This window comes from Parabacteroides faecalis (assembly GCF_022809355.1).
Lineage (GTDB): Bacteria > Bacteroidota > Bacteroidia > Bacteroidales > Tannerellaceae > Parabacteroides > Parabacteroides faecalis.
In genome coordinates this window covers 1-57,671 of sequence record NZ_JAKZMM010000020.1, presented here as the reverse complement: position 1 = coordinate 57,671, position 57,671 = coordinate 1, and the positions used below count along the sequence as shown (strand labels likewise).

At 42.7% G+C, this 57,671-nt stretch carries 44 protein-coding genes (1 of these 44 running past the window's edge); 21 read left to right on the top strand and 23 right to left on the bottom strand.

The features are described 5' to 3' along the window. Positions 1 to 1,621, bottom strand: partial view of an alpha amylase C-terminal domain-containing protein gene (locus MUN53_RS09260; protein WP_243325013.1) — the 5' portion only. 503 nt of this gene lie to the left of the window's left edge; the window shows 1,621 of its 2,124 coding nt (coding positions 1-1,621); its start codon is at positions 1,619 to 1,621; the stop codon falls past the left edge of the window. A gap of 1,045 nt (positions 1,622 to 2,666) precedes the next feature. Between MUN53_RS09260 and MUN53_RS09255 the strand changes: the two genes are divergently transcribed. From MUN53_RS09255 to MUN53_RS09200, 12 genes are all read left to right on the top strand, one after another. Next, a complete protein-coding gene (locus MUN53_RS09255) occupies positions 2,667 to 5,924 on the top strand; it encodes a SusC/RagA family TonB-linked outer membrane protein (RefSeq protein WP_243325011.1) in 3,258 nt (1,085 codons plus the stop codon). 24 nt (positions 5,925 to 5,948) lie between these two features. Further along, the gene (locus MUN53_RS09250) at positions 5,949 to 7,424 is read left to right on the top strand and encodes a SusD/RagB family nutrient-binding outer membrane lipoprotein (RefSeq protein WP_243325009.1); all 1,476 of its coding nucleotides are present in this window, start codon (positions 5,949 to 5,951) and stop codon (positions 7,422 to 7,424) included. Positions 7,425 to 7,607: 183 nt separating this feature from the next. Then, a complete protein-coding gene (locus MUN53_RS09245) occupies positions 7,608 to 8,678 on the top strand; it encodes a DUF4831 family protein (RefSeq protein WP_022455222.1) in 1,071 nt (356 codons plus the stop codon). A gap of 30 nt (positions 8,679 to 8,708) precedes the next feature. Further along, on the top strand, positions 8,709 to 10,226 hold the full coding sequence (locus MUN53_RS09240; RefSeq protein WP_022455223.1) for a peptide MFS transporter: 1,518 nt from the start codon (positions 8,709 to 8,711) through the stop codon (positions 10,224 to 10,226). Between the two features lie 22 nt (positions 10,227 to 10,248). Further along, positions 10,249 to 10,587, top strand: coding sequence for a hypothetical protein (locus tag MUN53_RS09235; protein WP_243325007.1), 339 nt, complete (start codon positions 10,249 to 10,251; stop codon positions 10,585 to 10,587). 65 nt (positions 10,588 to 10,652) lie between these two features. After that, positions 10,653 to 11,630 carry a biotin synthase BioB gene (gene bioB / locus MUN53_RS09230; RefSeq protein ID WP_394803065.1) on the top strand — a complete coding sequence of 326 codons (978 nt, stop codon included), beginning with the start codon at positions 10,653 to 10,655 and terminating at the stop codon, positions 11,628 to 11,630. Next, positions 11,627 to 12,901 (top strand): adenosylmethionine--8-amino-7-oxononanoate transaminase, encoded by a 1,275-nt coding sequence (gene bioA / locus MUN53_RS09225; RefSeq protein WP_243325005.1) that lies wholly within the window; start codon positions 11,627 to 11,629, stop codon positions 12,899 to 12,901. The genes bioB and bioA overlap by 4 nt, the downstream gene beginning before the upstream one ends. Beyond that, a complete protein-coding gene (locus MUN53_RS09220) occupies positions 12,898 to 14,085 on the top strand; it encodes an 8-amino-7-oxononanoate synthase (RefSeq protein WP_243325004.1) in 1,188 nt (395 codons plus the stop codon). Before bioA ends, MUN53_RS09220 begins: the two co-directional genes overlap by 4 nt. Before the next feature lie 152 nt (positions 14,086 to 14,237). Then, positions 14,238 to 14,903, top strand: coding sequence for a DUF452 family protein (locus MUN53_RS09215; RefSeq protein WP_243325003.1), 666 nt, complete (start codon positions 14,238 to 14,240; stop codon positions 14,901 to 14,903). Beyond that, the gene (locus tag MUN53_RS09210; protein ID WP_243325002.1) at positions 14,870 to 15,658 is read left to right on the top strand and encodes a methyltransferase domain-containing protein; all 789 of its coding nucleotides are present in this window, start codon (positions 14,870 to 14,872) and stop codon (positions 15,656 to 15,658) included. Before MUN53_RS09215 ends, MUN53_RS09210 begins: the two co-directional genes overlap by 34 nt. 12 nt (positions 15,659 to 15,670) lie before the next feature. Further along, positions 15,671 to 16,333 carry a dethiobiotin synthase gene (gene bioD / locus MUN53_RS09205; RefSeq protein ID WP_243325001.1) on the top strand — a complete coding sequence of 221 codons (663 nt, stop codon included), beginning with the start codon at positions 15,671 to 15,673 and terminating at the stop codon, positions 16,331 to 16,333. A gap of 109 nt (positions 16,334 to 16,442) precedes the next feature. Next, a complete protein-coding gene (locus tag MUN53_RS09200) occupies positions 16,443 to 17,129 on the top strand; it encodes a hypothetical protein (protein ID WP_243325044.1) in 687 nt (228 codons plus the stop codon). A gap of 78 nt (positions 17,130 to 17,207) precedes the next feature. Here MUN53_RS09200 and gcvP read toward each other — a convergent pair whose 3' ends face one another. The 6 genes from gcvP to MUN53_RS09170 all read right to left on the bottom strand — a co-directional run bounded on the left by gcvP (position 17,208) and on the right by MUN53_RS09170 (position 26,797). Next, a complete protein-coding gene (gene gcvP / locus MUN53_RS09195) occupies positions 17,208 to 20,060 on the bottom strand; it encodes an aminomethyl-transferring glycine dehydrogenase (RefSeq protein ID WP_243325000.1) in 2,853 nt (950 codons plus the stop codon). Positions 20,061 to 20,071: 11 nt separating this feature from the next. Further along, positions 20,072 to 20,707, bottom strand: coding sequence for an MBL fold metallo-hydrolase (locus MUN53_RS09190; protein WP_243324999.1), 636 nt, complete (start codon positions 20,705 to 20,707; stop codon positions 20,072 to 20,074). Next, positions 20,704 to 21,369 carry a 16S rRNA (guanine(527)-N(7))-methyltransferase RsmG gene (gene rsmG, locus MUN53_RS09185; RefSeq protein ID WP_243324997.1) on the bottom strand — a complete coding sequence of 222 codons (666 nt, stop codon included), beginning with the start codon at positions 21,367 to 21,369 and terminating at the stop codon, positions 20,704 to 20,706. The genes MUN53_RS09190 and rsmG overlap by 4 nt, the downstream gene beginning before the upstream one ends. A 23-nt stretch (positions 21,370 to 21,392) precedes the next feature. Then, complete coding sequence (locus MUN53_RS09180; protein ID WP_243324995.1) at positions 21,393 to 22,244, bottom strand: DUF3298 and DUF4163 domain-containing protein; 852 nt, start codon at positions 22,242 to 22,244, stop codon at positions 21,393 to 21,395. 101 nt (positions 22,245 to 22,345) lie between these two features. Further along, positions 22,346 to 24,406, bottom strand: a complete 2,061-nt coding sequence (locus MUN53_RS09175; RefSeq protein ID WP_243324992.1) for an acetate--CoA ligase family protein — start codon at positions 24,404 to 24,406, stop codon at positions 22,346 to 22,348. A gap of 42 nt (positions 24,407 to 24,448) precedes the next feature. After that, a complete protein-coding gene (locus MUN53_RS09170; protein ID WP_243324991.1) occupies positions 24,449 to 26,797 on the bottom strand; it encodes a transglycosylase domain-containing protein in 2,349 nt (782 codons plus the stop codon). 159 nt (positions 26,798 to 26,956) lie between these two features. On the opposite strand from MUN53_RS09170, the gene map reads away from it, so the two are divergent. After that, entirely contained in the window at positions 26,957 to 27,814 is an 858-nt protein-coding gene (map, locus tag MUN53_RS09165) for a type I methionyl aminopeptidase (protein WP_243325042.1), read from the top strand. 79 nt (positions 27,815 to 27,893) lie between these two features. Here the strand turns inward: map and MUN53_RS09160 are convergent, their stop codons facing one another. From MUN53_RS09160 to MUN53_RS09145, 4 genes are all read right to left on the bottom strand, one after another. Beyond that, positions 27,894 to 28,652, bottom strand: coding sequence for a porin family protein (locus MUN53_RS09160; protein WP_243324989.1), 759 nt, complete (start codon positions 28,650 to 28,652; stop codon positions 27,894 to 27,896). Between the two features lie 16 nt (positions 28,653 to 28,668). Continuing rightward, a complete protein-coding gene (locus tag MUN53_RS09155) occupies positions 28,669 to 29,811 on the bottom strand; it encodes a PCMD domain-containing protein (RefSeq protein WP_243324987.1) in 1,143 nt (380 codons plus the stop codon). Between the two features lie 127 nt (positions 29,812 to 29,938). Further along, entirely contained in the window at positions 29,939 to 31,183 is a 1,245-nt protein-coding gene (locus MUN53_RS09150) for an ABC transporter permease (RefSeq protein WP_243324985.1), read from the bottom strand. A gap of 14 nt (positions 31,184 to 31,197) precedes the next feature. Next, positions 31,198 to 32,397 carry a pyridoxal phosphate-dependent aminotransferase gene (locus MUN53_RS09145; protein ID WP_022455240.1) on the bottom strand — a complete coding sequence of 400 codons (1,200 nt, stop codon included), beginning with the start codon at positions 32,395 to 32,397 and terminating at the stop codon, positions 31,198 to 31,200. Between the two features lie 561 nt (positions 32,398 to 32,958). Between MUN53_RS09145 and MUN53_RS09140 the strand changes: the two genes are divergently transcribed. Together MUN53_RS09140 and MUN53_RS09135 are read left to right on the top strand one after the other, a co-directional pair. Next, the gene (locus MUN53_RS09140) at positions 32,959 to 34,473 is read left to right on the top strand and encodes a Gfo/Idh/MocA family protein (RefSeq protein ID WP_394803064.1); all 1,515 of its coding nucleotides are present in this window, start codon (positions 32,959 to 32,961) and stop codon (positions 34,471 to 34,473) included. A gap of 106 nt (positions 34,474 to 34,579) precedes the next feature. Next, positions 34,580 to 35,827, top strand: a complete 1,248-nt coding sequence (locus tag MUN53_RS09135; protein WP_243324982.1) for a DUF4934 domain-containing protein — start codon at positions 34,580 to 34,582, stop codon at positions 35,825 to 35,827. Between the two features lie 90 nt (positions 35,828 to 35,917). Here the strand turns inward: MUN53_RS09135 and MUN53_RS09130 are convergent, their stop codons facing one another. The 8 genes from MUN53_RS09130 to MUN53_RS09095 form a co-directional block, all read right to left on the bottom strand. Next, the gene (locus MUN53_RS09130; protein WP_022455244.1) at positions 35,918 to 36,295 is read right to left on the bottom strand and encodes a hypothetical protein; all 378 of its coding nucleotides are present in this window, start codon (positions 36,293 to 36,295) and stop codon (positions 35,918 to 35,920) included. A gap of 270 nt (positions 36,296 to 36,565) precedes the next feature. Continuing rightward, a complete protein-coding gene (locus MUN53_RS09125) occupies positions 36,566 to 37,741 on the bottom strand; it encodes an MFS transporter (protein WP_243324980.1) in 1,176 nt (391 codons plus the stop codon). A gap of 14 nt (positions 37,742 to 37,755) precedes the next feature. Further along, entirely contained in the window at positions 37,756 to 39,639 is a 1,884-nt protein-coding gene (locus tag MUN53_RS09120; protein WP_243324978.1) for an ABC-F family ATP-binding cassette domain-containing protein, read from the bottom strand. Between the two features lie 246 nt (positions 39,640 to 39,885). Beyond that, complete coding sequence (locus tag MUN53_RS09115) at positions 39,886 to 40,617, bottom strand: hypothetical protein (RefSeq protein WP_243324976.1); 732 nt, start codon at positions 40,615 to 40,617, stop codon at positions 39,886 to 39,888. Between the two features lie 109 nt (positions 40,618 to 40,726). Then, positions 40,727 to 41,902, bottom strand: a complete 1,176-nt coding sequence (locus tag MUN53_RS09110; protein WP_243324974.1) for a glycerate kinase family protein — start codon at positions 41,900 to 41,902, stop codon at positions 40,727 to 40,729. Between the two features lie 102 nt (positions 41,903 to 42,004). Then, entirely contained in the window at positions 42,005 to 45,385 is a 3,381-nt protein-coding gene (gene secA / locus MUN53_RS09105) for a preprotein translocase subunit SecA (RefSeq protein ID WP_243324972.1), read from the bottom strand. A 99-nt stretch (positions 45,386 to 45,484) separates the two neighbouring features. Continuing rightward, positions 45,485 to 47,116, bottom strand: a complete 1,632-nt coding sequence (locus tag MUN53_RS09100; protein ID WP_243324970.1) for an alkaline phosphatase family protein — start codon at positions 47,114 to 47,116, stop codon at positions 45,485 to 45,487. Between the two features lie 59 nt (positions 47,117 to 47,175). After that, positions 47,176 to 48,384, bottom strand: a complete 1,209-nt coding sequence (locus MUN53_RS09095; RefSeq protein ID WP_243324968.1) for a lipoprotein N-acyltransferase Lnb domain-containing protein — start codon at positions 48,382 to 48,384, stop codon at positions 47,176 to 47,178. A 342-nt stretch (positions 48,385 to 48,726) separates the two neighbouring features. Between MUN53_RS09095 and MUN53_RS09090 the strand changes: the two genes are divergently transcribed. The 3 genes from MUN53_RS09090 to MUN53_RS18300 are packed head-to-tail and all read left to right on the top strand — an operon-like array spanning position 48,727 to position 51,052. Beyond that, positions 48,727 to 49,881 carry a Gfo/Idh/MocA family protein gene (locus MUN53_RS09090; RefSeq protein WP_243324967.1) on the top strand — a complete coding sequence of 385 codons (1,155 nt, stop codon included), beginning with the start codon at positions 48,727 to 48,729 and terminating at the stop codon, positions 49,879 to 49,881. A 30-nt stretch (positions 49,882 to 49,911) separates the two neighbouring features. Next, on the top strand, positions 49,912 to 50,904 hold the full coding sequence (locus tag MUN53_RS09085) for a sugar phosphate isomerase/epimerase family protein (protein ID WP_243324955.1): 993 nt from the start codon (positions 49,912 to 49,914) through the stop codon (positions 50,902 to 50,904). A gap of 22 nt (positions 50,905 to 50,926) precedes the next feature. Next, positions 50,927 to 51,052, top strand: a complete 126-nt coding sequence (locus tag MUN53_RS18300; protein ID WP_262918214.1) for a hypothetical protein — start codon at positions 50,927 to 50,929, stop codon at positions 51,050 to 51,052. 107 nt (positions 51,053 to 51,159) lie between these two features. On the opposite strand, the gene MUN53_RS09080 is transcribed toward MUN53_RS18300, so the two are convergent. Together MUN53_RS09080 and MUN53_RS09075 are read right to left on the bottom strand one after the other, a co-directional pair. Then, positions 51,160 to 51,777, bottom strand: coding sequence for a DUF4923 family protein (locus MUN53_RS09080; protein ID WP_243324952.1), 618 nt, complete (start codon positions 51,775 to 51,777; stop codon positions 51,160 to 51,162). Positions 51,778 to 51,856: 79 nt separating this feature from the next. Further along, on the bottom strand, positions 51,857 to 52,855 hold the full coding sequence (locus tag MUN53_RS09075; protein ID WP_243324950.1) for a class II fructose-bisphosphate aldolase: 999 nt from the start codon (positions 52,853 to 52,855) through the stop codon (positions 51,857 to 51,859). A gap of 219 nt (positions 52,856 to 53,074) precedes the next feature. Here MUN53_RS09075 and MUN53_RS09070 point away from each other — a divergent pair, with 219 nt between their 5' ends. The 3 genes from MUN53_RS09070 (at position 53,075) to MUN53_RS09060 (ending at position 55,594) form a co-directional block, all read left to right on the top strand. Continuing rightward, positions 53,075 to 53,329: a type B 50S ribosomal protein L31 gene (locus MUN53_RS09070; RefSeq protein ID WP_022455604.1), complete on the top strand. Its 255-nt coding sequence runs from the start codon at positions 53,075 to 53,077 to the stop codon at positions 53,327 to 53,329. A 188-nt stretch (positions 53,330 to 53,517) separates the two neighbouring features. Further along, complete coding sequence (gene rlmN, locus MUN53_RS09065) at positions 53,518 to 54,546, top strand: 23S rRNA (adenine(2503)-C(2))-methyltransferase RlmN (RefSeq protein WP_243324948.1); 1,029 nt, start codon at positions 53,518 to 53,520, stop codon at positions 54,544 to 54,546. Between the two features lie 25 nt (positions 54,547 to 54,571). Then, on the top strand, positions 54,572 to 55,594 hold the full coding sequence (locus MUN53_RS09060; RefSeq protein WP_243324946.1) for a DUF4837 family protein: 1,023 nt from the start codon (positions 54,572 to 54,574) through the stop codon (positions 55,592 to 55,594). 285 nt (positions 55,595 to 55,879) lie between these two features. Here MUN53_RS09060 and MUN53_RS09055 read toward each other — a convergent pair whose 3' ends face one another. Further along, a complete protein-coding gene (locus MUN53_RS09055) occupies positions 55,880 to 56,824 on the bottom strand; it encodes a phosphatase PAP2 family protein (RefSeq protein WP_243324944.1) in 945 nt (314 codons plus the stop codon). A 5-nt stretch (positions 56,825 to 56,829) separates the two neighbouring features. After that, positions 56,830 to 57,513 (bottom strand): CDP-alcohol phosphatidyltransferase family protein, encoded by a 684-nt coding sequence (locus MUN53_RS09050; protein WP_243324943.1) that lies wholly within the window; start codon positions 57,511 to 57,513, stop codon positions 56,830 to 56,832. Between the last annotated feature and the right edge of the window lie 158 nt (positions 57,514 to 57,671).

The following is a 57,671-nucleotide window of genomic DNA, read 5'->3' as shown; positions in this document are numbered from 1 at the left end:
TGTCAACCAAATCCCACTGGCGACGGGCATATTTATACGACCAACCATTTCCTTCGCGCGGGAAATCAATCCATTCCGGATGTCCGAATTCATTTCCCATGAAATTCAGGTAACCTCCGTTAATGGTTGAAGCCGTTACCAGACGAATCATTTTATGCAAAGCGATACCTCGCTCAACCATAAAGTTATGATCATCTTTTTGCATGTGCCAATACATATCAGCGTCAATCAGACGGAAAATGATTGTCTTATCGCCCACCAATGCCTGGTCGTGACTTTCGGCATAACTGATCGTCTTTTCGTCAGCTCGGCGATTAGTCGTTTCCCACCAGATAGCCGATGGATGCCAGTCTTCGTCTTTCTTTTCTTTGATCGTCTTGATCCAGAAGTCTGGAATATTCATAGCCATACGGTAGTCGAAACCATATCCGCCATCTTCGATCTTAGCAGCTAATCCCGGCATACCACTTACTTCTTCAGCGATGGTGATTGCATTCTTGTTGACTTCATGGATCAATTTGTTGGCCAACGTCAAGTATGCAATCGCATCTCCATCCTGATGTCCGTTGTAATAATCACCGTAGTTGCAGAAAGCTTCTCCTAAGCCATGGCTGTAATATAACATGGAAGTGACACCATCGAAACGGAAACCGTCAAATTTATATTCTTCCATCCAGAACTTGCAGTTTGACAACAAGAAATGGAGTACTTCGTTTTTGCCATAGTCAAAGCACAGAGAATCCCATGCCGGATGTTCACGTCGTCCGTCGCCATGGAAATACAGATTATATGAACCATCAAAACGTCCTAAGCCTTCCACTTCATTCTTTACGGCGTGGCTATGAACGATATCCATGATTACGGCGATACCTTGTTCGTGAGCTTCATCAATTAATTGTTTCAATTCGTCGGGGGTGCCGAAACGGGATGAAGCAGCAAAGAAGCTACTTACATGGTATCCGAATGAACCATAATAAGGATGTTCTTGGATAGCCATGATCTGAATTGCATTGTATCCGTCTTTTACCACACGTGGTAAAACGTTTTTACGGAATTCATTATACGAACCCACCTTTTCTTCGTTAGTACCCATACCGATATGGCATTCGTAGATCATCAACGGAGATGTGTTGGGCTTGAATTTCTTAGTCTTGAATTTATAAGGATTCTCCGGATTCCAGACTTGTGCACTGAATATTTTAGAGTCAGGGTCTTGTACGGCTCGGCGGGTCCATGCAGGAATACGTTCGCCACATCCACCGTTCCATTCAACCCACAATTTATATAAGTCTTGATGATTTAACTTTTCACTGGGTAGGATAATTTCCCATACACCATTTGCTATACGGGTCAGTTTGTACTCCTCACACTTCTGCCAGTTATTGAATGTACCTATTAGATAGATGGCAGTTGCATTTGGGGCCCATTCCCTGAATATCCATCCTTTGGTGGTCTTGTGTAAGCCGAAATAAAGATAACCAGATGCAAATTCAGACAAACTCATTTTTCCATTGTTCGTCAAACTTTTCTCTTTGTTCACGACGTATTGATAACGTCCTTCGATGGCGTCTTTATACGGTGTCAGCCACGGGTCATTTTTTATTAGATTTAGAGACTCCATGTTGTTTCAAATTAATTAGTTCATTTGCAAAGATAAAGAAAAAAATGAGGATAGCATCTTGTTCTACGGATATTCTATGCATGTTTTCCGTAATTCCCGGCGTATTTTAGCAATTTCCCGGCGTATTTTGATGAATTCCCAACGTCTTTTGGGGCGTTTGTGGGTATATATTTCCTTTTTACTTTTTCTCTTCAGATCAAAACTCGTGAAGATTAAAATTGAATCATACGAGAATCGGAATCGAAACATACGGGTTTTATATCCGATATTAACCATACAAATTTGTGTAAATATCAAATTGTAAATAAAATGGTATTATTACGCTAAATGTAAAGGGCTTTTCTTTCAAAAAGTATTTCGATAAAGTGTATTTTATATTTTGTTGATAGTATAAGGTGAATAGATGTTTGTCTGTTTTAGTTATATTAATATAGTGTGATAAAACTTGTTTGTTAAAATTATAGCCTTTAAAGTGTTAAAATGTGATTTTATTTTGTTTTAAAATGATTTATTATTAGTTTTACGGCTGAAATAATTATGAATAATAAAAATATGAATTCGCCTATTTGCATAAAAATGGAAAAATATCGTTTTTTGATTTTTGTGATTTTAAGTATAGCTGTTAAAATTGACAAATAAGGCAAGTAGGTAAATAATTAAAATGTGTTCTTATTTTATTGTCAAAGTCTATCTGATTTCTCTCCCAAAACAGATTTAGTACAAACGCAACTGAGTCCGTTTGGAAAGAAGGAAAAAGTTTTAGAGTTGATTTGAATGTCAAAAGCAATGTAAACTTGAAACTTATTTTCTGACAGAAAACTGAGAGAATAAATTATTACTGTAAACGCGAGATATAGATTAGTAGTTAGGCCTGCTTCTGATTTATTTCAAGATAAAAGTTGCGTTTGGACTTGGTTGATAGTAATAAATATGGAATGAGATTTGTCGGTCGTTTGAATCAAAGGCAAAAAGATTCTATTAAAAAGAATGTGTTATTTAATTATCGGATTCAGAAAGATGTAATAACTAACTTAAGGAAATGAAGATGGAAAAAGGAAGGCTAATTTTGTTGGTTGCAGCCTCCGCTTGTATGGGGTCGATGATTGCAACAGCTCAGACAACGAAGGTGACAGGTAAGGTTATATCTTTAGAGGATAATATGCCTGTGATAGGGGCTACGGTTATAGTAAAAGGGACAACGACAGGTACCGTAACCGATTTTGACGGAGCATTTTCATTGGAAGTGCCGGAAGGAGCCAAAACACTTGAAATTTCGTATGTGGGTATGCAAAGCCAAGAATTGCCGGTAAAACCACAGATGACAATCAAGTTGGCTGCCGATTCGCATAATTTGGATGAAGTGGTTGTAACAGCTATGGGTTTGACCCGCGAGAAAAAATCATTGGCTTACGCTGTGCAGGAAGTTGGTTCGGAAGATTTGACTAAAGCCGGACAGTTGAATGTGACGAGTGCTTTATCAGGAAAGGTGGCCGGCGTACAGATAAATCAGTTTGGTGGTAGCGTAGGTGCTTCTTCCCGTATATCTATTCGTGGTAACTCTTCTTTGCAAGCTGATCAGCAGCCGTTGATTGTAGTGGATGGTGTACCTATCTCGAATGATACGCAGCGTACAGGTGATGATACATATACGGGTGTTGACTACGGTTCGGGTTTGAATGATATCAACCCGGAGGATATCGAATCAATGACGGTACTGAAAGGTGGTTCCGCTGCATTGTATGGTATGCGTGCCGGTAACGGTGTAATCTTGATTACTACCAAATCAGGAAAGAAAGGGAATGGTGTAAAGGTTTCGTATGATGGTAATATTACGATTGACCGAGTAGCTAATTTACCTAAACTGCAAAATTCTTATGGACAAGGTAATAATGGTGATGAATATCACTGGCAACTGAATGCTCCGGATCTGACTTATCAGGAATATGCCGAGCAGTATGGTTTCAATTGGGTGGATGGTTCGAATGGTATCAACGACTTCTATGATGAATCGTGGGGACCTCGTTTGGATGCCGGATTGAATTTAGTACAATATGATAGTAACGGAGAGAAGGCTCCGTGGGTTTCTCGTCCTAATAATGTAAAGGATTTCTTCCAGACTGGTGTGTCACAGAATCATACAATCTCGGTAGCAGCCAATTCTGAAAAGGCCAGTACCCGTGCTTCTCTTTCTTATCGTGGTCAGACCGGTACGGTTCCCAATACGGATCAGAAACGTTATTCGGCTTCTTTGAATACGTCTATCAAGTTGAACAAATATTTTACGTATGATTTGAGTACCAGTTATACGCGTACACAGAGTGATAACTTGGTAGGTCAGGGATATGGTGGTAATAACCCGATCAATTCTTTATTTGCTTGGTCCGGACGACAGATTAATATGCAGACCTTGAAAGAAAACTGGGATCAGAAAGATGCTGCAGGTAATTATACCTATTACAACTGGAATACCAATTATCACATGAATCCGTATTTTACAGTTTATGAAAATACCAATAGTTACCAGCGTGACCGTGTGTTTGGCAAGACTTCTTTGTACTATCAGCCGTTCGATTTCTTGAAGATCGAAGGTCGTGCTGGTTTGGATTATTATAATTCTACTGCTTTTGAGCGTCATTATATTGACCGCTCTGACTATCCGGAAGGTGGTTTCTTGCAGACAAACGATAAGAATACGGAATTGAACTTAGACTTGATCGCCAGTTTCAACAAAACGTTTGGAGACTTCAATATTACCGCCATGGCTGGTGCCAACTATCGAGATGTATCTTGGGAAAATACAGAATTTGGAGCCGCAGCATTGACCGTATTGGGTGTTTATACCATTGCCAATAAGAAAGGAGATGCAGTTACAAGTATGGATCATAGCCATATTCGTTCAAACTCTGTATATGCCAATGCTTCGGTAGGATGGAAAAATCAGCTGTATTTGGATGTCAGTGTCCGTAATGACTGGAGCTCAACAATCAATGAGGCGTTCTTCTATCCTTCTGCCAGCTTGAGCTGGATCGCTACTGAAACGTTGCCTTGGCTGAAAGGTGACGGCTCTGCACTTTCTTTCTTGAAACTGCGTGGTGGTTGGGCTGAAATTGGTAATGCAACGACAGCTTATCGTAATCGTGCCTATTATTATCTGGATACGGACGGTTCATTCAATGGCGTCGCTCAGATTTATAAGAGTACAATTTATCCGAACGAGAATTTGAAACCGGAAAGTATCAAGACTTGGGAAGTTGGTGCCGAATTAGGTTTCTTGCATGATCGTTTGCGTTTGGATGTCGCTTACTATCATAAGACGACAACAAATCAGATATTAAATGTAACTGTTCCTTATTCAACCGGATATTCTTCTTTGTTGATCAATGCCGGTGAAATCCAGAACAAGGGTGTGGAAATCCAGTTGAGTGGTGATATCTTGCAGAGCAAGAAAGGTTTGAACTGGACCAGTACGTTCAACTTCTCAAAGGATAACAGTAAGGTTATCGAGTTGTATCCGGAAATGGGATTGGATACGTATGGTATAGGTTGGACTTGGGGCGTTGCTACACAGGCTGTTGAAGGTGAGAAGTGGGGCTCCTTGGTAGGAACCGGATTCGCTCGTATAACGGCGGATGATGTAAAAGCAGGAACGGCAACTGCCGATCAGATAGGTGCCATCAAAGTGAATTCTAATGGATTGGCACAGACGGAAAGTGCAGTTAATTTCGGAAATGTAACTCCAGATTTCCTGTTGAACTGGCGAAATGATTTCACTATTCAGAATTTCAACTTTGGATTCTTGTTGGATTTGCGTGTTGGCGGTGATATTTGGTCTCAGACAATGAGTCACAGTTATACGGCAGGTACTTCTATTGTTACTGCAGAGAATGGTATTCGTGAACGTGCAATAGTTGCCGGTGTGGATGTGATGGACGATGAACGTTTTGTTATGCAGGATGCTAATGGTAACTGGGTAACTAATACGATTAAGACTGATGCCTATAGTTGGTTTAAGAATGACGTTGCAGAATATTACACTTTTGATGGTTCTTTCTTGAAACTGCGTGAGGCTTATATTTCATATACTTTCCCAAAAGCATGGATGGCAAAGACTCGTTATATCAGTAATGCAACTGTATCGTTGATTGGTAATAACCTGGCTTTATTGTGGGTACATAAATCAAATAAGATGCGACTGGATCCGGAAACCGGTGGTGTATCGAGTGATAGCCGTGGTGTTGGATTCGAACAGTCAGCTGTTCCGTCATCTCGTAGTTTTGGTCTGAAAGTAAATCTTACATTTTAATTAATCGTTTAACTCGCATTGAATATGAAAAATATATTTAAACTCACAACACTGGCTTCCTTGGCTGTAACTTTGATGTTGGGTAGTTGTACCAGTAACTTTGATGATATAAATAGTGATCCGGATGCATTGGAAACAGGTTCACCCACCAATATGTTGGGATACGTGTTACGTTCAACAATGAGCAATCATGGTGGATTTGATGCAACAGAAGCATGGGCGGGCTATATTTCCAAAATCCAATATATGGATAACTACAATTACCTTCCAACGAACAATACGTATGGAAACAAGTTCTCAAACTGTTATCGTATGAATGTTCAGTTGGATGATATTCTGGCTCAAACAGAAGAAAATGCAGAGGATTTTAAGAATATCCGTTGGGCAGCTCGTATCTTTAAGGAATATCTGTGGTTACTGAATACCGACCAGTTTGGTGATATGCCGTTTACGGAAGCAAATCAAGTGGAAGAAGGCTTGATGAAGGCCAAATATGATTCTCAGGAGATTATCTATCCGGCTATCTTGGAAAATCTGAAAGCCATTGCTGATGAGATGGCTGAAGGATTAGGCTCTGATAATATTGGAGATGGTGACTTCTTGTTTAATGGTGATACCAAGAAATGGCAGAAGTTCTGTAATTCCTTACGTTTGCGTGCTGCTATGCGTATTGTGAATGTCGCTCCTGACTTAGCTAAAAGTACCATTGAAGAAGTTTGTCAGGATTTGGCAACCTATCCGGTTCTTTCTTCCAGTGATGAAAATGCTTACTTCTACTGGCAAGGTTCGTCTCCTTATTATGAACCTTATTACAACGATTTCCGTACACGTGATGACTATGGAATGAGTAATATCTTTGTCAATCATCTGAAGAGTACAAATGATCCTCGTATTTCTGCTATCATGCAACCAGCTTCTTCTGATGGAGAATACAGAGGTTACGAAAACGGGGCTTTGGCTGCTCCTTCGAATATTCAGACAATATCTCGTATGGGCGTTATGTATCGTGAAGATCCGGCTGGTTTTACTCCGGTTTTGAAATCTTGTGAAAACTATTTCATCATGGCAGAAGCAGCCTTGCTAGGTTGGAATGTAGGTATCTCTGCTCAGGAAGCATACGAGACTGCTGTGAAAATTTCCATGGATGACAATGGCGTTTCTGCAACTGATGCCGAAACGTATTTGGCGAATGCCGGAAAATGGGATAACTCCTTTGAACGGATCTATATGGAAGAATGGGTGGCTTTGTTTAAGGAAAACTGTGAGGCATGGAGTTTATACCGCCGTACCGGTTATCCTCAGGAAATCCAGACATCGGGCGAATATCCGGGTAAGTTCTGTATCTTTGGTACAATTCATAACGATGTTCCGTTCCGTATGCCATATCCTGATAATGAATATCAGTATAATAAGGAAAATGTAGAAGCAGCCGCTGCCGAAATCGTTGACAATACGTGGGGTAAACAAATGTGGTGGGATACGCGTGCTAATGTGCATTAAATACTTTTCAACCTTTTCATAATTACACACACACTTTGAATGGGGAATGTGCTATGGGCATGTTCCCCTTTGTTTGTTATTGCTTTACTTTTCTGGTGGTGAAATAAGAAATGTTGTCTAACTACAAGAAATTTTGTATGTTTGTAACCGTAAAAAAGGAAAAGAACAAAAAGAATCAGTGATATGGAAAAGAGTATCGTTTTACTGGCAGGACTGCTATTGTCGTTTTCGGCTGTGGCACAGACAAAGGTGGTGAAAGCCAATGCGGTCAAGGCAAATGATTACGGAGTGGCTTATTCGTTGCCGAAGACTGAACTGGTTGTCGATGCAGAAGTAACCAAGGTGACTTGTAAAGCAGGTCCATATTATCAATATGCCGAGAAATATTTGGGCGTAAAGAAAGTAATTACAGATGATGAGGTATATTACGAATTAGGTAAAGTAAAATTAGTTAATCGTGGTGTGCCTGATAAGAACAATACGTATATGGTTTCGTTTAAGCCGGGAACAGTTGCTCCGTATGCTTACTTGACGGAAGAAGGTTTGTTGTGCTCTATCAATGCGGAATATACGCCTGATTCGACAAAAGAAGCGGATAATGCAGCCAAAAAGGCAAAGAAAGCCGTAGCAACCGACGCTTCTGTCTTCTCAGAAGAACTGCTGATGGCCGGTTCGACAGCGAAACAGGCCGAAGTGGCTGCCAAGCAGATTTATCGTATTCGGGAAAGCCGGATGAATATCCTGACCGGTGAGGCCGATAATTTGCCGCCTGATGGTCAAGCCATGCAGTTGGTAATTGAAGAACTGGAAGCTCAGGAACAGGCTCTGACTAATTTATTTGTTGGAGTTATGACCCGTACGACTGAACATTATGAAGTAACAGTTGAACCGACTGGTGATCTGGAAAAAGAAATCTTGTTCCGTTTCTCTGAACATTTAGGTGTGGTGGATGCCGACGATTTGGGAGGCCAGCCTGTCTATATGAATCTGAAAGCTATTGAACGGGCTCCGCAATTGGATCCGAAAGAAGCAGAGAAGAAAGAGAAGAGTTTGAAAGGTATCGTATATAATGTACCGGGAAAAGCCGGAATCGAAATCTTTACCAGCCGCAAGTCTTTGTATAAAGGCGAAGCTCAGATTACTCAGTTCGGTACACAGGAAGCATTGGCTCCGGTGATGTTTGAAGATAAGAAAGCTCCGGTAAAAGTTTATTTCTATCCGGAAACAGGAGCAATCAAGCAGATAATTCAATAAATTATTAATCAATATTTAACTTATACTTTTATGTTTGAAGGACAACCTAAAGGATTGTATGCGTTAGCCTTGGCCAATACGGGAGAACGTTTTGGCTATTATACCATGCTCGCAGTATTTGTATTATTTTTACAGGCGAACTTTGGCTTTTCAACAGGAACAGCCGGTTTGATTTATTCTGTTTTCCTGGGATTCGTTTATTTCTTGCCATTATTCGGAGGTATGCTGGCAGATAAGTTCGGGTTTGGGAAGATGGTGACAATTGGTATCACGATCATGTTTTTCGGTTACTTGTTATTGGCTATTCCCTTGGGAACTGGTATACCTGCTATTGCTGCTATGGGCGGTGCCTTGGCTTTGATCTGTGCGGGAACAGGACTCTTTAAAGGAAACTTACAGGTAATGGTCGGTAATTTATATGATGAAGCTCGTTTCTCAAGCAAGCGAGATTCTGGTTTCCAAATCTTTTATATGGCTATTAATATCGGTGCCATGTTTGCTCCGACTGCAGCGATCAAGATGATGGAGTGGGCACAAACTTCATTAGGTATGAGCGAGGCTGATTCATATCATTTGGCTTTTGCTGTGGCTTGTGCTTCTCTGATCTTCTCCATGCTTGTTTATTATCTTTTCCGCGGAACATTTAAACACGCTGATCGTAGTAAGGCAACTGCTGCTGCCTCGAACTCGACGGCCGAAGAATTAAGTCCGGCTGCAACCAAAGAACGTATCGTTTGTCTCTGTTTGGTTTTTGCCGTGGTTATTTTCTTCTGGATGGCATTCCATCAGAACGGTTCTACTTTGACTTATTTTGCCCGCGATTATACTGCAACTACTTCAACAGGTGTTGCCAGCATGGCTTTTGATGTCATCAACTTGGTATTTGGTATTCTTGTAGTGTACGGTTTGTTTGGTTTGTTCCAAAGTACAACCGGAAAAGGTAAAATCATTTCTCTGGCTGTTATTTTGGCCGCAGTGGGCGGATTGATCTATAAATACAACGGATTACCCGATGTAACGAATGTAAGTGCTCCGATCTTCCAGCATTTCAATGCTTGCTTTGTCGTAGCTTTGACTCCGGTTTCGATAGCCTTGTTCGGTATGTTAGCCAAGAAAGGAAAAGAACCTTCTGCTCCGTTGAAGATAGGGTTGGGTATGCTTGTCGCTGCTGTTGCCTACATTTTGATGACAGTCGGTTCTATCGGTCTTCCTGTTCCGACATTCGATGCAGCCGGTCAGCCGCAGCATATGGCAGATGTTACTCCGAATCTATTGATCACTACTTATTTGATCCTGACATTTGCCGAACTGTTGCTTTCACCAATCGGTATTTCGTTTGTATCGAAAGTGGCTCCTCCTAAATATGCCGGTATGATGATGGGTGGTTGGTTCGTTTCAACTGCTATCGGTAACTTGTTGGTTAGTATTCCGGCGTTGATGTGGGGCGCTCCTTTAACTATTGTTTGGGGTGTATTGGTTGCGATCTGTTTGGTGGCTGCCTTGTTCATCTTCGTTATCTTGAAGCGATTGGAAAAAGTAGCCAAGTAATCCGGTTGTAAGCTTATAGAGAATGAGAAAGCAGTACACATATAAGCCGGTTGTGCTCCGTTTCAGGAAATGGAGCCGGAAGGCGTATGCTGCTTTTATCAGTATTCATCATACGGTAAACATTGGGCAACTGGCCACTCATGTATCAGAACGTTTTCAGGCCAAGAATCTTTCGTTACATGGTTGTTTGTGCTTGTCTGCTGATCTGATACCTGCAGATGTACAGGAACAGGAAGAGAAAAGGGAAGAAGAAACGGAACTTCTACTGAAAGGACTCAGTGGCTTCTTGTGTCCGGTGGTATTGGGTTTGCCTGCTGTTGCCGGTGAAGAAAACGAATGGAATAATTATAATAAATCATAGATGAAAGCGGATAGATATCCTTCGGGATGTCTGTCCGCTTTTTTATTTAGCAAAAAGGAAATATGTTGGTCGATGAATTAAAACAACAAGTATTGGATGGCCGGTGGTTGGATGAGCAGCAGGCCAAGTCATTATTGACTGCTGACCGTGAGGCTTTGTATACTGCTGCCCACGAAATCACTCGTCATTATCTGGGAAACAAGCTTGATACGTGTTCTATTATTAATGCCCGGAGCGGCAATTGCGGAGAGAATTGCAAATGGTGTGCCCAGTCTGCGCATTATCCGACAAAAGTGAATCTCTATCCTTTACTGCCGGCTGAGGAATGTGTACGCCATGCTGTCTATAACGAACGGCAGGGAATCGGACGGTTTGCCCTGGTTACCAGCGGAAAGCGTGTTAACGCACAAGACATGCAGCAGATTGTGGAAACGGTCAAGGCGATCAAGCAGCAGAGTTCTATTAAATGTTGTGCCTCGATGGGCTTATTGCGGCGCGAAGAATTACAGGCTTTGTATGATAGTGGTGTGGAGAATTATCACTGTAATATCGAAACAGCTCCGTCGTATTTCCCGGAACTGTGTACAACACATACGATTGAACAGAAGATGGAAACGATTCATACGGCCCGTGAAATTGGCTTTCGCGTTTGTTGTGGCGGTATTATCGGGATGGGAGAGACGATGGAACAGCGTATTGAAATGGCTCTTTTCCTCCAAAAGGAAGAGATTCTTTCCATACCTCTTAACTTATTGCAGCCAATTCCCGGTACTCCGCTGGAACATACGGCTCCTTTATCGGAAGAAGAGTTCCTGACAACGGTTGCTCTTTTCCGTTTTATCAATCCGAAAGCCTATTTGCGTTTCTCCGGTGGCCGTGCCCAGTTGAGTGAAGCGGTACAGCGTAAGGCTTTATATATAGGTATCAACTCGGCCATTATCGGTGATTTACTGACGACAATCGGCAGCCGGGTGGAAGCAGACAGGCAATTATTCACCTCCGAAGGCTATTCGCTGACGGAACAAACTGATTGGGAAAAATGACAACAGAAGCATTATTGACATTCGATCGTGAACATATCTGGCATCCTTATACTTCAACAATTGATCCGCTTCCTGTTTATCCGGTGGCAAGTGCGCAAGGTGTCCGCATCCGTTTGGCTGACGGTCGGGAACTGATCGACGGCATGTCTTCCTGGTGGGCGGCGGTTCATGGGTATAATCATCCGGTTTTGAATGTAGCAGCCGAGGCTCAGCTGAAGAAAATGAGCCACATTATGTTTGGAGGTATTACACATGAGCCGGCAGTCGAACTGGTTTCGAAGTTATTGCCGATACTTCCTCCTTCGATGGACAAGGTCTTTTTGGCTGATACTGGCTCGGTAGCGGTAGAAGTTGCCATGAAGATGGCAATCCAATACTGGCAGTCACAGGGAAAAACCCGGAAGCATGCGTTTGCTACTATCCGAAGCGGTTACCACGGTGATACGTGGCATGCCATGTCGGTCTGCGATCCGGTAACAGGAATGCACGGTATTTTTGCCGGAAGTCTGCCTGTGCAGTATTTCATTCCGCAACCTTCCGTACGCTTTTCTGATGAATGGAACGAAGAAGCCATCCGGCCTTTGGAGGATTTGCTTCGCCAGCATGCCGAGGATATTGCGGCTTTGATACTCGAACCGGTTGTACAAGGTGCCGGAGGCATGTACTTTTATTCACCGACTTACCTGGTGCGTGCCCGCGAATTATGTAATCAATACAACGTATTGCTGATATTCGATGAGATCGCTACTGGTTTCGGACGGACCGGAAAGCTCTTTGCTTGGGAATGGGCCGGTGTAGAACCCGATATCATGTGTATCGGAAAAGCCTTGACTGGTGGGTATATGACTTTATCTGCCACAATTACTACGCAACCGATTGCCGATATGATCTGTTCCGGAGAAGCCGGATGTTTTATGCATGGTCCAACCTTTATGGGAAATCCGTTAGCTTGTGCGGTTGCTTCGGCTTCGGTTTCTTTGTTATTGGAAAGTGGCTGGCAGGAAAAGGTCCGTCGGATTGAGACGCAGCTGAAAGCGGAACTGGCGCCGGCTGCCGACTTCCCTTCGGTGCGCGAAGTTCGGGTTTTGGGTGCTATTGGTGTAGTCGAGATGAAGGAACCTGTTGATATGGCTACGTTGCAACGGCGATTTGTGGAAGAAGGTATTTGGGTACGTCCTTTTGGAAAGTTGGTATATGTAATGCCGCCCTTTATCATCTCGCCCGAAGAACTCCATCAATTAACAACCGGTTTATTGCGGGTTTTATCATGAAAGATTATCAGAAAATATTGCATGAATTGGCGGCAAATGGCAGTTTGCGCAGTTTGCCGCATGCCGTTCATCAGGGAAAATGGATCGAACAAGACGGGCAGCGGATGCTGAATCTTTCGTCGAACGATTACTTGGGCTTGGCTAATGATCGGGAATTACGGAATGAATTTCTGGACTGGCTGCGGGATTCGGATTGCCCCTTGTCGTCGTCTTCTTCTCGTTTGTTGACGGGAAACTTTACCGAATACGAGGTCTTGGAACAACTTCTGGCAGAAACATTCGGGCGCGAGGCGGCTTTGGTATTCAATAGTGGTTATCATGCCAATACCGGTATCTTGCCAGCCTTGGCAGACAAGCAGACTTTGCTGGTGGCCGATAAGCTGGTTCATGCCAGCATCATCGATGGTTTGTTACTGAGTGGTACATCTTTTCTCCGGTATCGCCACAACGACTATGAGCATTTGGAACAGATTCTCCAGAAGGAAACTCCCAGATACGAGCAGGTAATCGTAGCGACCGAAAGTGTTTTCAGTATGGATGGTGATGTAGCTGATCTGAACCGATTGGTAGCATTGAAGCATAACTATCCGAATGTATTGTTGTATGTTGATGAGGCGCACGCTATTGGCGTACGTGGTAGCCGGGGTTTGGGTGTAGCCGAAGAATGCGGTTGTCTGCAAGATATAGACTTGTTGGTCGGAACCTTTGGTAAGGCGATGGCATCGATGGGCGCCTATCTCTTGTGTAGTCAGGAGATTCGGACGTATTTGATCAATACCATGCGCCCGTTAATATTCAGCACGGCTTTACCTCCTGCCCAGATTGCCTGGACAACCTTCCTGTTCCGGCGTTTGCCGCAGATGAATGTTCGGCGTCAACACTTAGCCGCTATCAGCCGGAAGCTGGCAGCTGCCTTGCAGGGACACGGAGGAGAAATATCCCGGAGTCATATCGTTCCCTTTATCATCGGGGCAAACGAGGACTGTGTATTAACGGCTGAAGAGTTGCGCCGGCATGGCTTTTATTGTCTTCCGGTACGTCCGCCAACCGTTCCGAAAGGAACGTCCCGTATCCGTTTCTCCTTGACGGCAGATGTAACGACGGAGGAAATGGATGCCTTGCTGGCTTATATTTTTGAAAACTTGGAAGAAAAATTTGGAAACACAACCGGAAAAACTATCTGAAACGGTTTCTTTTTCTTTATTCGACGTCGGCGAACATATAATCGCCCATGCTGAACATATATTCGCCCAGGGCGAATATATGTTCGTCTGTTCGGTATAAAGTAAATACGGAGAGATCGGTAAGTTTTTTTCGGGAGAAAATATAAAAAACTATGGAGATTGAGAAATATATCTGCGAAGGCCGTCCCCGGTTACTGCTGTTTTTTTGTGGCTGGTCTGCCTCGCCTGCTTTGTTTCACTCTTTACAAGCTGAGCCGGATCAGGATATCTGGCTGGTATCTGATTACAGGAATCTGACGTTTGATGCCGACTTGTCGGCTTATCAGTCGGTTACTTTGCTAGCATGGTCGCTGGGCGTATGGGTGGCAGAACAGCTTTTTGCGGATGAATCGTCCGTACATTGGGAACGGAAGATCGCCATCAACGGAACCGGTTGTCCCGTCCATGATACTGAAGGCATTCCGGAAGCCATCTTTCGGGGTACGTTGGAGAATCTGACACCCGATGGCATCCGGCGTTTCAACCGGAGGATGTGTGGCGGAAAGGAACGGCTGGCTGTTTGGGAAGCCATATCGCCGCGATCCATAGACGAGATATCCGACGAGCTGCGCTATTTGTTTCAGGCTATTCAGGCGCGGAAGGAAAAGCCGGCTGACTTTACCTGGGATCAGGCCATCGTTGGTTTATCAGACCGGATCTTCCCAACCGCCAATCAGTTGACCCATTGGCAGCGGCGGAATGTCCGGATAAAAGAAGTACAAGCTCCACATGATCCTTTTGGCTTATGGAAACAATGGAACGAACTCGTTACAGCATAGATAGTGAACGGATACGGCGGAAATTCGACCGGGCTTGCCTGACGTACGACGAAGCTGCCGTGGCTCAACAGCAAATAGCCCGGCATTTGTCGGCTATCTGGGAAGTCTATCAGCAAAAGCATCGTTTCCACCCGGCAACAGCCTTGGAAATCGGTTGCGGAACCGGTGGTTTTACCCGTTATTTGCAGCAGTCGTGTGCTTCAGCGCTTTGGACACTCAACGACCTGTATCCGACATGTGCGGATAAAGCCTTGAGTTATTGTGCCGAAGGAACACGTTTCGTCTGTGCCGATGCTGCTACAAAAGCGTGGAAAGGACGATATCAGCTGATTGCATCCTCGTCGGTTTTCCAGTGGATTCCGGAGCCGGAAAGTTTTGTCGGTCGGCTGGCTGGCTGCCAGCGTAGGGGCGATGTTTTACTGTTCTCTACTTTTCTGCCGGGAAACTTAGTAGAAATCCGGGAGCTGACCGGTCAAGGGCTTTTCTACCCTTCGACCGAGCAATGGAATGACTGGCTGGAACCGTTTTATCAGGTAGATTTTCAGGAAACAGAAACCATCCGTTTGCTGTTTACTTCTCCGCAGGCTGTACTCCGTCACTTGAAGGAAACGGGTGTAACGGCTAATCATTCGGAGTTCTGGACACCGGGTAAGTTACGAACATTCTGTGCCGCTTATCTAGAAAAGTTTGGAACTAACAATCAACAGGTAACATTAACGTATCGGCCATTGTATATCTTGGCCGTCAGAAAATAAAAGGAAAAAGAAATGGGAAAAGTATTATTTGTCACCGGTATTGATACCAATATCGGGAAAACCTATGCAACAGGATTGCTGGCGAAGGCAATCGCCGCTGCCGGAAAAACCGTGATTACGCAGAAAATGATACAGACGGGTTGCCAGGAAGTATCTGAAGATATCGAGATGCATCGGAAGATTCAAGGCATTTCCTTTACAGAAGAAGACCGGATGGGCCTGACTTGTCCGTATATCTTCACGTATCCTTGCTCACCGCATATGGCAGCCGACCGCGATGGTCGCACGATTGATTATGCCGTCATCGGAGAAGCAACCCGGAAACTGCAAGAGAAATATGAATATGTCTTATTGGAAGGAGCCGGCGGATTGATGGTTCCGGTAGATCATCAGATATTAACCATCGATTATATCCGGCAGCATCAGTATCCGGTCATCTTGGTTACCAACGGAAGATTAGGCAGCATCAATCATACATTGCTGAGCCTTTCGGCTTGCCGTCAATACGGAATCGAAGTGGCAGCGTTGGTTTATAACCAATATCCGGAGGAAGATGCAGAGATTGAAAAGAACACCTTGGATTATTTGAAGGAACGTTTGCCGCAACTGCCTATTATATTGTTGCCTGATGCTACCCGGGAAAACTCACTGCCCGAAGTAGCTTCTTTTTTATAACTAAGATCGTTTTTTTCATCTTTCCTTAAAAATAATTCGGTTTCATGATGCAGAAACCGAATTATTATGTTATGTTTGTCGCAATAGTCATGAAAAACATAACAAAATGATGAGAAAGAGCGATTATTTATTTCTTCTGGTGGTAGTGATTCTATTCCTGCCTTTCCTATTAAGTCCGGAGCTGTATGCTGGATATAAGGCATTCAATGCAGCACACGGTATGGTGATGAGTTTCCTGAAGTTTGCAATTTTATCCATGTTGGGTGAGTGTTTGGGACTGCGGATCAGTACCGGTGTTTACAATCGTGCGGGATTTGGAATCATTCCGCGCATGGTGATTTGGGGAATATTAGGCATCGGCATTAATATGGCCATGATAATCTTCTCGAAAGGTGTTCCGCAGTTACTGGTCTATATGGGCATGACGAATGCCGTAGAAGCGATGAGTGGAAGCTTTAGCCTGGACAAGTTTTGGGTAGCCCTGTGTATTTCATTAGGAATGAACGGTATTTTTGCCCCGGTATTTATGACATTCCATAAGATTACAGATACCCATATCCTGCAATGCGGCGGCTCGGTAAAGAGCTTATTGACACCTATACCGATGACACAAATCATAACCCATCTGAATTGGGACGTACAATGGAACTTTGTATTCAAGAAAACGATTCCTTTCTTCTGGGTTCCGGCACATACCATCACATTCCTGCTTCCTGAAGAAGCCCGTGTTTTATTTGCCGCTTTACTGGGAGTTGTTTTAGGAATCTTATTGGCTGTGGCAGCCAGAAAGAAATAAAAGGAAAAGAAACAGTGGTAGTTTCCAATTCAGGAAGCTACCGCTGTCGGTTTATAGCGGAGACTTGTCCGAGAAGTCTCAGATTTGGCAATTACAGATAGTCGGAACTAAGTTACGATCGCCATACGCATTATCTACGCGGGCTACGTTAATCCAGAACTTGCTGTCGTGCAACCATTCCAGCGGGAAGGCAGCTTTACTGCGCGGATAGCTGTGGTTCCATTCATCGGCAGCTACTTCGTATTCCGGATGCGGAGCATTCTTCAGCACGTTGTCGGTCTTGTCGGCAGTACCGTCTTCTACTTCTTTGATTTCATTCCAGATACATTCCAGTACTTCTACGAAACGATCCAATTCGGCTTTGCTTTCACTTTCAGTCGGTTCAACCATCAATGTTCCATGAACTGGGAAAGAAAGGGTAGGAGCATGATAACCGAAGTCCATCAAACGTTTGGCAATATCACTTTCGTCGATACCCGTGCGTTCTTTTACGGTACGGCATTCCAAAATCAGTTCATGTCCAACACGTCCTGTCGTTCCTGTATAAACGATTCCGTATGTATCCTTGAATTTAGCAGCCAGATAGTTGGCATTCAATATGGCAATCTTGGTAGCCATAGTCAAACCTTCTGCTCCCAGCATGCGGATATATCCGTAAGTGATCGGCAGGATACCGGCACTTCCGTAAGGAGCAGCTGAAACTGTATTCAGATCACTTCCGAACAAAACAGGATGTTGAGGCAAGAACGGAACCAGATGTTCAGCAACACAGATCGGACCTACGCCAGGACCGCCACCACCGTGAGGTGAAGAGAATGTCTTATGCAAGTTCAAGTGACATACATCTGCACCGATTGTTCCCGGATTGGTTAATCCTACCTGTGCATTCATATTGGCACCGTCCATATATAATTGTCCGCCACAAGCGTGAACAATCTCACACATTTCCTTGATATCCGCTTCGAAGATACCGTGAGTAGACGGATATGTAATCATGCTGGCAGCCAGATTGTCTTTGTTGGCTTCTGCCTTGGCGCGGAAATCTTCTAGGTCGATGTTACCTTTGTCATCACATTTCACGGTAACCGTAGTAAATCCGCATTGGATAGCACTGGCCGGATTGGTACCATGTGCTGAGGCCGGAAGCAGAACGATATTACGATGACCTTGACCGATGCTTTCCAAATAAGCACGGATGACACGCAATCCGGTATATTCGCCGGCAGCTCCCGAATTAGGCTGCAAAGTACATCCCTTGAAACCGGTGATCTCGCACAGATATGATGACAAGTTCTCGATCAGTTCCTTGTAACCTTCTACCTGTTCTTCCGGAGCATACGGGTGGATATTCTGGAATTGAGCCAAACTCAAAGGCAACATGGTAGAAGCCGGGTTTAGCTTCATAGTACAAGAACCCAGAGAAATCATCGACTGAGCCAATGAAACATCCTTTCTTCCCAAACGGGTGATGTAGCGCATCAGTTCTGTTTCGGTATGATATTTCTTGAAGACATCTTGCTGCAAGAAAGAAGAAGTACGGGCAAACTTCGGATCAAAGTAAGTCTGGCAAGGAATAGCTTCCTGCAACATGTAATCTTTACCGGCTGCACCCGAGAAGATATACATCAGAACACCTACATCCGTTGGTTGTGTTGTTTCATCAATACTGATACCAACCAATCCACTGTCGAAATAACGCAGATTGACTTTGCATTCCAAAGCAATTTCACGCAAAGCATCAATAGATACATTGGCTGGCAATTCGATCTTCAATGTATCGAAGAAGTCCTTGTTCAGTTGCTTGTATCCTAACTTTTCCAGTTCTTTAGCAACGAATCCGGCTGTTGCATGGATCCGGCTGGCAATGTTCTTCAAACCTTCTGCTCCGTGATATACGGCATAGAAGCCTGCCATTGTAGCCAGCAATGCTTGTGCGGTACATATGTTAGACGTTGCCTTTTCACGTTTGATATGCTGTTCACGTGTTTGCAGTGCCAGACGATATGCCGGATGTCCGTAAGCATCTTTCGAGATACCGATGATGCGTCCCGGAATAGCACGCTTATATTCATCCTTTGTAGCAAAGTAAGCAGCAGACGGTCCGCCGTAGAACATCGGAATACCGAAACGCTGGCTGCTTCCGAATACGACGTCAGCGCCCCATTCTCCCGGAGGAGTCAGCAAAACCAGACTCATCAAGTCGGCAGCAACGGCTACTTTTGTTCCGTTTTCTTGAGCGCGGCCGATGAATTCCCGGTAATCTTCAATAGAACCATCTGCATTCGGATACTGTACGATTGCACCAAATACTTCCGGAGTAAAGGTGAAAGTCTTATAGTCGCCGGTCACGATCTTCATCCCTTGCGGAATGGCACGGGTATGAATGACGGCCAAAGTAGAAGCAAATACCTTCTCATCTACAAACAATACGTTTGCACCGGCTTTAACTTGGGCACGACTGCGTGCTCCGAAGAACATCGTAGCTGCTTCGGCTGCGGCTGTTGCTTCGTCGAGTAGCGAACAGTTAGCTAAAGGAAGACCAGTCAGATCACAGATAACTGTCTGGAAATTCAACAGGGCTTCCAATCGGCCTTGTGATACTTCGGCCTGATACGGTGTGTAAGAAGTGTACCAAACCGGATTTTCGAATACATTGCGTTGGATAGGAGCCGGACAAACCGTATCATACCAGCCCATACCAATATAAGAAGTAAAGACTTCATTCTTCGAAGCCAATTCGTTAATGTGTTCAGCGAATTCACGTTCTGTCATGGGTTCGGGCAGGTTCAACGGCTGCTTCAAGCGGATATTTGCCGGAATTGTCTGGTCGATCAACTCATCGAGCGTATTCACGCCAACAGTCTTCAGCATATCAGGAAGATCCTCTGCTGTGATACCTACATGGCGATTAACAAATTTAGTTGTATCCATAAATGATGTTTTTATAAATAAGGATTATTAGATTTCTCGTAAGTAATGGTTGTTTCAGGACCATGTCCCGGATAAACAACCGTCGAATCAGGCAAGGTAAATAATGCCTGATGGATGGAATGGATTAATTCATGAGTATCACCACCCCATAAATCAGTTCGTCCGATACTGCCGGCAAACAAGGCATCGCCCACAAAGACGCAGCCTCGTTCTTTCTGGTAGAAGGCAACACTACCGGGAGAATGTCCCGGAACAGCTATTACCTCCAGCTTTGTATGACCGAAATGAATAACATCTCCTTCATTCAAGTAAGTTCCGATTGCTGTTTCCTGAATGTTGGGTAATCCGAACATCACCGCTTGCTGGCCGACTGGCGGTAATACAACGGTATCTTCCCGACAAACTTCCGGCAGAAGTCCGTATTGCTGGTAAACCAACGCAGCACCCATCAGATGATCTACATGGTAATGTGTGCAAAGATGGTGCTTAAGAACTAATTGCTGTTGAGTAATGAATCCTTCGACTTGAGAAAACTCTTGTCTGTTCATGCAACCGCAATCAATAAGAACCGCTTCCTTTGTTTCGTCATATAACAGATAGCAGTTCTCTCCGAAGAAATTAACCGTGAATTGTTTGATCTCCATCATAGCGGTACGTATACGACTTTCTTGGTTTTAAAATATTCTTCAGAGAATGTATCTGACAAATCCAGTTGGATAGCCTGGTTTTTGAACGGTAATATTTCATGCGCCAATTCACCACCTTTGAGACAAATCAATCCGTTGGGCAAAGCATTGATCTGTTCTTTGCGGATATTCTTCCGGATGATTTTCACGAGATCAGCCAGAGGCATGACCGCCCGGCTTACAACAAAGTCGAATGTTTGTTTCTCTTCTTCACCCCGACAATGACGGAAAGTCACATTCTGCAATCCGATGGCTTCAGCGACAGCCTGTCCTACTTTAATCTTCTTTCCAATGCTGTCAACCAAGTGAAACTTTACCTGTGGATAAAGGATTGCCAGAGGAATACCTGGAAATCCGCCCCCTGTACCTAAATCCATGACAGAAGATCCGTCCTTGAAATGGAGCATCGCTGTAATACCCAACGAATGTAAAACGTGATGCAGGTATAAATTCTCGATATCTTTTCTGGATATGACGTTAATCTTGGCATTCCAGTCGGCATACAGATCATATAAAGCCTGAAACTGTTCGGTCTGTTTTTCACTCAGCTGAGGGAAATAACCTTGCAAGATGGCCAACTGCTCTGCAACACAAGCTGGACGGATAGGATTTTCTTGTTCCATATTTATCAATTCTGTTTATTGTTTTACAAGCCTGCTAACGATGCAATCGGACTATCTTGCTTCAATAATAACTGTACATCTTCAAATGGAATATGTACATGAATTGGTCCGACTACGTAAGCCGCTATCTCGTATTCATTAAATGTATAGGTAATTCCTGTTTCATCGATCAGGAAGTTATTGTTCGGATAAATCTCGTCCACACTGAAGAATCCCATATTCTCCAGTTCTTTCGGATCGGTTACGTTATTCTGTTTAGCGATTTGGGCTACTAATATTGGAGCCAATTGTTCCTGATAACTGTCTATGAATATATCTTCTTCCTTTAACTTTTTCCCGTTCTTCAAGTCGATGACAAAATGATTGTAGGCATGAGCACCATGTGCACCTCCTGTATAATTCTCGAAATTGACGGTAAAACTGATCAAGTCATTTTGATTGAACTGAATTTGGTTGGAAGATAATTCATAATAAGAAAACCAGGCACCGACTGGTGTTCCGTCTTCTGCTCTTTTCAGTTCTTCCTCGTAATCAGGTTCCAGTTCTTTGTAGGCGGCAAGATAATCGTTCTGATATTTTTCTACCGCATCTTTGGGCGATAAATTCTCGTAAGCCTCGCCGAAATAAGCCAAAACGAATTGTTTCTGAATATCTGCCAACAAATCATTTTCCACACTAACCGGATATGTGAATTTGATTTGTAAGTTACAATTGGGATTTTCAGGATTGTCCAGCAGATGATATGTCTTATCTACAAGAATAGAGTCGAACTTTACAGCATTGTCTGCCTCTTTCTGTGTTGTATGCTGACAACCAGTTGTCAATAATCCGAAAGCAACCAAACAGATTATCGTTTTCAGGAGATGTGTTTTCATACTCTCTATGATTTAATTGTTTCATGCAAATGTACGGGAATATTACCGTAAAACAAATAAAAAAGGTTGTTCCTTTCTTGAAAAGAACAACCTTTTATGGATTATTTCTCTATTCTGATACGGGCATCTACGGCAAACAATCCGCGTTCGGTTGCTACCAGCGGATTAATATCCATTTCTTTGATCTCATTAGCAAAGCGGAGTAACGTAGAAAGACGAACTATTAGGTCTGCATATTGCTGTTCATCGATTCCTTTTTGTCCGCGAGTTCCTTTAATGATCGGATAGCCACGCAAAGAACGGATCATGGAGAATGTTTCATCATAAGAAAGAGGAGCCAAACCGTAGCTGACATCTTTCAATACTTCTACGAAGATGCCACCTAATCCGCAGAAGACAATATGGCCGAATTTATTCTCGTATGTCGCTCCTAAGAATAACTCCTGTCCCTTTAGCATTGGCTGAACCATGATGCCTGTAACTCCCGGTAATTTCATCATCCGTTCGTATTCGAATAATAAATGTTCATCACAACGGATATTCAAGGCAACGCCGCCCATATCGCTTTTATGTACCGGACCGACAACTTTCGCTACAACCGGATATTTGATTTTACGGGCAAAAGCCAGTAGTTCTTCTTTATCGCTGGAAGTAAATTCTTCTACTAATGGTATATTGGCTGCTTTGAGTAATAAACGAGTTTCTTCCGGGCTTAAATAACCATCAGCCGGTAAGCGGTCAATAATTCTTCTTACTTCCGGAACATCAACTCCATAAAGCTGAATATCTGTACTTGCTGGTTTCGGCGTATTGAGGACACGGGCCAAAGCAGTACCCAATGTTACCTCATCCGAGAAGTTAATATGACCTTTCTTGATGAAGCTTTGTACTTCCGGACCAGCTGTTACGATAGACGGCAATACCGGGAAGATCGGTTTTCGGCATTCTTCCATTTTCTTATGAAGTACTTCGTATGCATCATAGAGCTTGACCAATCCCGGACTTCCGAAAATAACCATCATCAGATCAATGTTATCAAACCGGTTTTCGCAATAGTCAATAGCAGTTGCCAAGTGCTCTGGAGTTCCTGTTCCGATAATATCAATTGGATTACCTACAGCTGCTCCTGGATATAATTTACTTTTCAGCTCTTCTGCGATAGGTCCGTTTAGATCAGGTACATTCAATCGTCCTTTTGATAACGCATCAGCAAGCATGACTGCCGGACCACCAGCATGAGTAACGATGGCACAATTCTTACCCTTTACTTCTTTCAGGGTAAAAATACTGGCAACAGTAGTTAATTCTTCACGACTGTAGCAACGGACAATACCTGCTTTTCTGAATAAAGCTTCTACGGCTGAATCAGAACTGGCTATTGCTCCAGTATGAGATGAGGCTGCCCGTTTACCTGATTCTGTACTTCCTGCTTTTATAGCTGTGATTTTACATCCTTTGCGGATTAACGAAGAAGCATGATACAAGAGTTTATCTGGATCTTTGATCTGTTCGATATAAAGCATCTTGATTTTGGAATCCGTAGCTGCATTGAAATTCCGGTCCATGTATTCCAGAATATCTTCCACACCTAGTTGTTTGGAGTTTCCTACCGACCAAACAGATGAGAACCGTAACCCTTTGCTCAATGCTGATTCGATAATGAAGAGGGCTGTACCACCCGAACTGGATATGAAGTCAACACCATCGGGATGAAATTCAGGAATGGGTTGGGTAAATACGCCATGGAAATGAATATTCATTAAACCGATGCAGTTCGGACCGATTAAAGATGCACCTACTTCATTGATTGTATGCAAAATTTGATCTTCCAGCTGACCGCCTTCTTTGGTCTCTTCACCAAATCCGGCAGAGATGATAATAAAGGCTTTTACATTCTTTTGGTGTGCCAGCACATCAACAACTTCAACACAAGCTTTACTTGGAATGGAAAGAATGGCCATTTCCGTTTCCGGTATGTCTTGAACGGAATGATAAGACTTCAATCCTTGAACATCTGTCTCTTTTGCGTTGACAACATACAAACTTCCTTTATATTTACCATCTAACAAATTTCTGACCAGTCGTCCTCCGGGTTTATGTACATTATTAGAACCTCCAACGACAACAATGCTTTGAGGGCAAATCAACTCTCTATTAACCATACGTCTTCTCTTTATTGCGTGAATAATCGCAAATATAGAGAATTATTCGAACATTTTGTCTATTCCACCAGGGTAATTTTCTTGTCCTTGTGGTGTTGATTCTGACGATTTGTTAGCGCATGGATCCATGTATTGTTCCGGAATCTCAAATTCTTCTTCTTCGGAATAACCTAAAGACTTGTCGGCATATACTTTTTGCATAAACAAACCATAAACCGGCAGGGCAGAAGCAGCTCCTTGTCCCCATTCCATCCGGTCGAAATGTATGGATCGTTCTTCACCACCTACCCAACAACCGGAAACCAGATTAGGAGTAAAGCCCATGAACCAAGCATCGGAGTTGTTCTGTGTCGTTCCTGTTTTTCCACCCATTGGAGCTTTGATGTGGTAGCGTCCACGAATACGTCCGCCAGTACCGCCATCAATTACACTTCTCAGCATGTGTAACATCTTGAAGGATGCATCTTCTGTCAATACTTCATTCACTTGCGTTGTGAAGTTTGCAATGGTGTTACCGTAAGAATCTTCGATACGAGTTACATATAAAGGCTCAACACGAATACCTTGGTTGGCAAAGGTTGAGTAGGCACTTACCATTTCACCGACAGAAACATCCGGAGTTCCCAGACAGACTGAAACAACGGGATCTATCTCGCCTTTTAATCCGAAGGAGTGTAATAAGCGCACAAATGTATAAGGCGATAATTTGCTCATTAAGTATGCCGTTACCCAGTTATCCGAATTCTGTAATCCCCATTGGATACTTACCATTTCTCCAATCCGTTTCTTGTTGGAGTTTCTTGGAATCCACAGTTTACCATTCTCGTCGGTCAGTTGCTGCTGAACGTGCAACATTTCATCACACGGACTAATTCCTTCAATCATGGCTAAAGAGTATAAGTACGGCTTGATGGTTGAACCGATTTGCCGACGTCCTCCGTTTACCATATCGTATTGGAAGTAGTTGTAATCGATGCCGCCTACGTATGCTTTTACATGTCCATTGTGTGGATCCATTGACATGAACGCTGAGCGTAAGAAACCTTTGTGGTAGCGGATAGAATCCCAAGGAGACATGAGGGTATCAACTGGACCATCCCATGTAAATACCCGCATTTCCACCGGTTTTTGGAATTCTTTTCTCATCTCTTCCTCTTTCATGCCACTTTTCTTCATCGAGCGATACCGGTCAGTCTGATGCATGGCGCGCATCAAGATTGTATCAACTTCGCCTGCCCGCAGATCTCGGGAGAACGGAGCATAGCTTCTTCCTTTTTTCTCTCTTGTGAATTGAGGTTGAAGGTATTCACCAATATGTTCACGAACGGCTTCTTCTGCATATTTCTGCATACGAGAATCAATCGTCGTATAGATTTTCAGACCATCCGTATATAGGTTATAAAATTCTCCGTCTGCACGTTTGTTCTTGTTGCACCAGCCATACAACGGATTTGTTTCCCATGAAACGGAATCTTCTTTGAACTTTTGTTCTTGCCAAGAGGCGTAATTCTTTCGGTTCGGCTTTTTGGCTGTTAAAGTCATACGTAAGTATTCCCGGAAATACGGAGCTAAACCTTCTTTGTGGTCAATGCGTTTGAACCGAAGCTTTAACGGGAGCTTTTTCAATGAATCGCATTCAGCTGGTGTTATGTATCCGGCCTTTTGCATCTGGTCGAGTACGGTATTTCTACGGCCGCGTGTACGTTCGTTTCTGCGAACCGGATTAAAGTAAGATGGATTCTTACACATACCAACCAAAGTAGCTGCTTCTTCTATACTCAGCGTTTTCGGTGTTTTCCCGAAGTAGACAGAGGCTGCCGATTGGATTCCTACCGCGTTATAAAGGAAATCGAACTTATTCAGGTACATATTGATGATTTCCTCTTTGGTGTAATATCGTTCCAACTGAACGGCAATTACCCATTCGATAGGTTTTTGGAAAAGACGTTCCATGAAGTTATCGGCACTTGGCGAAAATAACTGCTTGGCTAATTGCTGAGTGATGGTACTTCCACCACCACCGCTCTTCTGCATCAAAATACCTCGTTTAATGATGGCTCGGAACAAACCGATTGCATCAATACCGCTGTGTTCTGCGAAGCGGATATCTTCCGTTGCGATCAAGGCTTTTACCAAATCGGGTGATAAATCGTTGTATGTAACGAAGATTCGGTTGTCTGAACTATGGGCATAACTTCCGATTGTTTTTCCATCTGAAGAAATAACCTGTGATGCATATTTGTCAATTGGGTTTTCCAATTGTTCCACAGGTGGCATATATCCGATTGAGCCGTTGGCAATAGCTGCGAAAAGCATATAGACGGCAGCTATGCCGGCGATGAATAATGACCAAAATAGAATTAAGAAACCTTTTGTTACTTTTGATGCCATTGTTTATTGGGTATTTGCTATGATAACAGACGGCAAAGATACGTATTTCTTTCCAAACTGTTTCTGCTTTTTAGGAAAGAGAATGAATAATCCTGCGTTAAGAATGAGATTTTAACCGAAGGTTTGTGTACTTTTGTGTGGCTAAAAAAGGAAAATATGATGTCAAGAAGAAAAATCAACAATTGGCACTTGATCAAAGGACAGCCTTTGACCGAGTTGGACAAGCAAGTGCTGTATTACCAGAATAAAGGACATTTGGTTCCGAAGCGAAGCCTGATAAAGACTCCGGAGCAGATCGAAGGAATCCGTCGAAGTGGTGTGGTGAATACAGGCGTCCTCGATTTGGTGGAAAGTGAAATTAAAGAAGGTATGTCGACCGAGCAGATCGATAAGCTGGTTTATGAATACACGATGGATCATGGAGCTATTCCGGCTCCGCTTCATTACGAAGGGTTTCCAAAGAGCGTTTGTACTTCGATCAACGAGGTGGTTTGTCATGGAATTCCCAGTGAGAAGGAGATTTTGCGGGACGGAGATATTATAAATGTAGATGTTTCTACGATTTTGGACGGATATTATTCGGATGCTTCCCGCATGTTTATGATCGGGAATGTTTCTCCTGCCAAACGTCGTTTGGTAGAAGTAACGAAAGAGTGTTTGCAGATTGGTATGGAAGTTGCCAAGCCTTTTGGCTTTGTCGGGGATATAGGTCATGCCATTCAGAAACATGCCGAAAAGAACGGTTATTCTGTCGTGCGTGATTTATGTGGTCATGGTGTTGGTTTGGAGTTTCACGAAGAACCCGAAGTTACTCATTTTGGAAAGAAAGGAACCGGAATGTTATTGGTGCCCGGTATGGTATTTACCATTGAGCCCATGATTAATATGGGTCGGTATGATGTTTATATCGATGCTGATGATAACTGGACGGTCTTAACCGATGATGGTTTGCCTTCAGCCCAATGGGAACATACTTTTGTAATGACGGACCATGGATTGGAAATATTGACTCATTAACCGAAATGTTCTTGATATAGACAGACGGCACGGATTCCTTCTTCTAGATGGTAATCCGTGCCGCATTTGTTTCTTATTGTTATAGCCGATAGGCAATTCCCAAAGAAAGGTAGATGTTATACATCTTATAGGATAAACCTTCGAAGTCGGAGGGGAATATCGGGACTAATCCCCAAGATAGCTGAGCTGTTGCGGCTATCTTCTTGGTGAAGAACCAGTCTCCTGAAGCCATAATACCGGCATCAAACGAACGAACTTCTTCTGCGAAGTCGTAGGTGGCACTTTCTACATTGATTTTCTCTCCGGTGGGACCGCCGTTTCGGATATATCCGTCTGATGCGACACCTTCGAATTTGGCATCATTCTGGAAGGCTACATAACCACCCAGTCTGACTGACCATTGATCGTTAGGTCGCCAGGCTGCCATAAGGGGTAATACCAGATATCCGTTACGGACATTTGTCTGGTCTTTTCCGGAAAAGGCTCCGGTGAATTTACCTGAATGATCTCCTTCACCGACAACCAGGCTTGTATATAAGTATTTTACATCAGCTTCAACTTTCATTCCCTTCAAGTCGATGGCCAAACCGGTTGTTACGCCCCAGTTCGGATCGAGCCAGCGGGTTAGGTGGAAAGCCAACGTTCCGCCAAATCCGGGTTTCCAATAATTGATTTTACGGATCTCGGCTGGGATAGGAAACGGACTGGTTCCTCCTAAATTATAAGCCGCAAAGACTTTCTTTTCCCAATGTTGTCTGAATTCCTGGGCATTTATAGATAGGCTTACTGACATAAGCAGTAAACATGTTACGATGTATTTGATCCATATTCTTTTCATATTATAATCCTTTCTTTTAGTATGACGAAACAACTTCGTCTTCTTCCGTAATTATCTTCGCATCATCAACAATCAATTCACTGCCGGGCGTTCCTTCATACCGGTCTCCCCAAAAACTGGAAGAAAAAACTACAGCCAGTTTATATTCGTGTTTGCTAAAATCAATTACTTCATCATTCAAACGTTTGAACTCGATGTCGAAAGCATGCAGTTCTTCTCCATCAGTTGATGAACGGTCGGGAAGCATTGCCTGCAAGATGATATTGGGATGATTGTGTACATTTGTTCCATCCAATACTTGCAGGTTTTCATCAATCCGATAGAAAACGGCATAAATGGCACACGAATCTTTTACTCCCGGTTTGGGATTTCCGTCCGAACCAATGTAATCTCCTGTACCTGCCTTATACTTATAGTAACCGGTGAAACGGACTGGTATCTGATTGAACGGTTGTCCCATTTGTGTAGCGGTCAACGGATCTTTCAGGGCATTCAGTAAGTTCATTTTGCCTGTATATAAAGAACCGGCTACGATTGGAATGTATTGAATGCCTAAAATACTGCCTGGTCCTTCTTTGGTAATCATCTTGGCGGCAAAACCGTCGTTGTGTTCGATTGCGTATGTAGGATACTGTTCCGGTACCGGAAATTGCTGATACAAGGCAACACCCTGATTACTGGTTGAGAAGATACTGTATGTAGTACCGTCGTTCGTCTTTTGTACGGGCGTTGCATAATGGAAGGAACTGTTTTCTTCCCAGTATGAAAACTCGAAGTTCTTCATCAGTGATGTATAGACATCTTCATCGTCCATCACAATCATCTGTACTTTATAATCGCGGGTATGAATACCGTCTTGTGCTGTTACCCGATAAGTAACCGGGTTGGTAAAATCAACGGTTTCACCCGAAGCCGGAGATACGGTTGAGAATTCATTGACCGTTACTTCCGGAGCCAGGGCTGTCAGATCGGCCTTTTTATTCAGCAACACTTGAATTGTATTCTGTCCTTGGTTGATGACGGGGTCACTGAACAAAAGCTCCGACGGGAGCGTGAATGATTCTATTTCTGCTTCCGGACATAATGGCTCGTCTTGTATGCAGGATGTCAACCCTATACAAATCCATAGGGTAGTGATTATTCCTCGTAGTGTCTTCATCTGTGCGATTTAACTATTTATTGTTTCTATGTAATTATACCTCAATAAAATGAACAAGTAGGATCCTGAATAAGTTGACCGGTCGAAGAGAAACTTGATTCTTTTAACGAAAAGCAGGTAACCTGATTTATTCGAATCGGATACTTCGGGCCGGACTTATTTGAGTGATCAGATATGATGGTCCCAACATCATTAACATGGAAATAGCCAGTGTCCCGATATTTAATAAGATCAGTGAGGTAATACTCAAATCTATGGGAACGGCATCCAGGTAATAGATAGTTGGATCCAGTTTGAGTATATGGGTTGTTGATTGAAGTACACAAATGGCAATTCCAATCAGATTTCCCCAAAGCATTCCTTTGCCGATGAGGAAGAAAGATACATATAAGAATACTTTCCGGATGCTCCGGTTATTCTCTCCTAAGGCTTTCAGGATGCCGATCATATTGGTGCGTTCCAGAATAATGATCAATAAGCCGGAGATCATGGTAAAGCCGGCAACAGCCAGCATAAGTACCAGAATCACTACCACATTGATGTCGAGTACATCCAGCCAGCTGAATATCATTGGATTCAGATCTTTAATGGATCGGACATAATAACTGTTCCCTTGGCGATCTTGTCGGTTGGCCATCTCGAAGTAAAGGTCTTCGGCTGTCTGGTCGAGTTGGTCATAATCATGTACCAATAGTTCGATACCGCTAACCTGATCGTCGTCCCATCCGTTCAAACGTCTTACTTGTCTGATATCGGCAAAGACAAACAGTTTGTCGTAGTCGGCAAAACCGGTTTCGTAGATACCTGAAATGTGAAACTTCCGTACGCGGACTTCTTCTCCTACAAAGTAGGTTAGGAATGAATCGTTCAGCTTTAAACCCAACAAATCGGAAAGGTATTTAGAGATCAGTACGTCGGTCGACCGCTTGTCCGGATCGAAATGCAGGATATCTCCTTCTTTCAGGTTTTTCTTCAGGAAAGTCCAGTCGTACTGTTCGTCAATACCTTTCAAGACAATCCCTTGGAAATCCTGTTCTGTTTTCAGAATTCCCGGCTTAGTAGCAAAGGGTTCCACGTGGGCAATTGCCGGATTGGCAGCCAACGCTTGCAATAAAGTATCCGAAAAGGCAATCGGTATGGTTTCGTAGGAGGTGTTGTTGTCGAAATTGGAGATCTGGATATGTGTACCGAACCCGATGACTTTATTCCGTACTTCTTTCTTGAATCCGATAACGATGGCCACAGAAAGAATCATGACAGCCAAACCAAGCGCAATGCCAATCATGGCAATCCGGATAGCCGGCGGCGTAGCTTGTCTGTCACCTTCCTTGTTGAAATGTATCTTTCTTGCGATAAAAAGTTCCAGATTCATCCAGTTTCTTTTAATTAAATGGTTCTGCCCGGATAGGCTTCAAGTGCCTTCTTTAGTACGATCAAGGCATTGGCCAAGTCTTCTTTCTTCAGCACGTAAGCCATACGTACCTCGTCTTTTCCCAGTCCGGGTGTAGTATAGAAGCCCGAAGCCGGAGCCATCATAACGGTCTGTCCTTCGTATTCGAAGTCGCTTAAACACCAGGCGCAGAACTTATCGGCATCATCTACCGGCAATTTGACTACAGTGTAAAACGCACCCATCGGAATCGGTGAATAACATCCCGGAATCCGGTTTAATCCGTCAATCAGGAATTTACGGCGTTCTACATATTCATTATATACGTTCAGCATATAATCATTGGGTGTATCCAACGAGGCTTCGGCAATAATCTGACCAATCAGAGGCGGACTCAAACGGGCCTGGCACCATTTCATGACATTCTCTTTTACCATCTGATTCTTGGTGATCAAGGCTCCGATACGGATACCGCATTCGCTGTACCGCTTGGATACCGAATCAACCAGTACGACGTTGTTTTCAATCCCTTCCAAATGAAAAGCAGAAATATAGGGTGCGCCGGTATAACAGAATTCGCGATAGACTTCATCCGAGAATAAGAACAGATCGTATTTCTTGACAATGTCGCGAATCTGATTCATCTCTTTCTGTGTATATAAATATCCGGTCGGGTTGTTCGGGTTACAGATCAGGATCGCTTTTGTACGAGGGGTGATCAGCTCTTCAAAGCGTTCGACCGACGGCAGGGCGAAACCTTCGTCGATGGTAGAAGGGATCGTTTTGATCACAGCTCCACACGAAATGGCAAATGCCATGTAGTTGGCATACGCCGGTTCGGGAACGATAATCTCATCTCCCGGATCCAGACAAGCCATAAATGAGAAAAATACGGCTTCCGAACCACCGGTGGTAATGATAATATCGTCAGCATCTACCAGGATATTAAACTTCGCGTAATATTTCACTAACTTTTCACGGAAACTACGGATTCCTTCGCTGGGCGAATATTCAAGCACCGTACGATCAATATGGCGCATCGCCTCCATCGCGACTTCGGGTGTTGGCACATCCGGTTGCCCGATATTGAGGTGATACACTTTGATTCCTTTAGCTTTTGCCTGATTGGCCAGCGGAACAAGTTTTCTGATAGGAGAAGCCGGCATATTGACTCCTCGTTGTGAGATATTCGGCATTATTTCTTAATTTTTGTTCATTTGAAACACAAAGATAGGGATTAATTGCTAATCGCCAAGGTAGATGGGCTTTTTATTTCTAAGTTTTCATTCCTGCACATCTTCTCCTCGGAGGATGTTTCTAACGCTTCTGGCAGAGTATCTCAAGGATCGGAGTTGAAACCTTACTTGTTTTTAATTTTTTGACAGATGTCGAAAAGCTTTAGCACATTTGTCAAAAAGCTTTATCACATATATGGAAAAGCTTTACGACAATAGTCAAAAAATTACTTTGCAAGCAATTATTCCCTATATCCTGCCGGATAAGGAACTGCGAAGAGTTGGGCGTGGGATTATTTTTAAGTCGGAATATTGGGTTATTCCAATATTTTGAATATATTTGCCCTTTCAAAAGCATATAATTGCATAATTTAATTGTGGGTGGCAGTGATTTGGAATAATATCGAAACTAATTGGAAATATATACATTAATAATTAATAAGTAATAAAGACATGAAGAAAATTACTCAGTGGGTAGTTGGAGCTTGCGCAGCGTTCGCGCTTATCTCTACTCCCGTATCCATGAACGCACAATCTTTGTCTCCTTCCACAAAGTGGCATTGGGAGAAGGGAACGATCGTAATTGATACACCCGAACGTCCGGCTGGTCAGCAGCACGCTTTAGGTTTGAAAGCTCCTAAGTTGAATGTTGTACGCGTAGCCTTCGTAGGTTTGGGTATGCGTGGTCCGGGTGCTGTTGAACGTTTCACTTATATACCAGGTGTTCAGATTGTAGCCTTGTGTGATTATGAGAAAGATCGTGCTGAAAAGTGCCAGGATATTTTGCGTAAGGCAAGTCTGCCGCCTGCTGCTATTTATTCAGGAGCTGAAGGCTATAAAGAACTTTGCCAGCGTGAAGACGTAGACTTGGTATACATCGCTGCCGATTGGGATCATCACTTCCCGATTGCTAAATGTGCTCTTGAAAACGGCAAGCATACGGCGATCGAAGTACCGTCTGCCATGAATCTGGAACAATGCTGGGAGCTGATCAACTTATCTGAAAAGACTCGCAAGCATTGTATGATTTTGGAAAACTGCTGTTACGACTGGTTTGAAATGAATACCTTGAATATGGCACAACAGGGTGTATTCGGAGAAGTAATCCGTGCTCAGGGTGCTTATATTCATAACTTGGATGACTTCTGGGATTACTATTGGAAGAACGGAAAAGAAGACAAGTTAGGCTGGCGTTTGCGCTATAATAAGGAAAATCGTGGTGACGTATATGCTACTCACGGCTTAGGCCCGGTTGCTCAGGCGTTGGATATCCATCGTGGTGACCGCATGACTACTTTGGTTGCTATGGATACGAAGTCGGTTCATGGTAAAGCTTTGGTTGAAAGAGCAACAGGCGAGAAGTGTGATAACTTCCGCAATGGCGATCATACAACTACTTTGATTCGTACTGAAAACGGTAAGGTAATCGAAATCCAGCATGACGTAATGAATCCGCAGCCATACAATCGTTTGTATCAGCTGACTGGTACAAAAGGTTTCGCCAATAAGTATCCGGTAGAAGGTTATGCTATTGATTCAAAGCAGATGGCAGCATCAGGTGTTCAGCCGAAGGTAGATAACCTGAGCACACACTCTTTCTTGCCGAAAGAAGAAATGGATGCTTTGGTTGCTAAATTCCAGCACCCGATCTTGAAGAAATACGGTGAAATGGCTAAAGAAGTAGGTGGTCATGGTGGTATGGACTTCATCATGGACTCTCGTCTGGTATATTGCTTGCAGAACGGTTTACCATTGGATATGGACGTATATGATTTGGCTGAATGGTGTAGCTTGGCTGAACTGGGTGCCATTTCTATGGATAACGGTTGTGCAGCCGTTGCTTTCCCTGACTTCACTCGCGGACATTGGAACGATGTAAAAGGATACAAACATGCGTTTGCTACTCCGGAAGAAGAAGAAGCTTCTATGAAGATTGCTCAAGAGTTTACTGCAAAACAGAAAGAACTGGGAGCAAAAGAATGGGAAAAAATAGCCAAGAAAGAAGCTAAGGCTGCTAAGAAAGCTGCCAAGAAGTAAAATAAGTAAATAAGTTGACAAGGGAACATGGCTTTAAGGAGCATTGTTCCCTTGTTTTCTTCTTGACTTGTCGATTCGCTAACTTTTTAAATCTATCTGACTGACCATGAAAATAAATTCTTTTTATTGGGCTTTGCCCTTGAGTATATGGCTGGGATGCAGCTGCAGTTCTTCTATCAAGAAGGGCGAATTGGAAACTATTGCTGTCGGATCGGCCTATTCCACTTTAACTACCATAAAGGCATCTGATTATTTCCAGCATATAACGTACATTCCACTCGAAACGACTGATAGTGTTTTGGTCGGCAATGCGCCTTCCATTCGTCTGGCTGGAAACCGTTTGATAGTTTCTTCAGCCCAAAAACAATGCTTTTCTTTCAATAAATCTGATGGGCGTTTTGTAGCTTCATTAGGACATATCGGAAATGATCCGGAAGGATGTTGGGAATTGACTGGCTGGCTTGATGCCGAAAATGGATATCTTTATTTTTCGAAAGGTGACGGCGTTTCTGCTGTTTATGATACGGAAGGAAATTTTATCGGCACATCGAAAGAAGTAGAATTGAGTGAAGGCTTGTTTGGAATTGATTCGAATGATTACTTGGATAAGCAAATTCGGGTGAAACACTTGCCGGCTTCTGCCACAAAACCCGACCGGATAGTTCTTTACCAAGATACCACCTTACTGGCATCTTATCCTTCTCATGGGGAAGAAAAAGCAACTGTTTCCGGAAATCAGGCAGACATTGAAAGCATCGCTGTATTCCAACAGGCATTGATGGGACATTCGATGATTTTTATCCGTTATAAGAACGGAGATGAAATGGGTCTCATTCCAACCGAACATCCTTTCTGGCATGTGGGAGAGAAGTTATATTTCCGTGAATACTTTAATGATACCATTTATCAGGTAACGAAAGAAGGATTAGTGCCTGAACGGCGATTTGATTTCGGGGCTATGAAGTGGAAGCGGGAAGACCGGTATGATGTTCAGAAAGACGAAGCAATCTATCCGTTGGAAGTAATGGAAAACGACCGGTTCTTGTGGTTACGTTTTGTTGTCAATCTTTATCGGCAAGACAAGCGAAAAGCCTACAATGCACTTTATCTGAAGGAAACCGGAGAAGTAAAGGTTGCTGCTTATGAGGAAGGACTAGAAAATGACCTGAACGGATTCTTGCCTTTACAACCCACTTTTGTAACGGCCGACGGTGAATTTGCCCAGATAATTCCGGCCGAAACAATAGCTGAATGGTTTGAAGAACATCCGGATGTAGCAGAACTTCCGAAAGAAGTGAAAGCCTTGAAAGAAATCACGGCAGAAGATAATCCGGTAGTTGTCTTGATGAAGTAAACTTGCTGAAGGATACAATCTGCGTATATAGCAAAAGAGACTTTGACGTTCACCATCAAAGTCTCTTTTGTTTATGAACAAGTAACGATATTACTTGTTATCTGCCAAGTAAGAATCCGGAGCAACATCGAAACCAGCCAAACGATTGTTGTTGTTGGTTACGTTGATTAATGCTACGTATTTACGATATTGATCACGATTCAACACTTTCTTCATCAACTTCAAATTGCTGTAAATTGCTTTCTGCATTTTTACTTCTTTCTGATCTTCTGAAGCACGCAAACTTGCCTTCTGCATTTCGTGGAAGTATTCATTGATGTTTTCTACTTCTCTAACCTGATCAGAAGTTAACTGCAAATAACAGCTCAACTGATATGTATTAGCTGAGAACGGAATCTTTTTGTTATTTGCAAAACTAACTGTTGCGCTCATCAATACAGCAGCAACGAATAAACCTAAACGTTTCATAATCAATAATCCTAAAATAATTAAACCTAAAAACAACCTAAAATGTAACCTAAACTCTCTATACCAACATCCCGTGTTGATATCATTTCTTTTTCGAAGGCAAAGATATAAATGTGTTTTATAGCATAACTATCCGGCATTATTAATAATTGTAAATTGTGTATCGTAATTGATATAAATCAAGGAATATGGCTTAACTTTAGCAATAATAGGGTATAAATGTAGAACTAAATGAAATGGTTTTGTAATAATCGTTGTCATTATGTAATACTATTTCCCTATTTTATTCCGTTCATATGAGGCCTTTGTCCAATGCCAGTATACGAATAGAGAGGCCACACAGCAAAGTGATCCGAAAAGATAAGCGGCCGACAAGCTGATGTGTGCAGATATAAAACCGGCTAAAAGCATTCCGATACCGACTCCCACGTCAAATGAAGTCAGATACGTAGAAGTCGCAGTTCCACGCAGGCTGTGTGGCGCCACATTGACGAACAGACATTGAAAAGCCGGTACTCCTGTTCCGAATCCGATCCCGATGAATAAGGCTGCTCCATAGAATACTTCAGGACGATGGATGGTGGCAAACAAGGCGAAAGATAGGATCAGGCAGATGATGGAAGAAGAGGCAACCTGATGAATCTTGCCATGATCAACCAAACGACCGGAGATTAATCTGGAAATACCAACACCAATGGCCATGAATACAAAGAAGTAACCGGGTTCAGCGATTCCGATTTCTTTTCCATACAATACGACAAACGAGGTAAGCATGCCATAAGGTATGGCTATTAATATATAGGAAGCAGCGGCAGGCAATGCTGTGAGCAGAATGAACCGGTCTAGTGAAAAGGCCGGACGCTTGACTGGTTTACGGGCTGGATACTGAATGAACAAAACCGAAAGCATGCCAGCCAGGGAAATACCCAGACAAATCCAGATGATGGATGAAAAGCCATGATGGGCATAGGCAGCGACAGCGACCAACGGAGCCAACGACATGGCCAGATTGATAGTCAGTCCGTAAAATCCCATTCCTTCGCCTCTTCTTTCGGAAGGTATCACATCAATGGTTATGGTGTTACCGGCAACAGATGTTAATCCCATGAAGCCTCCTTGCAAGAAACGGATGAGCAGCAACAAGCCCAAAGCCGTAAAGAAATAACCGAAGAAGAATATTCCGAATAATGTGAAAGCAAACAGATACAATGGCTTGCGGGAGAAACAATCAACCAGATATCCGGAAAAAGGACGGACGCACAAGACGCCAATTGTATAACTGGACAAAGCAATTCCGACTTCCGATTTTCCGATACCCAATTCTTCTGTCAGATAGACAGGCATAGTAGGCATCAGCATGTAGAATGCAAAGTTCATGAGGAAGTAGGATAGACAACATTGCACGAAATTGCGGTTCCACAAAATCGGTTTCCCTGATGATTCCATGTCGTTATTGTTTATCAAGCCCATTCACTTAGTTCCAGCCAGCGCATTGTCTTTTCATCCAGCTCTTCTATCAAGGCGGTGATCCGAGCTGATTTAGCCAGCAATTCTTCGGTAGATAACGTACCGCTGCTCATGGCTGTTTCCAGTTCTTTCTTTTCTGCTTCCAATGCCGGTATTTCAGCATCGAGGGCTTCAAATTCTTTCCTTTCTTTGAAGGTCAGACGTCGTTTGACTTCCTTTTCCGGTCGTCGGCTCTTTTCTTCGACAACAGCTTGCTTACTTTGCAAGGCCTGTTCTTCTTGTTTCTTCAGCGCATCCTGTTCTTCTTTCCAAGCTCGGTATTGCGTATAGTTACCCGGAAAGTCTTTGATATCTGCATTCCCGCGGAATACCAGCAAATGATCAACTACTTTATCCATGAAGTAACGGTCGTGCGATACAACAATCACGCATCCTTTGAAGCTGCGCAGATATTCTTCTAATACATTCAGTGTGATGATATCAAGATCGTTTGTGGGCTCGTCTAATACCAGGAAGTTTGGATTCCGCATCAATACGGTACATAGATACAGACGACGTTTTTCTCCACCACTTAGTTTATAAACATAACTATGCTGGCGGTCGGGTGTGAACAAGAAATAATTCAGGAATTGGGAAACACCCATTTTACGTCCGTCACCCAAATCAACATATTCGGCAATGTTTTGTACGACATCAATCACCTTCATCTGTTCGTCGAACTGCAAACCTTCCTGACTATAATACCCGAAACGAACGGTTTCTCCGATATCAAAATGACCGCTGTCGGGTTGAATTTCACCTAACAGCATTTTAATAAAGGTAGATTTACCGGTTCCGTTATTCCCCACAATACCCATTTTCTCGTAGCGGGCAAAGGTATAATTGAAATGATCGGTAATCTTTAAGTCGTCAAACCGTTTACATACATCGACAGCATCGAAAATCTTGGAACCGATATAGGAAGCCTTAACATCTAAGTTTACGTGTCCGGCTTCACGTTGTTGATGGGCTTTTTTCTCTAATTCGTAAAACGCATCAATACGATATTTGGCTTTTGTCCCGCGTGCCTGTGGCTGACGGCGCATCCAATCCAGCTCTTTTCGCAACAGATTGCTGGCCCGTTCCACCTCAGCGTTCTGTGCATCAATACGTTCTTGTCTTTTTTCCAGATAATAACTGTAATTACCTTTGTATTGATAGATTTGTTTTCGGTCAATCTCTATGATTTCACTGCATACACGATCGAGGAAGTAACGGTCGTGCGTCACCATCAAAATACTGATCGTTGAACGGTTCAGGTAATCTTCCAGCCACTCGGTCATTTCCAGATCCAAATGGTTAGTCGGCTCATCCAGGATGATCAGTTCCGGTTCTGTTATCAGAACATTCGCTAAAGCGACCCGTTTTAATTGTCCTCCGGAAAGACTTTCTACTTTTTGTTCCAGGTTATGAATCTTCAGTTCTCCCAGGATTTGTTTGGCGCGTTGCTCATAATCCCAGGCTTTCAGGCTGTCCATTCGTTCAAGTAAACTGTTTAGCTTATCGGTATCGTTATCCATTAAGGTCTGTTCATATTCGGCTAATAGGCGGACTGTTTCATTTTGGGAATAAAAACAAGCCTGTAGCACGGTCAATCCTTCCGGATAATGCGGTGCCTGTTCCAGATAACCCACCCGCAAGTCGTTACGGAAAACGATAGAACCTTCGTCATAATCCTCTTTACCGGCGATGATATTCAGGAGTGTTGTTTTACCGGAACCGTTTTTGGCTATCAAACCTATCTTTTGTCCTTGTGCGACACCAAAAGTTATATTCTCGAAGAGTACCAAATCACCGAAACTCTTCGTCAATCCATCCACTTGAAGAAAACTAACCATCCAACTTAATTTTTAAATGTTACGCAAAGATATATGAAGCGAACCAATTTTTAGGATAAAACGAAAAGAAAAGCGATAGGCGAGTGGCTTTTTCAAAACTAACGAGATTTGATTTTAATATTCGTATGTATCAAAAACGATTCCCGTATCTTTTGCTGATGCAGGATTTGGGGTATAAAAAACAGGTTATAATAACACCGTCGTATTATTATAACCTGTCTGTCTTATGGGTTGATCCAATCTTTCTTATTGCAACGTAGCCGCAATTGCATCTACCAGCTTCTTCACATTGGCATTGTTGGGATTCAATGCTAATGCTTTATCCAAATATTCTTTTGCTTCTTTCAACTGAGCATCTGCTTTTGCTTTTTCAGCTTTGTACTTATTGGGTTCAGAAGTTGCCAGCGGAGTAGCTTTTTGTAAAGCTGTAGCACCTTGGTTATACAACATAGCGCCTAAACTATACAAAGCACCTTCCTGGTATTTCTTGTTGGAAGCGATTAATACATTTTTGTATAAAGCTTCAGCACCAGCGATATCACCTTTCTTTTGGGCAGCCTGTCCTTGTTTGATACAATATGAATACAATAACTTTTCCAAATTGGCGTTTCCAGGAAGTGCTTTCAAACCTGCTTCAACAGTCGAAACAAATTCTTCTGTTTTATTCAAGTTACGATAAGCCATTGCTTCACCTGTGTAAGAATCATCCAAATTGTAGTTGTATTTTACTGCCATATCGAAATACTTAGCCGCTTCTTCATACATTTTGGCTTGGTTTGCACTAAAACCACAATTGAAGATACGAACTGTATCTTTGTATTCCGTCAACTTCAAATACTCACCATATTTTGCTACGGCTTCAGGGTAGTTTTTTGCTTTCAAGGCAGCATCACCTTCATCTCTTAATTTTTCTGCATCCTGAGCAAAAACATTTCCAATGCTTAAGCAAAATGCAACTAGTAATACAATTTTTTTCATGGTTATTCTCTTATTTATTAAAAACGCCTGCTAATATAGATAACCGATAAGATATATCCAAACCTATTATGTTTTTTTAGCTTTTACAGAAATTTTACGTTTTATAAATTCAAATAGCTTTTGGGGTGATAAATTCTTTCATGCGGTAGCCATTTTGGAATAGTTTACAGGTCATTTGGGCAACTCGTCCGATTTGCCGGGCTGTATAAGAAGGCTCAAGAGCTTCTTTCAAGGATACTGGTGCCGGATGAATAGAAAAGCAAGAGACGAGAGAATCGTTCTCTATGTCTTCATTTTCTTCTATGCAGTTTCCTGTCAATACAATGACGGGAATCTGATACGATCGTGCCGACTTGACGATGCCATCTACTACTTTCCCTTGCGATGTCTGCTGGTCCACTTTCCCTTCTCCGGTAATAATCAAGTCTGCATCCTGGATGATTGAGTCGAAGTTCACGCAGGCTTTTACTTGATCAATACCGGATATTAAGCGGGCATTCAGAAATGCAACGCAACCTCCGCCTAAACCTCCGGCAGCACCAGCGCCGGCAACCGACTGGATATCCAGGCCCATTTCATCTTGGATTAGCTGAGCAAAAGATCTTAATCCTTGATCCAATAGTTGTACTTGCTCTTGGTTGGCACCTTTTTGGGGCGCAAATATACAGGCCGCTCCGTTTTCTCCGTAAAAAGGATTCTTTACATCGGTGGCTACTTCGATGATACATGTCTTGAGTTGAGGTAATATCCGGGAAGAATCCACCTGGGTTATTTGGGATAAACAGCTGCCACCGTCGCCGATTTCTTCACCCTCTTTATTGAGAAACCGGAATCCTAAGGCTTGTAACATACCGACACCGGCATCGTTGGTTGCACTTCCTCCGATACCCAATAGGATATGTTTACAACCTCGCTGTAAGGCATCCGCAATCAATTGTCCGGTACCGTATGATGTTGTATGCATAACGTTACCTTCCTTCCAGGGAATCAGTGGTAAACCACTGGCTGATGCCATTTCGATAACAGCCATTTTCCGTTGTGGAATCCAACCATAAACAGCTTGAACGGGAGCACGCAGAGGACCGTCAACCTGACAAGTTACTTTTTCTCCTCCGAGGGCTTGTGTTAAGGCTTCCACTGTTCCTTCTCCTCCATCAGCCATGGGAATTTTACAGATCCGACATTCAGGCCATACTTTCCTGACTCCTTTTTCAATGGCATCAGCCAGATTTTGGGAACTCAGACAACCTTTGAACGAATCAATGGCTATAACAATTTTCTTCATATTGAGATAATCAGATAATCGTACATACAAAAAAAGAATACAGACAAATCTGCTTTCTGCAAATCTGCCTGTATTCTTTTATTCATAAACTATCAGTTCGGATTATAATCCCTGGCCATGACAGTTCTTATATTTCTTACCACTTCCACAAGGACATAAGTCGTTTCGTCCGACACGCTTTTCTGCGCGAACAGGTTCTTGAGTAGCTGTTGATTCGCCATCAGTACCCGGTTTCTCGGCGCGATACTTACTCATGTCTTCATGTTCTTCTTCTTTTGCTTTCTCAATCATAATGCGCTGACGAGCTTCTGCTGCTGCTTGGATGGCAGCTGCCTGCTGAGCGGCCATCTGTGCCTGCATAGCTGCCCGGCGAGCTTCAAGTTCTTTCCGTTCTTCTTCAGTTACTGTGTGAACCGGAATTTGTCCGCGCATCAAAATAGCTACGGTCTTGCGGTTCATAACGTCTACCATATCTTTGAACAAGTTGTAAGACTCCAGCTTATAGATCAATAACGGATCTTTGTGCTCATAACTTGCATTTTGTACTGAATGACGAAGTTCGTCCATTTCACGCAAGTGTTCTTTCCATGCTTCATCAATTGTAAGCAATACGGTTCTCTTCTGGAATGCTTTTACGATACTCTTTGATTCTGTCTCGTAAGCTTCTTTCAAATTACATGAAACGTTATACATACGTTTACCGTCTGTGATCGGAATCATGATGTTTTCGTAAGTAGCACCTTGGTTTTCGTATACCTGTTTGATCACCGGATTAGCTACTTGTGCCATACGTTCCGTACGTTGTTTGTAGGTAGCCAAAGCTGATTCGAATAACTTCTCGCCCAAAACATCGGCTTTTATGCCCTTGAATTCATCTTCAGTAAACGGAGGTTCCATGGCAAATGTCTTGAACAATTCGATCTTGAAGCCTTCATAGTCCAAGCTGTCTGCAAACTGATCGGCAATAGCGATGGCCGTATCGTAAATTGTATTCAATACATCCAGTCCGATACGTTCTCCCATCAAGGCATGACGACGACGGGTGTAGATAACGTTACGTTGTGAGTTCATAACATCATCGTATTCCAACAGACGTTTACGGATACCGAAGTTGTTTTCTTCTACTTTCTTCTGTGCGCGTTCTACCGACTTGCTCAACATAGAGTGTTCCAAAACTTCTCCTTCCTTGAAGCCCAGCTTATCCATCAGGTTAGCGATCTTTTCGGAAGCGAATAAACGCATCAGGTCATCTTCCAATGAAACGAAGAATACAGAAGATCCCGGGTCTCCCTGACGACCGGCACGACCTCGTAACTGACGGTCTACACGACGGCTTTCGTGACGTTCCGTACCGATGATAGCCAAACCACCTGCGTCTTTTACCTCTTTCGATAATTTGATATCCGTACCACGACCGGCCATGTTGGTAGCAATAGTAACCGTACTGCTTTGTCCGGCGAGAGCTACAATCTCAGCTTCCTTCTGATGCAATTTAGCATTCAATACATTATGCTTGATCTTGCGGAGCGTCAACATACGGCTCAGCAATTCGGAAATTTCAACAGATGTTGTACCAACCAGTACCGGACGACCTGCGTTTGTCAGCTGAACGATCTCTTCGATCACAGCGTTGTATTTCTCGCGTTTGGTCTTATAGATACGGTCGTTCATATCAATACGGGCTATCGGACGGTTTGTCGGAATTACGACTACATCCAATTTGTAGATATCCCAGAATTCACCTGCTTCTGTTTCTGCTGTACCAGTCATACCTGATAACTTGTGGTACATACGGAAATAATTCTGTAAAGTGATTGTAGCGAAGGTCTGTGTAGCTGCTTCTACTTTTACACGTTCCTTGGCTTCGATTGCCTGATGAAGACCATCTGAATAGCGACGACCATCCATGATACGTCCTGTCTGTTCATCGACGATCATTACTTTATTGTCGATAACCACATATTCATCATCTTTCTCAAACAGTGTATAAGCTTTCAATAACTGGTTGATGGTATGAACACGTTCGCTCTTGACAGAATAGTTTGCCAGGATTTCATCTTTCTTCGCCTGTTTTTCTTCTTCTGTACCTTCCATGTGATCCAGCTGAGATAATTCAGTGGCGATATCCGGAAGAATGAAGAATTGCGGATCATCTGAATTTCCTGTTAACAAGTCAATACCTTTATCGGTTAATTCGACACTGTTGTTCTTTTCGTCGATAACCATATAAAGTTCATCTGTTGCTTCGTGCATGTGACGCATGTTTTCTGACATGAAGTATTCTTCTGTCTTCAACATTTGTGCTTTGACACCTGGTTCGCTTAAGAACTTAATTAATGCTTTGTTACGGGGATAACCTTTGTATGCACGATATAATTGGACTGTTCCTTCTTCTACTACTTTCGGATCGTTGCTTGCCATTTTCTTTTTAGCTTCGATCAGCAATTTCTGGCACAGTTCTTTTTGAGCATTCACTACAACTTCTACATTCGGACGGAAAAGTTCAAACAATTGTTCTTCTCCACGAGGAATAGGACCGGAAATGATCAACGGCGTACGAGCATCATCAATCAATACGGAGTCAACCTCATCGACGATTGCATAGTTATGTTTTCTCTGTACCAAGTCTTTCGGGCTAGTTGCCATGTTGTCACGAAGGTAGTCGAAACCGAATTCATTGTTGGTACCGAAAGTAATATCTGCCATATAAGCCCGACGGCGAGCATCTGAGTTTGGCTGGTGTTTGTCGATACAATCAACAGACAAACCGTGGAACATATACAACGGTCCCATCCATTCGGAGTCACGTTTAGACAAGTAGTCGTTCACGGTTACAACATGAACACCGTTACGAGTCAAGGCATTCAAGAATACAGGTAAAGTAGCTACCAAAGTCTTACCTTCACCAGTTGCCATTTCTGCAATCTTACCTTTGTGCAGAACGACGCCACCAAATAATTGGACATCGTAATGAACCATATCCCATGTGATCTCATTACCTCCAGCCATCCAGTGATTGGCATATATAGCTTTATCGCCTTCTATCCGAACGAAGTTGAAACGAGTTGCCAGATCACGGTCAAAATCGTTGGCAGTAACAACTACTTCCGGATTTTCAGCAAAACGGCGTGCAGTATCTTTTACGATAGCGAATACTTCGGGAAGCACTTCTTCCAAAACCACTTCCATCTTGTCTGTGATTTCTTTCTCGATTTTATCTACTTCTGCCCAGATCGCTTCGCGTTCTTCCAGTTCTTTACCATCAATACCTTCACGCAAAGAATTGACTTTGGCACGTTCGTCAGCTACATAGTCTTGAATACGCTGTTTGATTGCATCGATACGACCACGCAATTCATCATTTGAAAGTTCTTTGATTGACGGATAAACAGCTTTTACCTTTTCTACATACGGAGTGATTTCCTTTAGGTCGCGCTGTGACTTGTTACCGAACAACTTCGTCAAAAATTCATTAAATCCCATATTTTTATTGAATTGACAACTGGCAGTCTTATGTTTTCTTGCCAGTTGGATAGTTACTACTTTTATAATTTATACTATGAATGAATGGATTATCCTTTATTATTTTGAAGGAGCTGATAATTGTCCATTCCCAACAGCCAACTCCCGGAGTGGTAATGACTGAGAAGCATTCGGTGGTCTTATCCTCAGGATATACGTCACAGACGGAGCGACTTCCGTAGCTTTTACTTCCCGGTAGATACGTTCCGGCTTCAGACCGTTACCCAAGAAAATCAATGGAGTAAGAACTGCATTATTTCGAATAACTTTAACTTTCTCTTTAGGATCGTCTTTATTGATTTTCCATCCTGGCTGTAATTCAATAATCAAATCCCCGCGTTTCAAGTGATGAGTTCCTTGACGGAATTTGGCTGTTCCCTCATTCCAGTCACCGAATACAAGACTATTGTCTGTGGTAACATGTTGAACCCCGCTAAATTCTTTCAGGAAAGCAGCTGCTTTATTCTGTACTTCTGCCAGATCCAGTTTTGCATCTTCAATCGCTTTTCGGTTCAGATAAATCTGATTATTATAATAACCGGTTACCCAGTTTGTCTGTTGGCCATAGATGGCCATCATATACATATTTAATAAAGCGACACAACGCTTGGGATGGAACTCACCTCCGGTTACATAGGCATCTAGTTCCTGTGTATATTCTTCTTCACTTTTATAATAACCGCTACCTGTGAATACGACCAATGTCTTGGAAAGACCCACTTTTTTGTCGATGGCATCCAATAATTGTTCGATGTCTTTATCTAACTGGCAATAGGTATCCTGAATTTCGTGGGTATATTCCTTATTCATGTTCCCCACGAAGTTACCGGCATAATATGTAACGGAAAGCATATCCGGAGAAGTTCTCGTTCCGAATCCTGCATATTCCAGAAACTGCATTGCCAGGCGATTTACTTCTTTATTGACAAAAGGAGTTGTTTTCAACCTTGGATAACAAGCAACATCCCGTTCGTTAAACGTGTATTTGAACGGAATTTCATCCAATGTATAAGGAAAGGCATTCAGTTTCTCAAGAGGAAGCGATGGAGTCCATACCATTTTATCCAATCGGGCGGACAAAGACTCATTACCGCTGTTATAGCGTTCGACGTACCAGGGTACACTCTTGTAATAAGTTGTTGTGGCCCATTTCCCATTTAGATTATCAATCCAGAATGCTCCGTTTGCGGCATGTCCGGCTGACAAAATGGCGGCTTCTACATTCGGTGCGATCGCATATACATCACTTCTTCCCTTTGAGGCAATTTTCAGTTCGTCGCCAATTGTTGAACTGAACAACGCCTTGGGCGAATAGTTTTCGCGTGTATAATTTCCCAAGTAAGAAGCATCCCACAGAATGGAGATTTCTTTCTCGTTGGTGAAATCATATTTGTAATTCGAAGAAATACCGTTGAAACAAGGATTAGAACCTGTAAATAAGGTAGCAAATGCACTTGCTTCGTCTACGTTAGAGAAATCGAAACGAATGTTCTGGTAAACTTTTCCTTCATTGAACAGTCGCTTGAAACCTCTTTCTCCGAATGTATTGTAGAAATACTCAATATAGTCTCCGCGTAATTGGTCAACTGTGATGCATACCACCAACTTGGGAACCTGTTGTTGGGCTTCCATATTGGTGACTGCCAGAATTGCAATCAGCGACGACAATATTTTCCGTACTTTTTTATCCATGTTTACATGTATTCACATTACAAAAACTAAGCCAAAGTCTAAGCTTTGAACAAAATTGTTTACTTAACTTGATTTTTTAACCTTCCCTTTTCCTCTCTCTTACGAAAATAACCTGTGAGAACCACTGAGGCCGATCGTATCCAAAGCGTGAGTATCAATGGAATAAAGGCTGTGTTAAAGTGTTGTGGTAAGAAATACCAGCTTACCAACATCAACATAATCGCCGCAAAGTTAATAAAATGATAATAATATCCAGCTATTCTTGCTTTTTTTACGATACTGAATGGTATAACGAGTAGTTGAAGCGGATGTAACCAAAGCATGGTCCAGTTGGGCCATGTACACGGATGTTCGGATATGAATCCTAAGAAGAAGAGGACATATCCGGATAAACCTGCTATTAGAAATAACAGACAATCCAATCCCCAAAGGTGAATATGACGTTTGGATTCCCATACGGTAAGGATACTTACAACCAACCATAGGATGATTGCACATAAAAGAGGTGTACACCATTCGGTTGGAGCTTCTTCTGGTTCGGATTCCAGAACATGGGTTTGACGAACCAGCGGACGAGTTGAACCATCGTCGGATACGATTACTGCACTGGCCACGGCTTCTTTCAAATATTCAGGGAGGAATAACATCTCGTGGGGCGTCATGGCTCGGTCGGTGGGACTTCCTAAAGCCAAATCACATCCGAATGTTAACCAGGAATGATTCCGGGTACAATAGTTAATGACATCCCGGAATGTTTTAGGTTTCGGATTCCAGCAATAATCTACTTTGCCTACCACATTGTTTTCAATAAGTTGGGCTGGTCGGGTTGCACAGTTGTCGAAAAAGAAATTATATCGATATTCTCTGTTCTCTGGTTCGTAGTTTTTTAATAATGCACCCCAGATACGTTCTTTTTCAACGGGTGATAAATTCAGAACTTGTTCTGTAACAGTGCTTCCTCGTAATTGATATTCAATAATATAATCGCTGTATTTCATTACTCCCAACATATAGTCCGTTTCTCCTTTGGCAAACCGGTAGATGAAATTAGGCTTTTCGAAACTGAATATGCCATAATTGAATACCAGATCCATTTTTCGGGGTTCGTCTTTCAGGCGAAGGGCTGCATGGCCATAGACGGTGAAAACTTCTCCTTCATAGGGCGAACTGGTTAGTAGACTGATCTGTGCCTTTTCGCTGAGTAGTTGGGCTTCTGCGGTTGTTTGAAAAAATAATAATCCGATGAGAAGCAAAAGTATCTGTTTCATTGATCGCTTAATTTAATGTGTATAACCCGCTTCCGGGGAGATTCCTGCAAATATACAATGATTATAATTATTGCGCAAGTTTCATTTAGTTCTCCTTTATGAAGTCTTTAGATAGTTATCTTTCATATTTTTGACAGTTGTGGTAAAGCTTTTTCATATATGTGCTAAAGCTTTTTGACAAATATGGTAAAGCTTTACGACTACTGTCAAAAAATTATAATGTAACAACTTGCGAATAGTTATCTTATATCTTTCCTCCTTAATTAATGCTAAAGGTGTATCTGACGCGAAAATATATTGTATCTTTAACCGGAAGATTTAATCAATAATCATAATACTACCATGAATAGAAAAATCAGAATGGGAATGATTGGCGGAGGACAAGGTTCCTTTATTGGTGCAGTACACCGGATAGCTGCCAATCTGGATGGACAGATCGAGTTGGTCTGTGGTTGCTTTAGTTCTAATCCTGAAAATTCACGCGTTACGGGCGAATCGCTCTTCCTGCCTCCCGAACGGGTTTATTCCTCTTGGCAAGAAATGTTGGAGAAAGAAGCTCAATTACCCGAAGGTGTACGGATGGATTTCGTTTCGATTGTAACACCTAATCATGTGCATTTTGCACCAGCAATGATGGCATTGGAGAAAGGATTTCACGTGGTTCTCGATAAACCGATGACTTTTTCGCTGGAGGAGGCTAAACAACTTGCAGCAAAAGTGAAAGAGACAGGCAAACTCTTCCTCTTGACACATACGTATACGGGGTATCCGATGGTTAAAGAAGCGCGCCATCGTGTATTGAATGGAGATTTAGGTAAAATACGGCGGATTTATGTGGAATATCCGCAAGGATGGTTATATAACGATTGTGCGGCAACCAATAAGCAGGCTGCCTGGCGTGTCGATCCGAAACGTTCCGGAAAAGCCGGTTGTATGGGAGATATCGGTACGCATGCCTTTAACCTGGCTGAATACATTACCGGACTGAAGGCAACGGAGATTTGTGGTGAACTGCAAACTTTTGTTCCTGACCGTCTGTTGGACGATGATGGAGCTGCTTTGATCCGTTATGAAGGAGGTGCTCGTGGTGTCTTGATGGCCAGTCAGATTGCTGTCGGTTGTGAGAATAGTTTGAAGATCCGTGTCTTTGGTGAGAAGGGTGGATTGGAATGGCGACAGGAAGAACCAAATACCTTGATCCTTCGCTGGCCGGATCGTCCGGCAGAAATAGTCCGGACAAACAATGGTTATGTTTCGGGTATTTCTGCGTATAACAGCCGTGTGCCGGCAGGTCATCCGGAAGGTTATTTAGAAGCCTTTGCTAATCTGTATCGGAATTTTGCTACGGCCTTGCGGGCTGTATTGGAAGGAAAAGAACCAGCTCCCGAGGCCTTGGATTTTCCGTCAGCAGAAGAAGGTGTTCGCGGTATGCGTTTTATCGAAACCATTGTATCAACAAATGATACGGAAGAGAAGTGGGTGAAATTAGTGGATTAATAAAGAAACAATCTAAAAAACAGAAACAATATGGCACGTCCAGTTACATTATATACATTACAATGGGGTGATCTTCCCCTTGAAACTGTTTGTCAGAAGGCGAAAGAATTTGGATACGACGGTGTAGAGTTGGGTTTGCCCAATCATGTGGATGTCCGTCAGACTGATCCTGCGTATTATCAGGGAATCCGGGATTTATTGGCCAAATATGATTTAAAGTTATATACCATATCAACTCACCTGATCGGTCAGGCTGTTTGCGATAAGATAGACGGGCGCCATCAGGCTATCTTGCCTGATTATATTTGGGGTGATGGTGATCCTGAAGGTGTTCATCAGCGTGCGGCAGAAGAATTGATCCGCACAGCTTATGCTGCCAAAATGCTGGGAGTAGATACGGTGGTTGGTTTTACCGGAAGTCCGATCTGGGCGTATTTGTATTCATTCCCTCCTGTTACTGAGCAGATGATCGAAGACGGTTATCAGGAGTTTGCTCGTCGTTTCTTGCCTATTCTGGATGAATATCAGAAATTAGGAATCCGTTATGCTTTGGAAGTTCATCCGACAGAGATCGCCTTTGATACCATTTCAGCACAGCGGGCTTTGGAGGCACTGGGTAATCATCCAGCCTTTGGATTCAATTATGATCCGAGTCACTTGGGTTATCAAGGCGTAGATTATGTTGATTTTATCTATCATTTCTCAGATCGTATCTTCCATGTTCATATGAAAGATGTTTATTGGAGTGATACGCCGAAGCAGGTTGGAGTCTTTGGCGGGCATGTAACGTTTGGTGATCCGCGTCGTTACTGGAACTTCCGTAGCTTAGGCCGGGGCTGTATCAACTTCGAAGAGATTATCCGTGCGTTGAATGCCATCGGTTATCAAGGACCGCTTTCAGTAGAATGGGAAGATAGTGCCATGGATCGTGAACATGGAGCACTTGAATCTTGTGAATTTGTCAAGCAAATTGATTTCCAACCATCAGCACATGCCTTTGATGCCTGCTTTGAAAAGAAGTAAGTAGTTTGCTTTTTCTTGTCGGATGATGCCGGTGTTGGCTAACGGCAAACGGGCTTCTTATCAAGTAGAAGGTGAGAAAGTAACCGTTACGTTGCCGAAGGGATTACCCAATCTGCCGTTGGTACTGAAATTTGCATGGAAGAAATAAGAGTAAACCGAGCATAAGAAAGAAATCCGGAACAACAACCCGTCAGTTAGAAAGCTGAAGTCGGTGTTGATGTTCCGGATTCTTTTTGGAGTTATAAGAACCTGTTGTTATTTCTGGAGTTCAAATCCCACTTTCATTCCATCATATTGTTCCGCTAATGTGTTGACAGCTTTTAAAGTGGCATTGTCAGAGATAGAGGATAACTTCCCTAGAAAATCCAAGAGTTTGTCTGCATTGAATAATAATGATAATTGACTGTCTGTGACAACTACCTGAGCAGAGAGCGTATTGAATTTCAGATTACCGAAGTTTCCGTATTTGAGTTGGATTGTTTTCTCTGCTTCCTGCAGGGAATAAGTACCTTTCAATGTTTTACCTTTGAATACACAAGAGAATGTACTGTCGGTATTGAATGTATAACTGAATGTACCTGGTTTGATACCGATTTTATCACAGTACGATTGGAGTTTCTTTTCTATTTCTCCTGAAGCAGCACCGGCTGCTACATTCTTGAGAGCGTTATCACCTTCCAGTAAAACAGCCGGATTGACATAATTCCATGTTCCCGACAGATTAGCAGATGTTACACTTTTCCCTCCGGTCAGCGAGGTAACGGCGTCTTTTACAGTTGAAGAGGATAGGATATCCTTTAAGGATTGAGCATTCGTATGAACGGTTAAATTGGATACCAGGAAAATACTTAATAAGAAAATAATCTGTTTCATAGTCAATATAAGATAATAAAATGAGACAAAAAAAGCGCATCTGAGACAGGTGCGCTTTTTATAAGGGATAAACTGGATATTATAATTTATCGTTAGAACCCAAAACGTTGATGATTTTGTGTTTGTACAGTTTTTCCATGTTGTCACGAGCCGGACCCAGATACTTACGAGGATCGAATTCAGCCGGTTTTTCAGCAAATACCTGACGGATTGCAGCAGTCATAGCCAGACGAGAGTCTGAGTCGATGTTGATCTTGCAAACAGCTGATTTAGCAGCTTTACGCAATTCATCTTCAGGAATACCGATAGCAGCTTCCAGCTTACCACCATATTTGTTGATAGTATCAACTTCTTCCTGAGGAACTGAAGAAGATCCGTGCAATACGATTGGGAATCCAGGTAATTCTTTCATTACACCATCCAATACATCGAATGCCAATGGAGGAGGAACCAAACGACCTGTAGCCGGATCAACGTGGCACTGTTCCGGTTTGAATTTATAAGCACCGTGAGAAGTACCGATAGAGATAGCCAATGAATCGCAACCAGTCTTAGTTACGAAGTCAACTACTTCTTCCGGTTTTGTATAGGTATGATGTTCTGCAACAACTTCATCTTCAACACCTGCCAATACACCCAGTTCGCCTTCTACTGTTACATCGTACTGGTGAGCGTATTCAACAACTTTCTTAGTTAAAGCAACGTTTTCATCATAAGGTAAATGAGAACCATCGATCATAACAGAAGAGAAGCCCATGTCTACGCAGCTCTTGCACAATTCGAATGAATCACCGTGGTCCAAGTGAAGAACGATCTGAGGATTCGGGCAACCTAATTCTTTTGCATATTCAACAGCACCTTCAGCCATGTAACGCAGCAAAGTCTGGTTTGCATAGTTACGAGCACCTTTAGATACCTGCAAAATAACCGGAGATTTAGTTTCGACAGCTGCCTTAACGATAGCCTGCAACTGTTCCATGTTATTAAAATTGAATGCTGGGATAGCATAACCACCCTTGATGGCTTTAGCAAACATTTCTCTCGTGTTTACCAAACCTAATTCTTTGTAACTTACCATAGTTGTAATATGTATTACGTTAATGATTAAAAATCTGATACAAAGATATAATATTCTTACCGAACAAAACTATTATGGATGTAAAATATCGCAAAAAAAACAGTGTCAATGAAAAAAACTGGTGAAATACTTTTTTTATTCAGCGCTTCTTCCTACTTTTGCAAGCCAAAATACCGGTTACCAGATAAAAGAAGTATAATTAAAAAGACAAATAAAACAATGAAAAAAGGTATTCATCCAGAAAATTACCGTCCTGTAGTATTCAAGGACATGTCAAACGATGATATGTTTATCACTCGTTCTACTATCAATGCAAAAGATACAATCGAAATCGATGGTGTTACTTATCCATTGGTAAAGGTTGAAATCTCTAACACTTCTCACCCGTTCTATACTGGTAAGTCTAAATTGGTTGATACAGCTGGACGTGTTGATAAGTTCATGAGCCGCTACGGTAACCGTAACAAGAAATAATTCGATTCTATATACATATTATAGAAATATAAAAGGACAGGCTTTCAGATAAAACTCCGAAAGCCTGTCTTTTTTGTTATGAATCGAAATCTATTTACCTGTTTCTAACTTCTGCTTTTTTTTGTACTTTTGAGCCGGTTAGGAGAAATACCTGATCAAGATGAATTCTGGTCAAAAACTAAAAGTAAATGAGTGAAAAGAAACGCTTGCTAGGAATGACTCTGGATGAGTTGAAAATAGTCGCTGCTGAAGCCGGACTTCCGGGTTTTGCGGCGAAACAAATGGCTGATTGGCTGTATAAAAAGAGAGTTTCCAGTATTGAGGAGATGACGAATATTGCGATAGCCAAGCGGAAATGGCTGGCTGAGTCGTATGAAGTAGGGAAAGTTCCGCCGGTTGATTTTCAGAAGTCGGTGGATGGAACGATTAAATATCTGTATCCGGCCGGACCGGGTAACTTTGTGGAATCTGTCTATATCCCGACAAGCGACCGGGCTACGCTTTGTGTTTCTTCGCAAGTGGGCTGTAAAATGAATTGTCTTTTCTGTATGACCGGAAAACAGGGGTTTACAAAGAATCTTTCTGCCAATGAGATTTTGAATCAGATTCAGGCATTGCCGGAGAATGATGAGCTGACTAATCTGGTGTTTATGGGAATGGGCGAGCCGCTTGACAATACGGATGAACTGTTTAAAGTCCTTGAGATTCTGACGGCGCCGTATGGTTATGCCTGGAGTCCGAAGCGGATTACGGTTTCAACCATTGGTGCCAAAGGTTTGAAGCGTTTCTTGGATGAAAGTGATTGTCATTTGGCTGTCAGTTTGCATTCTCCATATCCGGCCGAACGGTTATCATTGATGCCGGTTGAGAAAGCCTTTCCGATGCACGGAGTACTCGATTTGATCCGGCAGTATGATTTTACGCATCAGCGGAGAGTCTCGTTTGAGTATATCGTATTCAAGAATCTGAACGACAGTGTCCAGCATGCAAAGGCTTTGGCGGGATTATTGAAAGATATTCCTTGTCGTGTTAATCTGATCCGTTTCCATGCGATCCCGAATGTTCCTTTGCAGACAACGGATTTGAGCAAGATGGAGGCTTTCAGGGATATATTGAATGATCGAGGAGTGACTTGTACGATCAGAGCTTCGCGGGGAGAAGATATCTTTGCGGCTTGTGGCATGTTGTCGACAGCCAAAAAAGAAAAGAGTATATAACAGAACTATTAGAATGAAGATAAAGATGAAAAAGATTGTATGTAGCTTGTTCTTTTTAATGGTATGTATATTGACAGCCTGTAATTCCGGACCTGTTGTGACGCGTGCCACAGGGTTTGCTTACGAAGCGGTGGTTGTCATGGATAAGAATTATTGGGATGGAGTAGCCGGAGATGCTGTCAATGGAGAGTTAACTGCTCCTGTTCCGGGATTGCCTCAGGCAGAACCGAGTATGAAAGTCTCTTATTCGCAGCCGAAAGATTTTAATGGCTTGCTTACGTATGTACGTAATATTTTGATTGTCGATATAGATCCGAATATTTATACCAAAGTTTCTTTGTCTGCAGAAGAAGACCGTTGGGCATCCGGACAGTTGGTATTGACTTTGAAGGCTCCTTCGCCTGAGATGGTGGCTGAATATACACAGCAGCATCCGAATCAGTTGACGAATCTTTTCGTGAAAGAAGAGATGGCAAGGGCTACTCGCCAATTGGAAAAGACATATAGTTCGGTCGTTATGGATGTGCTGAAAAAGAACCATCAGTTGGCTTTGAATGTGCCGGAAGAAATGGTCTATTATAAGGATACGACGAATTTCTTCTGGGCTACAAACAATGCTAGTACCGGTCGTATGGATGTCGTGGTTTATACTTTCCCTTATACTGATCCGAATACGTTTACTGCCGATTATTTGGTGGCTATGCGCGACTCGGTTATGAAAGCAAATTTGCCGGGTGCTTTCCCTGGTTCTTATATGGCAACGGAAACGAAATACTTTGATGTCGATTATTCTCCGATAGAAGTGGAAGGAAAGTATTGTGGTGTCATGCGTGGATTATGGAAAATGGTCGGAGATATGATGGGTGGTCCGTTCGTTTCGCATGCTCGATTGGATGAAAAGAACCAGCGGGTTGTAGTTGCTGAGGGTTTTGTCTATGCTCCAGAAACCGACAAACGGAACTTTATCCGTCGTATAGAAGCTGCGCTTTATACCTTGCGTCTGCCAGGTGAGTATGAAGCACCGGAGGAAAATACCCAAGAGAAATAATAAGTAATCTTGGAAGAGACAAAACTTCACTTCATTCACATGAAAAGCTTGTTTGTTAGTTAGATAGCTGATAGGTGAAGGATGATGAAACAAACTTGACAGCAGATTTGCACTGATAAGGTATTTGTTGGAAACGAAATAAACGGGAATCGAAAACGAAACAAACGAAAAACGTTTTTGATTCCCGTTTATTTTGAAGAGAAAGTCTGTATCTGAAAAGACGCCGGCTTTTATCCCAAATACGCCGGAAATGAATAAAAAGCCGGCGTCTTTTGGATGAAAAGCTTAGCCTTTTGATTGGATATATTGGGCATACTTTTGAATGAAGCCTGAAAAAGCGGGTATCCGCATAAGTAAATGCTCGAAAATGACGATACCGGTTAAAGCACAGACAATGCCTAAGGTGACATCAATGATGTAGTGATGTCCTGAATAAACGGCTGTGAACCAAATGCCTGCCATGATAAAGGCAAAAAGACTCCGAAGCCATGTAGGGCATGATGATCGGAAGGAATAGAATAACGTGACTACCATATAGGCAGAATGCAGAGACGGTATGGCTGCGAATACATTGGCATTCCTTCCATATAGGCTCTGAAAAATAGACAATCCTGTCATTTCATCAAATCGTCCTAATCCGGCCACATCACCGGGTGTGTTTAAAATCGGTTCGAAACCGTAATTCATGACGTACCAAGGTGGAGCTGCCGGATGTATGTAATAGCCGACGAAACCAATCAGATTGACAAACAAGAAAACCAATGCGAAATGTAAATACGTTTTGCGTTGGCGTGTCAGATAAAGTCCTAATCCGAACAGAATAGGAACCGGAACCCAGCAGAGATAGAATATTCCAGCCATGAAGTCGAGTATCGGACAATGGTGTATCTGGAAAAACTCGTTGGGAGTAAGTAGTCCTTCCGTTGTCATAATACCGAAAAGACTTTTTTCGGTCTCATACAATCCCCGGATATCAATCGGGTTCACTTCGTAATTCGGAATGATTCGCATCCAATCGTAGGAGATTCCGAATAGGGCAAAAGGCAATAAGGCAACCACCAGCTTTCGGGTTTCTTGGCTGGCAAAGAATAAAATGGCTATCAGGAGTGTCATGAAGCCATGCTCCGGACGGAAACCTACAAAAAGCGTGGTAACAATTAGCCACACGATTAACGAGAGAATCAGAATCCAGGTTTCTTTAACTGAAGGTCTGTTGCTGAGGATCTCCATCGCATTTATTTCTTCAGAAGTTGTTTACGGCTGTATGCTATGCGGGCAAAAGCTGTCAGATTAGCAAATATGGCTATAAATCCCATCGGGATGATCAGGAGTAACATCGGATCGAACGACAGATGCTTTGCCTGTGTGGCGGTAATGCCGCAAACCAACAGTCCCAGGCATGTCAGCACAACGCGTTCCGGACGTTGCATGAATCCTATTTTACATTCTAATCCTAATCCTTCGGCTCTGGCACGGACATAACTGACCATTAAAGAACCGATTAAGGCAGCAAACGTAATAACAGCACCAATTGGATAATCGTTTTCTGACAGACAAAAACAAATAGCTCCTAAAGTTACCAGTTCACTGTAGCGGTCAAGAACGGAATCGTATAAAGCTCCGAATGTAGAGGCTAAACCACCGATGCGGGCAACCTGTCCGTCCATCATGTCAAATAAGGAGGATAAAAGGATAATACCGCCAGCCCAGCCGATCAGACTATACAGGTTACTTTCTTTACAGATTCCGGCATAGATCAACATGCAGGCGCCAATCAAATTCCCTAAAAAGCCGATTGTCGTTACTATATTAGGAGTAATACCTATTTTTATCATACCGTGAACGACAGGATTAATGACCTTGTAAATACCTTGTTGCAGTTTGTCGCGCAAGTTCTTGGCTTTTCTTTTTATTTCCATGTTTATGTTATTTTTTTGTATTAAGTAGTTTCAAAGAGAGTGTTATGTACCTAAAATCCGCAACTATCATCCAATACACGATTAAGGGTAGATTTATGAGTCGTTAGTAGCAGCTTTCAGTAAAAAGCAACAGCACAACATCAATATGTAGCCACCAT

Coding starts and splice junctions, on each gene's coding strand:
- MUN53_RS09255 (WP_243325011.1), top strand. CDS start 2,667: ATGGAAAAAGGAAGGCTAATTTTGTTGGTTGCAGCCTCCGCTTGTATG.
- MUN53_RS09250 (WP_243325009.1), top strand. CDS start 5,949: ATGAAAAATATATTTAAACTCACAACACTGGCTTCCTTGGCTGTAACT.
- MUN53_RS09245 (WP_022455222.1), top strand. CDS start 7,608: ATGGAAAAGAGTATCGTTTTACTGGCAGGACTGCTATTGTCGTTTTCG.
- MUN53_RS09240 (WP_022455223.1), top strand. CDS start 8,709: ATGTTTGAAGGACAACCTAAAGGATTGTATGCGTTAGCCTTGGCCAAT.
- MUN53_RS09235 (WP_243325007.1), top strand. CDS start 10,249: ATGAGAAAGCAGTACACATATAAGCCGGTTGTGCTCCGTTTCAGGAAA.
- bioA (WP_243325005.1), top strand. CDS start 11,627: ATGACAACAGAAGCATTATTGACATTCGATCGTGAACATATCTGGCAT.
- MUN53_RS09220 (WP_243325004.1), top strand. CDS start 12,898: ATGAAAGATTATCAGAAAATATTGCATGAATTGGCGGCAAATGGCAGT.
- MUN53_RS09215 (WP_243325003.1), top strand. CDS start 14,238: ATGGAGATTGAGAAATATATCTGCGAAGGCCGTCCCCGGTTACTGCTG.
- MUN53_RS09210 (WP_243325002.1), top strand. CDS start 14,870: ATGGAAACAATGGAACGAACTCGTTACAGCATAGATAGTGAACGGATA.
- bioD (WP_243325001.1), top strand. CDS start 15,671: ATGGGAAAAGTATTATTTGTCACCGGTATTGATACCAATATCGGGAAA.
- MUN53_RS09200 (WP_243325044.1), top strand. CDS start 16,443: ATGAGAAAGAGCGATTATTTATTTCTTCTGGTGGTAGTGATTCTATTC.
- gcvP (WP_243325000.1), bottom strand. CDS start 20,060: ATGGATACAACTAAATTTGTTAATCGCCATGTAGGTATCACAGCAGAG.
- MUN53_RS09190 (WP_243324999.1), bottom strand. CDS start 20,707: ATGATGGAGATCAAACAATTCACGGTTAATTTCTTCGGAGAGAACTGC.
- rsmG (WP_243324997.1), bottom strand. CDS start 21,369: ATGGAACAAGAAAATCCTATCCGTCCAGCTTGTGTTGCAGAGCAGTTG.
- MUN53_RS09180 (WP_243324995.1), bottom strand. CDS start 22,244: ATGAAAACACATCTCCTGAAAACGATAATCTGTTTGGTTGCTTTCGGA.
- MUN53_RS09175 (WP_243324992.1), bottom strand. CDS start 24,406: ATGGTTAATAGAGAGTTGATTTGCCCTCAAAGCATTGTTGTCGTTGGA.
- MUN53_RS09170 (WP_243324991.1), bottom strand. CDS start 26,797: ATGGCATCAAAAGTAACAAAAGGTTTCTTAATTCTATTTTGGTCATTA.
- map (WP_243325042.1), top strand. CDS start 26,957: ATGTCAAGAAGAAAAATCAACAATTGGCACTTGATCAAAGGACAGCCT.
- MUN53_RS09160 (WP_243324989.1), bottom strand. CDS start 28,652: ATGAAAAGAATATGGATCAAATACATCGTAACATGTTTACTGCTTATG.
- MUN53_RS09155 (WP_243324987.1), bottom strand. CDS start 29,811: ATGAAGACACTACGAGGAATAATCACTACCCTATGGATTTGTATAGGG.
- MUN53_RS09150 (WP_243324985.1), bottom strand. CDS start 31,183: ATGAATCTGGAACTTTTTATCGCAAGAAAGATACATTTCAACAAGGAA.
- MUN53_RS09145 (WP_022455240.1), bottom strand. CDS start 32,397: ATGCCGAATATCTCACAACGAGGAGTCAATATGCCGGCTTCTCCTATC.
- MUN53_RS09140 (WP_394803064.1), top strand. CDS start 32,959: ATGAACGCACAATCTTTGTCTCCTTCCACAAAGTGGCATTGGGAGAAG.
- MUN53_RS09135 (WP_243324982.1), top strand. CDS start 34,580: ATGAAAATAAATTCTTTTTATTGGGCTTTGCCCTTGAGTATATGGCTG.
- MUN53_RS09130 (WP_022455244.1), bottom strand. CDS start 36,295: ATGAAACGTTTAGGTTTATTCGTTGCTGCTGTATTGATGAGCGCAACA.
- MUN53_RS09125 (WP_243324980.1), bottom strand. CDS start 37,741: ATGGAATCATCAGGGAAACCGATTTTGTGGAACCGCAATTTCGTGCAA.
- MUN53_RS09120 (WP_243324978.1), bottom strand. CDS start 39,639: ATGGTTAGTTTTCTTCAAGTGGATGGATTGACGAAGAGTTTCGGTGAT.
- MUN53_RS09115 (WP_243324976.1), bottom strand. CDS start 40,617: ATGAAAAAAATTGTATTACTAGTTGCATTTTGCTTAAGCATTGGAAAT.
- MUN53_RS09110 (WP_243324974.1), bottom strand. CDS start 41,902: ATGAAGAAAATTGTTATAGCCATTGATTCGTTCAAAGGTTGTCTGAGT.
- secA (WP_243324972.1), bottom strand. CDS start 45,385: ATGGGATTTAATGAATTTTTGACGAAGTTGTTCGGTAACAAGTCACAG.
- MUN53_RS09100 (WP_243324970.1), bottom strand. CDS start 47,116: ATGGATAAAAAAGTACGGAAAATATTGTCGTCGCTGATTGCAATTCTG.
- MUN53_RS09095 (WP_243324968.1), bottom strand. CDS start 48,384: ATGAAACAGATACTTTTGCTTCTCATCGGATTATTATTTTTTCAAACA.
- MUN53_RS09090 (WP_243324967.1), top strand. CDS start 48,727: ATGAATAGAAAAATCAGAATGGGAATGATTGGCGGAGGACAAGGTTCC.
- MUN53_RS09085 (WP_243324955.1), top strand. CDS start 49,912: ATGGCACGTCCAGTTACATTATATACATTACAATGGGGTGATCTTCCC.
- MUN53_RS18300 (WP_262918214.1), top strand. CDS start 50,927: ATGATGCCGGTGTTGGCTAACGGCAAACGGGCTTCTTATCAAGTAGAA.
- MUN53_RS09080 (WP_243324952.1), bottom strand. CDS start 51,777: ATGAAACAGATTATTTTCTTATTAAGTATTTTCCTGGTATCCAATTTA.
- MUN53_RS09075 (WP_243324950.1), bottom strand. CDS start 52,855: ATGGTAAGTTACAAAGAATTAGGTTTGGTAAACACGAGAGAAATGTTT.
- MUN53_RS09070 (WP_022455604.1), top strand. CDS start 53,075: ATGAAAAAAGGTATTCATCCAGAAAATTACCGTCCTGTAGTATTCAAG.
- rlmN (WP_243324948.1), top strand. CDS start 53,518: ATGAGTGAAAAGAAACGCTTGCTAGGAATGACTCTGGATGAGTTGAAA.
- MUN53_RS09060 (WP_243324946.1), top strand. CDS start 54,572: ATGAAAAAGATTGTATGTAGCTTGTTCTTTTTAATGGTATGTATATTG.
- MUN53_RS09055 (WP_243324944.1), bottom strand. CDS start 56,824: ATGGAGATCCTCAGCAACAGACCTTCAGTTAAAGAAACCTGGATTCTG.
- MUN53_RS09050 (WP_243324943.1), bottom strand. CDS start 57,513: ATGGAAATAAAAAGAAAAGCCAAGAACTTGCGCGACAAACTGCAACAA.